We start from the raw sequence: 55510 nt of genomic DNA, 5'->3' as shown, positions 1-55510 counted from the left end.
AAATGTGTGGAGGGGAAATGTATCCAACGTATTATAATGGCGTACATGGACAGGAATATAAATTATCGGATTTTCTCTAACGAAGATAGAAAAAAGACCGGGCCGCACTTTGCCCGGTTTTTCTAACTGAACGTTGTTTTGACACGTCATCCATAAACTGTAACGTAGTGGCAGGATAGATTTACGCTTCGGGCGGTTGCGCATCTCAGGGCAACGATAGCGCCGGCCCGCATTTTGCGACAAACGCCAGAATTTCCGTTAACACAGGCTGTCTTTCTTTTGTTACAATTAAGTAAGTTGGATTATCTCTTACATAAGGAGGCAGTAAATATGGATTACCGGATTGAAAAAGATACATTGGGTGAAATGAAAGTGCCGGCTGACAAATATTGGGGTGCCCAGACACAGCGAAGCAAGCAAAATTTCCCGATCGGCGGCGAAAAAATGCCGGTTGAGGTGGTTCGGGCATTTGCCATTCTTAAAAAGAGTGCTGCCAAGGCGAACAATGATCTTGGCTTATTAGATAAGCAAAAAGCGGATGCGATCGGTCATGCTGCTGATCAAATTATAAGCGGCAAATTGGACGGCCATTTTCCGTTGGTTGTTTGGCAGACCGGCAGTGGTACACAGTCCAACATGAATGTCAACGAAGTTATAGCATATGTCGGAACTGAATGGTTGAAAAAGCAGGGCAGTGATGTGACGCTTCATCCGAATGATGATGTCAATAAATCCCAAAGCTCCAATGATACCTATCCGACAGCTATGCACATTGCGTTCGTTTTAAAGCTGGAGGATCATGTCTTGCCTGCTGTCAAGACATTGAAAGACACCATGAACGAAAAGATGGAAGCCTTTCAGGAAGTGGTTAAAATTGGCCGCACACATTTGCAGGATGCCACACCACTGACATTGGGACAGGAAATCAGCGGTTGGCATCGCATGCTGGAAAAATCGGAAACGATGATTACTGCAAGCCTTGACTATGTCAGGGATCTGGCTATCGGCGGTACCGCTGTTGGAACAGGCTTGAATGCACATCCGAATTTTTCTGAAGCTGTTACAAAAGCAATCATTGACGAAACCGGCAAAACATTCAGATCTGCACCGAACAAATTTCATGCGTTGACAAGTCATGATGATACTGTTCAAGTACATGGTGCTTTGAAAGGCCTTGCTGCTGATTTAATGAAAATTGCTAACGATGTACGATGGCTGGCAAGCGGACCACGTTCAGGAATCGGTGAAATCTCTATTCCAGCGAATGAACCCGGTAGCTCGATAATGCCTGGTAAAGTAAATCCGACACAGCCTGAAGCTGTTACAATGGCAGCGGCACAAGTGATGGGAAATGATGCAACAATCGGATTTGCAGCCAGTCAAGGCAATTTTGAACTGAATGTCTTCAAACCAGTTATAGCATATAATTTCTTGCAATCATGCCAGCTGCTGGCTGACTGTATGCTGTCGTTTGATGAGCGTTGTGTAAAAGGTCTGGAACCGGAGCTTGAACAAATCGAAAAATATTTGCGTGACTCCTTAATGCTGGTAACCGCTTTGAATCCGCATATCGGCTATGAAAATGCAGCTAAAATCGCTAAAAAAGCTTTTGAGGACGGTACGAAGCTTAAAGAAGCTGCTGTTGAACTTGAATTGCTTACCGAAGAGGAATTTGAAAAATACGTTAATCCGAAAGACATGACATATCCTAAATAAGAGCAACTGAGTGTAAAAAACCCACTACCTGATAAAATAGTGGGTTTTTATAATGTTCTAAAGTATAAATGATAGATGACCTTGATGAACCGCAGATATTTGTTATTGATGTTATAAGCAACAATTACCAGTGATTTTTCATGATAAGTTTTTTCGTTCTGTTAACAATAATGTTTACAGGAGGTGATAAACATGGCTAACAACAACAGCAGAAACTCAAACCAATTGGTTGTTCCCGGTGCTGAACAAGCCCTAAACCAAATGAAAACCGAAATTGCATCAGAGTTTGGTGTTAACCTGGGTGCTGACACAACTTCCCGCGCAAACGGTTCTGTCGGTGGTGAAATCACAAAGCGTCTGGTTCAATCAGCTCAATCTCAATTCAGTGGACAATAATAATATGGAATGGCTAAAGTAAGAGGTTACGCTTCTTACAATGGAGAGGGAAGATCCTATAGGGGGGCTTCCCTCTCTTTATACAGTTATATATTGGTATTTTTTACACTAAACCCAAAAATATACATATTATTAACGAATGCGCTTTTCAGTCTCTGTATCAAAGAAGAGTGCTTTATTCATATCAAAGGCAATGTCGATTTTCTCACCACCGTTAATATCAGAGCGGGAGTCAACACGTGCAATGAAGTCCTGACCATTTAACTTTGAATAAAGATAGGACTCAGCCCCCATCAGTTCAGCGACATCGATAGTGGCGGATATCTTCGTATCAGGTGTTGCTTCAATGAAGGCCGGTTCATCATGGATATCCTCAGGACGAATCCCAAGAACAATTTCTTTATTGACGTAATTCTGTTCGCGCAGTGTTTTCATTTTGCCTTCAGGTATTTTCAGTTTAGCTTCATCATTTTCAAAATGACTATCTTTCAAGGTTCCGGACAGAAAGTTCATGGATGGGGAACCGATGAAACCTCCAACGAAAATGTTCTCAGGCATATCGTACACTTCTTTCGGGGAACCCACTTGCTGGATGATTCCGTCTTTCATTACAACGAGTCGTGTCGCCATCGTCATCGCTTCGGTCTGATCATGTGTTACATAAATTGTTGTTGTCTGCAGCCGCCGATGCAGCTTTTGAATTTCTGCACGCATTTGAACACGTAATTTTGCGTCAAGGTTGGATAATGGTTCGTCCATTAAAAACACTTTCGCGTCACGAACAATCGCACGTCCTAAAGCAACACGTTGCCGTTGCCCCCCGGATAATGCTTTCGGTTTACGATCCAGATAGTTTTCAAGCCCTAAAATGTCGGCTGCATTTTTAACACGCTGATTTATTTCATCTTTTTTGAATTTGCGCAGCTTTAAACCAAACGCCATATTATCGTATACATTCATGTGCGGATAGAGTGCATAGTTTTGGAAAACCATCGCGATATCACGGTCTTTTGGAGCAATATCATTCATACGTTTATCATCAATGTATAAGTCGCCGCCGGTAATCTCCTCGAGTCCCGCGATCATTCTTAGGGTTGTTGATTTGCCACATCCGGATGGTCCGACGAAAACAATGAATTCCTTGTCCTTAATGTCCAGATTAAAATTATCGACAGCAAGAACATTCTTGTCATAGGTCTTATGGATTTTCTCCATTCGCATTTCAGCCATATAACGTTGTCCTCCCCTTTATGTAAGCGGTTCATTTATATGGTTATTCTAGACGAAGAGAAAAGGCTATGTAAACGGTAAAAGTGAACGAAGAATAGGCAATCATTTGTGCATGTTGCCAATTGGCCTGTCCTTTGATTAAAGATTTATTTTGTCGCCAGTAAAGCTAGAGAGACGGCAGCAGCCTGATGGAAATCGCGTATATCGATGCCTGTTTTATCCATGAATTTATCAAGACGGTATTGCAGGCTGTTGCGATGTAAATATAATTCTTTAGCTGTGACAGATACATTTAAATTGCAGTCTATAAAGGTTTCAACCGTGTTAAGAAGGTCAGAATCATCTGATGTATCGGCCAGCACAGAACGGACAAGTTCAGCCTGACATTCGCTATGGGACTGGTCAACAAGAATATAAGGCACGGCCTCGATATAGGTTATCACTGGCTTTTCAGAGTATTTTCGTGCAATGTAAGATCCGGTAAGCAGCATCTGATAACTTTTTGCCGCCTCACCCAACGAATAGATAAAGGGTCCGACGAAAAAACGGATGTTAACGGACAAATCACTCATGAAAACGTCAATAATCGCTTTATATGAAATGGGTTCATCCTGATTTTCTTCAATAATAATGCCTTCATGATCATTTTCCCACAGGACAGGCACCTGTTTTGCAAAAAACTCGTTCAGGGCTTCTTTAAATGACGACGGATTCATTTGCGATCGTTGAAAGGAAAAGTGGATAAAACGATAAGCCACTGAAGCAGTATCGGTCGTATTACCGTTGTGAATGTGGGCATGCCAAGCTTCTTCCTCGGCTGTCATCTCTGGTAATGAAATGCTGTAACGAACCAGAAAGCTGCTTAATATTTGGCTTTCTTTGGTGGTGAGTTCTTGTTTATCGATGCCAATCACATCATTTTCCGGCGTCAAAAACCATTGGTATTGCTCTTTTTTGTCTTCTCCAGCATCGTGGTATACAATAAGTGACGAAAAAATTTTGCGCAGTTGTTCAATCATCAAGTCACCGCTTTTCATTGGTTGTTTTTAAAATTTCGGAAGTGTATAAGCATGCTATAAATGATTTTTGTCGTTTTTATCCATTTATGAAATGCTATACAGTGTTTTACACGTTTGTTATAGTAAGTTTAGACAAAATGAAGGAGGAACTATTGTGCCTAATATTTATGATAGTGCATATGATTTAGAAAAATCAATTCGTAACAGTGAAGAATTCACAAGGTTAAAGGAAGCCTATGATGCAGTCATGGCTGATGAATCTGCTAAAAAAATGTTTGATAATTTCCGAAATACACAAATGGAACTTCAGGAAAAGCAAATGCAGGGACAGGAAATTTCTGAAGAAGAAGTTGAAGAGGCCCGCAAAGTTGTTGAATTAGTTCAGCAGCATGAGGATATTTCTAAGTTGATGGAAGAAGAACAGCGCTTAAATGTTGTCATCAATGATGTGAGCCGTATCATCACGAAACCGCTTGAAGAACTGTATGGCAATCCTGAAGAAGAATCAAATGAATAAATGAACGAGATATTCCCGCAGCAGTTATTGCTGTGGGATTTATTTTTCATAACGTCAGAAAGTATAAAATATGGATGACCTTATAAGAAAAGCTTTGGCATTCGCTATAAGGCGAGGCGAATGCCGAGTTTCTCTAATATATGTATTGAGGCACGAGACGGGAAACATGTTCCCAAGAGCGCAAACATGGGCGCGAAAATCAAGACATGTTCCGGACAAAAGTTTTGACGCGATTGTAAGGTTTCGATAACCTTGCGTTTGACGTTAAAAATGTTGGAAGACCTTATTAGAAGCATTCAGCAGACGTTAAAAGACTAGACGAATATTGAGTTTTCTAATGCTCACTCTTTAATATTTATATTTACAAGCAGGACTATGGGAACGCCATCGCGAATATATATGGTAATACATAATGTGAGAAGGAGCCGATAGTGTGGATAAGATATTATATGAGCGTCAAAATCGCGTGTCATATGTTTATATGAATCGTCCGGAGCAGTATAATGCCATGAACAGAGATATGCTGTTGGAAATGCTGGATGTTTTGACTGAAGTTGAACGAAATGATGATCGGGTTGTTGTACTGAGCGGGAGAGGAAAGGCCTTTTCAGCTGGTGGTGATATTGGGATGATGGTTGATTTTTCTGACAAAGGGTTCTTTGATGATGTCATGCAGACAATTGAAGCAATTGCATTGAAATTATATATGATGCCTAAAATCGTCATTTCAGCCGTACAAGGGGCCGCAGCCGGATTAGGGTTGAGCCTGGCTCTGTCGGCAGATTTTATTGTGGCTCACGAGGAAGCGAAACTTGGGATGTTGTTTATCGGCATTGGTTTGGCACCTGATGGAGGTGGTCATTTCCTGTTGCGTGACCGGTTAGGAACCCAGCGTGCCAAACAATTTATTTGGGGCAGGGAGCAAGTGAAAGGATCAGAAGCACAGACAATGGGACTTGTTGATCTGTTGACTGAAACGGATGCTTTAGAAGAAGCCGGTGACATGGCTTACCGAATACTGGCATCACCTATGGAAGCCATGCTGAAAACAAAAATGATGTATCATCAGTATAATCTTGAAACACTCAAACAGTATCTGAAAGCGGAAAAGGAAGCACAATGGGAGCTCCGTCAGACAAACGATCACAGGGAAGGTGTACAAGCTTTCAAGGAAAAACGTGACCCTGTTTTTACAGGTAAGTGAGTTATCCGGACACTAGCCTGAAAAGCACAAAGGCGGCATAATTTTTTGCATATTATGTCACCTTTTGCTGTTTTAACTTTGTTTGTACATAGTTCGGATCAACGATGAAATAAAACCAGTTTTGCATCTGGGGATACACAACGGTGGGTATGTTCGCTGTATCCCTCTTCGTCAAGACGCTTAGTCCCGATCTCTTTCGCCTCATCGTTGCTGGATGCCTCAAACGTCTCATTGAGTAGTCTTTCACCTAACTTATCAAAGACGGTTAAAAAATACGTTTTCATTTGCGTTCCTCCCTGAAAAAAGTCTTGTTAATTTAAACGTATCACAAAATGTATGAGGAGAGAAGACTTTAATTTTGGGTTTGATTTCTGCGCTTCACAACGAACGTGCATTCGTTATGGTTGTTTGCTACAATGGCTGCAGGAAAGGAGGATCACAGTTTTCGATGACAAATATTTCGTTTATTCACGCAGCCGATTTGCATTTGGACAGTCCTTTTAAGGGGCTCTCACATCTCCCCGAACCGATTTTTCAAGAAATCAAGGAATCAACATTTAAAGCATTGGATTTGCTTGTCGAAAGAGCGATTGATAAACACGTTGATTTCGTACTGCTTGTCGGTGATTTGTTTGACAATGAAGAACAAAGTCTGAAAGCACAAGTCAGGCTGCGCAATGCATTTGCACAACTTGACGAGCATGACATCAACGTCTATTTGTCGTATGGGAATCATGATTTCACGCGCGGCAATAGTCATCCGGTTACATATCCGGATAACGTATTTATTTTTCCGGATGAACATGTAACGCATTTTACTTTTCGAAAAGATGGGAAAGAACGAGCGGCCATTTACGGCTTTAGTTATGAAAACCGTTCTGTTACTGCAAAAAAGGCTGAGGAATATGAGGCGATTTCAGAAGCAATTCCTTTTCATATAGCCATGCTTCACGGTAGTATATACAGTAGCACAGACCACGATGTTTATGCGCCATTTCATTTGTCAGATTTAATCGGCAAGAACTTTGACTATTGGGCGCTTGGTCATATTCATCGGCGCGAAGTACTGAAAGACAACCCGCTAATTGTCTATCCTGGCAATATTCAAGGGAGAACCAGTAACGAAACGGGAAGTAAAGGCTGTTACCATGTCGAATTATCCGCTCAAGGTGCATCCTTAACATTTTTGCCGCTTCAGTCACTGGAGTTTAATCACATAAAAGCAGATCTCTCAGAATGTGACGAGCTGCATCAGCTGGAGTCGGCAATTTTACGCAAAGTAAGCGACAGATGTGTTACAGGTCCGGAGTTATTGGAGTTGACACTATCGGGCCATCAATCAAAACTTGATGATTGGGAGGCATCATTTGATGAGGTTATCCAGTTAGTCAATGAATCGCTGATGCATCACAAGGATTGGAAATACATCTACCGTTATGCGATTAAACAAATATTGCCGGCCAATTACAATGAATTAGCAGAGGGGGAACATTTTGCCGGCGAATTACTGCGCCACGCAGAGACCGTGTCCACTCAGCCTTATCTGACTGAATTATTTCAGCATAAGCAGGCCAAAAAATATCTCGAAACGCTATCACTTGATAAAGATGATCGCATTAAACAAAAGGCAAAACGATTCCTCATTCATGAGCTCTTAAGAGGCGGGGAGTGAGCGACATGCGAATACAGCAGGCAACTATTTATGGGTTTGGAAAGTGGATTGATGTCGCCATCGATTTTTCGAGTAGCGACTTTTTATGTATGTACGGTGGAAATGAATCAGGAAAAACAACTATTCAACAATTCATTGCCTTTATGCTATTCGGCATGCCCCCCAAAAAACGTGCTTATTACCGGCCTAAGACAAGCGGTAAAATGGGTGGCCGATTAACGATGTACGATCCGGACATAGGCGAGTTTGTCATCCAGCGGTTCGATGAGATCGAAAATGGCAGTGCCATATGTTATACGACGGATGGCAATTCCTATGATGAACGCTGGCTGCAAGAACAACTAAAAGGTATGAGTCAAGCGACTTATCAATCAATTTTTTCATTTTCAGCAGTTGATCTACTGGGTATAAGGAAGATGCGGGAGGATGAGCTCGACGATGTGCTGCTTGGCATCGGTTTAACGGGTTCCAGCAAAATACATACGGTTGAAAAACGGCTTGATGCCATAACCGGAGAGCTATTTAAACCTTATGGTAAAAAACCGAAAATCAATCAACAGCTGGCTTCATTGGATCAATTATTCACTTCATTAAGTGAGTACCGGAAAACAGAAGCGGCATATAAGACCAGAAAAAATGAGGCACTTGGTTTGTCAGACGAGATTCGTCAATCGCAGGCAGAATTAGAGAATCTAAAATATGCTGCATATCGAATAGAAAAAAAGCAGCAAGCATTGCCGATTTTTATAAAGTATCAGCATGAATATGAACAATTAGCTGAATATCCCGAAAAAATCCCTTTTCCGGAAAAAGGCATTGAACGACTTGAAAAATTAAACGAGCAGCTTCTCCCCTTAAAAAGCGAATTAAATGTTTTACAGGATAATGCTGAAACGTATTTGAAAAAACGGGAAGCTATACGTCAGGAAATGCCTCAGGATTCTGTTTTTCAAGAGGCTGAAGACATCATGAAACAAAAGCAAGTATACTTGGAAAATGAAAAAAGCCTTAAAAATTGTCAGGAATCTGTCAGAAAAATGGAACTCCAAATCAATACTGAGCTGAAACAGCTCAACAGCGGTATCACAACGGAAGATTTAGGAACAATTGATTTGTCCTTTCATGTTGAAAAAACGTGGCAACAATTGAAAAATGATCAAGAACAGCTGACATTAACCTGTAATCATTTGGAAGAAGAACAACAGCAGCTTATCAGAAAACGAGACTATTTAAAGAAACAGAAATACGCACTATCCGCATCTTTACTGGAGGAGTCCGAGAAAAATAGGCTGGCAGAACAAATCAGCAGTAACCGGCACCAGGAGTACATGGAGCAAAATTCCATTTACCAAGCGGGGGAATTGAATAAGGTTAAACGACAGACAAACAGCCGCCTTAAATTATGGCTGTTTGGAAGTGCTTCCACGGCGCTGTTTCTGATTGTGATTGCCCTTGTTCAGGGTTATAATCTGTTTTATGGCTTAGCGGGGGTGGCTCTGACGATAGGGATTGTGCAATGGCTGACCGGTAATCAGTATGTACAAAACATTGAAGACATGATGTCAAAAAGCCCGGTCACCTCAATAGAATCCTCCATAAATGATAGACTGGAAGCGGAGCGTAAAATAAGCGAAAATGACGACAGAAAACGCGAATTGTCCTCCATTGATGATCAGCTGCGAAACAATGAAATAGAGAGATTAAAGTGCGAAGAGAAACAACACAGTCTTCAAGTGAGGCATAACCGTTTGAATGAACAAATCAACTTTCAATATGAACAGCACCCTTTTTTAAGGCAAATTGATATTGCATTTTGGCCGGATTTTTTTCATTCATTAAAATATGTCTTAAATTTGAATCGTGATAAAGTTGAAAAAGAAAAACAAATGGATATATTGCTAGAAGAAAACAGCCAATTTACAGAAAGAGTCAACGCGTTTTTCCATGATATGAAATGGGAATCGTCCAATAAATCAATGGAGGCTAAACTGTCAAGCATTGCGCGTTTGCTCGAGGATTACCGGAATGGAATGACTGCGATAACTCAATTTAATAACCGGTATGATGACAACGCCATGCACCGACGGCATATGAAACAAAAAATGCAACCTTATGAACAGGAAATAAACAACCTGTTCCATGCTGCCGGAACAGGAACGGAAGAAGCCTTCTTACAGCAAGGCAAGCGACTTGAGGAAAAAGAAAAGCTATTAGCAGGAATCACTGAGCGGCGTGAACAGCTTTTGCAAATATTGCAGAAAGAAGAATATAATATGATATTATCAGGTGGGTATATTAGTGAAAATGAATTAAATGCTGAATATGAGCGGACAGCCACTGATATCAGCCGTTTAGAGCAGGAGATTGAACGAAAAAGGCAGCGGCGGGCCGACCTTGATGCCGACCTGTCACAAATGGAATTGTCGGAATCTTACTCGGACACATTACATCGGTTTACCATTGAAAAGGAACAATTGAACAAGATGGCAGAGGAGTGGGCTGTTTTTAAAGCAGCAAAAGAAATACTGGCTGAAACCAAACGTCATTATCGAGATAACTATTTGAGCGATGTCCTTGAAAGAACATCACGCTATTTTCATGTTTTGACAGGAGAAGCATATACGGATATTTATCCACCTGAAGACAGTCTGCCGTTCAGAGTCCTGGCCCACGATGGCATCCGTTACCAGGTGGATGAGTTATCACAAGGCACGGTTGATCAGTTATACGTGTCCTTAAGACTGGGAATCAGTGAAGTGATGAGTGAAAAGCACAGGCTCCCATTTATTATTGATGATGCATTTGTCCACTTTGATACTAAACGGACGAAGCGGATACTCCGCCTTCTATCGGATATCTCGGTAAACCAGCAGATTATTTTGTTCACATGTAAGCAGGAAATACGGGAGACCTCAGCCAATTTCACCTTAATTGAGCCAGCAAAAACCGTTAGCGTTCCATAGATATTAATGGTAAACTGCTTTCAGATAACCTGTCAGTTACCAAACCTCTTATAATAGCTTTTGGAGGGATTTCGTTGTCTAATGATCACAACCATTCAATTGAAGAAGAAAAACATGAAGAAGTTATTGAAAAGTTTATCCAGGTCATGGCCAAAAATATGAATTTATACGGTCTAACGCCATCAGTGGGGCGGTTATATGGTGTTCTTTATTTTTCGGAAGCGCCGATGACACTGGATGATATGCGTGATGCTTTGGAAATGAGCAAAACCAGTATGTCGACAGGCGTTCGCGCTTTATCGGATATGAAAATGGTGGAGTCGACCTTTAAGCGGGGAATCCGGAAAGATTTATATGAATCGGAGGAAGACTGGTATAAATCATTCACCTCGTTATTTGCCAATCGCTGGAAGCATTATACCGAAACGAATATAGAAGAGGCGGAGGAGGCCATTTTCGAATTAAAAAGTATAAAGGACGAAGCATCAGACCAACCGCTAAAAAACAAGATAGATCGTGATATTGAAAGGCTTACGTATGCCCGGGACTATTACAAATGGCTGATGCAATTCATTCATATGGTTGAATCAGGCAAAATATTTGAATACATACCAAAAAAAATGCCTGGGGCAGAGGAAAATAACTGAGTGATGGAAGGCGTTCTTTTTGAAGGGGGAGGTAGTTTGAAAAAAGGGATAGGACACTATAGCATTGGTGACCCATTTGATAACTTCATTTTAATCAAGTCTGCATCACGGGGAGTGGCCAGTAACGGAAAACCGTTTTTAACATTAATACTGCGTGATGCCACCGGTGAAATGGAAGCAAAGCTCTGGGATATTACCAAAGAAGATGAGGAGATATTTGTACCGGAACAGATTGTCAAACTCTCTGGTGAAGTTAATCAATTCAGAGGAAAACCACAGTTAAAGATTTTTACCATCCGACCCTCACAAACAACAGACGGGGTACAAGTTTCTGATTTTGTGGAGAAAGCACCTATTCATAAAGATGCTCTGACGGAAAAATTAACAGAAGCCATTTTTGAAATGCAGAATCCGTCATTGCAACGTATTGTCCGGGCTCTGATTAAAAAATATCAGGAAGCGCTGCTGACATATCCTGCAGCAACGAAAAATCATCATGAGTATGTGTCAGGACTGGCACACCATATTGTAAGTATGCTCGCACTCGCAAAAGAAATCCATATATTATATCCCGAAACGAATAAGGATTTATTGTATGCGGGTGTTATATTGCACGATCTTGGCAAGGTGAAGGAACTTTCGGGTGTCGTGACAACCTCGTATACACTTGAAGGCAAGCTGATTGGGCATATTCCAATGATCGTGGAGGAAATCGGAAATACTGCTAAAGAGCTGCAAATTGAAGGGGAAGAAGTATTGGTTTTACAGCACTTGATTCTTTCCCATCATGGAAAAGCAGAATGGGGGAGCCCTAAGCCACCATTGATCAGAGAGGCGGAGCTGCTGCATTTAATTGATCTAATTGACGCCAGGATGAATACATTGAATCGTGCCCTCGATAAAGTTAAGCCGGGAGAATTTACTGAGCGCTTATTTGCATTGGATAACCGAGCATTTTATAAACCGATATTTGATGAAAAGTAAGGCTCTTTTTCTGGTAATAGCTTTAAAGGTTATGTTTTTCTTCTTTTTGTCATATACATGAAATAGATTCATGGACAAGGGAGGCATAGCATGATTCTTGGAGTGCCGTGGTGGGTATTTATGATGATTCTTTTCATTTTTGTGAGTGGTTTTATGGCTTTTCGCGCAATGAGAGCAGAACATCGGCTTGAACAGCAATATATTGAACAGGAAGGCAAAATTTATATCGATCGCATTGAAGAAGAACGGAAGCAAAAACAGAGGCAAACAACTTAAAAACTGGGGATTCACAGAAAATGTGAATCCCCAGTTTTGTATCTCAGCCTTGACCTTCTTCGGAAGTATCCTTTTTGCCGGAGTCGTTACCGTTACCGGACTTTTGACCGCTTTGGCCTGAACCTTGACCTTGTCCCGGTTTTTGTTGTTTAAATATGTCTTCAAGGCCTTCTGCTTTAATGCTAACATCGGAATCCTGAATCATTTTATTAATTTTCTGCTGCAGAGATTGCACATTGATGTTCTGGTTTATAATATTTCGGCGAATCGTTTCTTTGTTATCCTCGAATGATCCGATATCTTCTTTTGTATCACGCTTGTCCGTCACTTTAATAATGTGAAAACCGTGTTCTGACTTAACAGGATCACTCACTGACCCTACTTCCATGCTATACGCTTTGTCTTCAAATGCCGGGACCATATCACCTGCAGAGAAGTAGTCCAAATCCCCGCCTTTTTTGGCTGATGCCTTGTCCTTGGAGTTTTTTTCAGCCAGTTTAGCGAAGTCGCCGCCGTTCTCAAGTTTCGACTTAATTTCTTTGGCTTTCTCTTTACTGTCCACCAGGATATGTTTTGCTTCAATTTCAGTTTTCATGCGCTCATATCGCTGTTTGAGATCTTCCTCTGTAATGTCCATACCCTCAGATGCTGCTTCAAGCTGCAAAAGGCTGAGTCGAATGGTTTCACGGTAGGCTGCCTCGTCAGGGAAACCTTGTTGCTGCAGGAACATGTCAAATTGTTCGCCGACCTGGTCCTTTGTTTTTTGTACTTCCTTATCAACCTGTTCGTCGGAGACATCATAATTATCGTTCAGGACTTTTTTGGTAATAAGCTGACGAAGAACCTGTTTACCGGATTGTGTTTTCATCTCTTGGTAAAACTCATCTTTTGTAACATCTCCGGCGCTTGTTTCAGCTACTACCTTCGATTCATCGCCGGAATTACAGGCAGTCAGTGTCAAAATGCCGGCTGTGAGGCCTGCAGCAATTAATGATTTTTTCATTGTGAACACTCCTAGTTTTAATTCAGTTTCATTAGCTATTTTATAAATATAACACAAATTTATCCAAAATAAATAGTTCTTAATCCTTATACAGTTGCATTTAGTACTTTCACATAAGAGGATATAAGTAATACTAGAATCATGATATTAATAACACGAAATGTGGATGATTGTTTTCTCTCTTTCATTTCCATTTTCGTGCAAAATTGATGTGTAAGCGAATTGAAAATAAAGAGCACAAAAATGGCATAAATAGGAAAAATCAGGAACATCGTCATTGCAAAACCCCCTTAATGTATATGGATTTTTCCATACTTAATACTCTACCAAAAGATGCTTATCATGAACAGAGTAAAATTTATTTTCACGTCATAGCAAAACGAAATCGGCTAGCCAGCCGATTTCGTTTCGTTCTTTACAAGAATTGTAATTTCATTGTTTCTATTTTCAATGAAAGATTGCTTAGGTGCCCTCGCTATATAGGAGATATACAGAAAGTCTGTATATGTCATGGCTATATGAGCGGCCGTGAAAATCAGAAAATAAACATAGAATTCACTATATAGATAGGCTGCTGTTATACCAGGTATTGTAATCAGTATGGTTGGTGCAACTGCAGCAAGCAATGAGGCTTTCTTTGTCAACTGTTTTTTTGTATAATAATTGATAACAGGAAAGAATATGGTGTTCCGTTTATAGATGAATCTTGCCCGCTTATTCATCATGACTAATGGTAGAATATGCACGAACGAATGTAAGATCGGTAGACAACTCACCATGATAATTAATGGAAGAATGCCGGATTCATTCATGCTGATGGTTCCATGTTTAATTGAAAATGGTACGTATAAAAGGACAAAAGCCAGCAGGCCAATCAAAAATGACTGCAGATACAACCTATTTATCCCATACTCTTTATTGAAATTAATGATTTTCCAGCAATTCATTTTTGATCCCCCCTGTGATTTGGTTTATCCATAATCTGAATTTCCTCTAAGCATCATAGTACGTTCGATTATAAAAATCAATAGCTTTTAACAAAAAAATATGATCTTTTTTCAACAGGATTTTAATCGCGTCACAAAAGGGATTGAAACCATTTGAATAAATCAGCTTGGGGGGGTTCTGTTGGAACATACTGAGCAGAATGAAACCATAAACTTTTATCTTCAACTTTTATCACGAACAATCGATACGAATCGCTATCCATTTACACGAATGATTATTATAAATAATGTTACCAAAAGTGAATTCAAAACGCTTTTAAAGTTGCTGGAAGGTCTTCATTATCAATACATCACGCAAAAGGAGGAAGGATTTTTGGATTTTTCCTCTTTGTTAGTACAGTTTGCCGGAATGCTTAATGAAAAATTGAATCCCGACGAAACTGTTTATGCATTAAAAAAAGAAGGATACTATCCTTCTTTAATGGAGGAGTTTATCCATGTATTGGAAAGATGAATACGGGCCGCTGTTTAAGAGAAGGAGGGCTGGCGTGTGAACAGACGGCTTCGAGTTTACGATTAATAATGCTGAAACGTACGAAATGAAGATTCAATTTGTTCATGGAAGTGAATGATGTCATTTAAATGATCCGCTATTTCCCGGGACTGTTCAGTGTCATTATGATCGAGTTTCTGTTGTATTTTCTCAAGCGTTTTTTTTTGATGATTGGAGGCACTAATCCATTTGTTCACATAATTACTCATAAACAATTTGAATAACTGGCTATTTGCCTCATACAAATCTTTTCTTACGCCTTTTTTCCATACAAGTGTGACAAGTTTGGCATCAGACAGACTACGAATACTTGTGCTCATCGATGTTTTGCTTTTTCCCAGTGCTTCAGCCATTTCGTCCAGGGTTTTGGGCTGATTTTGCAAATACAAATAAACAAAAAGTCGTGCTTCCAATGGGCTCAGCCCAAACATCTCAATTGTTTTAGCAGATTCTAAAATAATGTCATACGTCGCATTTTCTAAGATTGGATTTTGCATAATATCCTCCTAAATGCCTGCTAAATAAAGATTACACGAAAATCATCAGGAATCAAAATACGAAGTTGGGCAGTAAATTAAAGTAAACAGCAGTAAAAAAAAGAATAAATGAGCAAAATTTTGTACAGTTTAAACTGTACAAAAAATACGTACAAAATCACCGTTATTTAATATTTGAAATTTACCTATGGTAGTAATATAGTATTAAGAGTGGACGACACGGGGTACGTTTTATTAAAAGTCAATTCAGCTAAGTGAATTGGGCTTATCGCCAAGCTTTAATGGCAAAAAAGTCGATTGCTGGTTTATGATTTTAACCTGGTGAAAAAGTTGCAGGACTTTAATCCTTGTTATTCAAGATTCATAGAAAAAGGGGGAAAAGCAAACTCAGGCGGACAGCCCGCAGATCATGGGCTTCCTGTCAAAGTTTTATAGTAAAAATGCTTATAGAAAATTCGGATGTAACAATCAAATCATGCAGACAAATTTACAGGGAATCCTTAATTTTAGAATTAAGCGAGGTGAGAAAATGAGTAAAATCAAGGTAGACCGATTAACAAAGATTTTCGGCAGGCGCCCAAAACAAGCTGTCAAATACCTTGAAGAAAATAAATCAAAAGATGAGATACTGGAATTGACCGGGATGACAGTCGGTGTGAATCAGGCTTCGTTTGAAGTAGAAGATGGTGAAGTCTTTGTGATCATGGGTCTCTCCGGAAGTGGTAAATCCACGCTGGTTCGGATGCTCAATCGATTAATTGAACCAACATCAGGTACTGTTCAGCTTGATGATGATAACATAACAGACATGAATAAAGAACAGCTTCGGAATATCCGCAGAAAAAAGATGAGCATGGTTTTTCAGAACTTTGCGTTGCTTCCGCATAAGTCAATCCAGAAAAATGCAGAGTATGGTCTGGAGGTTCAAGGTATTGACAAAGATGAACGGGAAAAGAAAGCACGCGAAGCTCTGGAATTAGTTGGTCTTGGCGGTTATTTGGAAAAGCGTCCGAATGAGCTTTCCGGCGGCATGCAGCAGCGTGTTGGTCTGGCGCGGGCACTTGCCAATGATCCGGAGATTCTTCTGATGGACGAGGCATTCAGTGCATTGGATCCATTGATTCGAAAAGATATGCAGGATGAGTTAATGGACTTGCAGCAACGAGTACACAAAACCATCGTCTTTATTACACATGATTTGGATGAGGCGTTAAGAATCGGTGACAGAATTGCCCTGATGAAAGATGGAAGCATCGTCCAGGTTGGCACCGCTGAAGAAATTTTAATGGATCCTGCCAATGACTATGTTGAGCGTTTTGTTGAAGACGTTAATCTGGCAAACGTACTGACAGCCGGTCATGTCATGAAACGTGCTGAAACAGTTACAATTGACCGGGGCCCTAAAGTTGCTCTTAAGTTAATGAAAAATGACGGGGTTTCGACCGTGTATGTTGTTGACAAAAAACAGAAACTGCTCGGCTACGTAACGGCAGACCAAGCCGCAGCAGCCGCAAAAGATGGAAAAGGGTTGGATGACGTGCTAACATCTGACATTCCAACTGTTCAACCGGACACGCTGCTGTCAGATTTATTCGAACCAATGTCTGATGACAAGGCACCGTTATCTGTTGTTGATGATTCGGGCAAATTGGTTGGTATTGTTGTCAGAGGAGCCATTATCGGGGCTCTTGCCGGCAATGATGAAGTAATGAACGGAAATGGGGGTGACGTAACAGATGGATAATGCAGGAACACTCTTCCCCAAACTTCCTTTAGCACAATGGGTGGAATCGTTTGTTGATTTCCTGACGGATTCTTTTTCGGTCGTTTTTGATACTATCTCGTCAGTTATCGCATTTATTACTGAGAATTTTGTAGTACTATTGGAATTTGTACCGCCGCTGTTATTAATTGTTTTAGTGGCACTTTTAGCGTGGTGGGTTGTGAATTGGAAGCTAAGCTTATTTGCGCTTATCGGCCTTGGACTGATTAACAACCTCGGTTATTGGCCGGAGCTTCTGGATACCGTATCATTGGTTGTGGTCTCGGTTATCATTTCGATGATTATCGGTATACCTATTGGCATATGGATGTCACAGAAGGATTCTGTGCAATCGATTGTAACGCCTGTTCTTGATTTCATGCAGACGATGCCGGCCTTTGTTTATTTAATTCCGGCCGTTGTCTTTTTCAGCTTGGGTATGGTGCCGGGTGTCGTAGCAACCATCATCTTCTCGATGCCGCCGACCGTCAGGCTGACAAACCTTGGTATTCGTCAAGTAGACGAGGAATTGATTGAGGCATCCAATGCATTTGGTTCATCGACAGGTCAAAGGCTGTCAAAGGTACAAATACCCCTGGCCATGACAAACATAATGGCTGGTATTAACCAGACCATTATGCTTTCATTATCGATGGTTGTAATTGCCTCAATGGTTGGGGCGCCGGGACTTGGTACAGTTGTATACAGAGCTGTTACACAAGTTGCGATCGGTCCGGGATTTGAAGGTGGTTTGTCCCTTGTAATACTTGCGATGCTGCTTGACCGCATTACACAAGGGGCGAGTAAAGATTAAGCATGTGGACGGGTTGTCTGCATCAGTGATGATGTGGATACCCGAGACATATAAAAATATTATTTCAAGGAGGGTCAATTTCTTATGTTTAAGAAATTTAAGTTTTTAGGCTTGGCTGCAGCACTTATGCTGGTCATTGCACTGGCAGCATGCGGCGGAGGCAGTGAAGAAGGAAGCGACAGTGACTCAGGGGACAGTGGAAGCAGTGACGGTGGTGACAGCAGTAGCGGTGTTGAACTTGGTGAAAGTGAACTGACTGTTCCGTATGTTGCGTGGGCAGGCGCTATGGCCCGTACACCACTGGTTAAGCAAGCTCTTGAAGAAGTGGGATACACTGTGGAAACAAAACAGGTTGACGCAGGCGCCATGTGGACAAGTGTTGCCAATGATGACGCATCATTTATGACCGCTTCATGGCTCCCGGCGACACACCAATCATATTGGGACAAATACCAGGATGATGTGGAAGCTATTGGTGCATTTGTTGACAAAGCGCCACTTGCCATGACAGTTCCATCCTATATGGATGTTAGCTCCATTGAAGATTTGAAAGGCAATAAGGAATTGGGTGAAGCAGTGGACTGGACCATTACCGGTATTGACCCCGGTGCAGGCGTCATGCAGAATACACAAACAGCACTTAAAGAATACGGTCTGGACAATTGGGAATTGTCATCAAGCTCTGAGGGTGCCATGCTTTCCCAGTTGCAGAAGAAAATTGATAACAAAGAACCAATTATTATTCCAGGCTGGAAACCGCATTGGATGTTCGCAGAGATGGATTTGAAGATGCTTGAAGACCCTAAAGAAGTATACGGCGGGGAAGGTGACCGTATCGAAGCGATTGCTCATACAAGCTTCCAGGAAGACTCTCCTGCAGCATATGAAGTAGTAAAGCGTATTACAGAAGATTACGATACGGAAATGGAGAACAAATTGCTTGTAGCAATCAATGGTGGTGCAGAACCGGCTGATGCAGCAAGCAAGTTCCTTGAAGATAATCCTGACCTTCTTAAAAAGTGGACAAAAGGCATTGGTGAATAAGCACCAGCCATCTATTTAAAAATAAAGCTGCCTCATATGTTGAGGCAGCTTTATTAATGTCTAAAATGATTAATTATTTACTTTATCTTCCAAATCTTTCAAACTTGATTCTATTTCCTCCAAGTATTGCTGAATACTTTCTTGGTGGGGTTCTACGGTTTTTTTCCAATCTTCTACAGAGCTTTTCATTTCCTGGGTCAGTTCCCTGACAAGGACTGCCCCTTCCTTGGAAGTTTCAGTGAGCTGCTCTTTTAGTTTGAGGCTGTCATTTTTCAGTTTTTCAAACAGTTCTTTCCATTCGATGCTTTGTTCTCTGGCACGACTCCGCAAATCTTGACCGGATTCAGGTGTGCTTAGCAATGTTGCAGCAGCACTGACCGCACCCCCCAGCATAATTCCCAGGAGTAATGATTTTCCCTTGCCCATAATGGTGAACGCTCCTTTCAAAGACTCGATATCATTCTTTTGCCGTTTTCGGATGTGAAAAAACGTCATACGTTCAGTCGTTTAAAAAACCCCTGACAGTCTAAGTGTGCCAGAGGATTGATATACCAATCATTATTTGATCAGGCAGTGCTAAGGGGCTGTATCTGTTTAAATATGTTCTGGACGATTGGATAGACAATAATCATAAATGCCGTATTCAACGCGGCTGCAGGCAGCACAATCGTTCCAAACAGTATAGGAAAAGCTCCTTCCATGAGCCCGATAATAAAGAGTGCCACGGTTATAAATATCGCTCCGCTGATCATGGTTCCGACAGCTGTTAACACCGGGATATTTATTTTATTGTTTATACGATTTTTAACCAGTAATAACAATCCGAAAAACAATATCCCTGTAATCGGTTTGTCGATCATGTTGGCAATTTGGCCACCCGGTGTCTGTGTCGTCAATGCAGACATAATGCCTGCTGCCACTGATAATATCAAAACATATTTTGCTTTCGGAAACAGCATAATGCCTAAAAACATCATAGAAAGCAGCATGTCTGGCTTCATTCCGTAAATAAATGGCGGGATAATAAAATGTAAAACAGCACCAATCCCCAATAACAGTGACATAAATACCAAAACTCGTGTATTCATTTTTACCTCTCCTCTTCTCAGCTAAACTATTTTGTGTTTTCCAGACGTGCCCCTCATGGCCGCCTGCGAAAGCGTAACATCATTATAACAGAAATAGTTACAAATAAACAGTATTAATTTTCTAATTATTATGGGGAACCCTTAAATGCCTTCATTGATTTCATGGGCAATATGTTGCAGGTCTTCCTGAGAATAATCATCTTCATGTACTTGCCAGTTGAGCGAGAAGCCGTCATCTTTGCCGTAACGTGGCAGAAGGTGAATATGTAGGTGAAAGACTGACTGATCTGCGGGCTTTTCATTATTGTTCAGCAAGTTCATTCCAATCGGCCTATAGGCTTTCTTAATGGCATTAGCGATTTTAGGAATTCGTTCGAATAATTCGCTTGCGATCTCCGGCGATGTTTCATAAATATTTTTTGTATGGGTTTTTGGAATCACTAATGTGTGTCCTTTCGTTACCTGACTGATGTCAAGGAACGCATAAACCGCATCATCCTCATAAACTTTCGCGGATGGGATTTCACCATCGATAATCTTGCAAAAAATGCAATCTTCATGAGCCATGCCAACCACTCCTATACATCTTTTGATTCATTGTAAAAAGAAAATGGGGAAAAAGTAAAGCGGGAGGGGAGAAAACTGTTCGGAAATTAGAAAAAACCCGGCATTTGTCCTGTCTTATAACGAGTGTCAAAGCTTTTCTTGCAAGGTCATCCTTCATTCATATTTTCTGACATAATAAAAATAAACAGGCAAGGTCCATTTTTTAGGTGGGCCTGCCTGTTTTAAAGAAGCAAGTGGATGGCAAATCATCTAACCTTTTGGGGACTTGTTAACCGTCAATCGCATATTGCTTTTAACGTTACAAAAACCGATTTGTCAGATCCCAATGTATTGTGGAAATCCGGCAAAAAGGTTAAAAGCATTAGATGGTGCGGTAAGGCTTTGCATTTGTATCCGAAAATACGAAGCATCCAACCCTACATTGGTCAATCATTTAATTACCGATCACAGACACCTCATTTGTGTTCAGCGCGAAATTATATGATTTTGCCTATCCACTTAACTTCATTTGTTAGTGTTGACCGTTTATGTCTTTTTATACATACTTTTTGTCGAGGAATTTGCTTTGGCACATCACATGAAACATGGTAAAATTTTAACTAAGTGACAATTGGGAGGCAGACTTTGTGGAACCATTATTACATATTGCTGATTTACATGGCGGCTATACACATAAAAACGTGCTGCACGGCATATCATTTGATGTTTTTCCCGGCGAGATTGTCGGATTGATTGGTCTGAATGGTGCCGGTAAAAGTACGACGATCAAACATATCATTGGGCTGATGCATGCTAAAAATGGGAAGGTTGCGGTGAATGGAAGGACATTCCGGGAAAATCCAGAGACTTACCGGAACCAGATGGCATACATACCGGAAATGCCCATCTTATATGATGAATTGACATTATATGAGCATTTGAAATTAACAGCAATGGCCTACAATATATCCGAAGATGATTTTGAAAAAAGATTGCCACCATTGCTGAAAGAATTTCGTATGGAAAAACGTCTGAAATGGTTCCCGACTCATTTCTCAAAAGGTATGCGGCAAAAGGTGATGATCATGTGCGCGTTTTTGATTGAGCCGCCGTTGTATATTGTGGATGAGCCGTTCGTCGGTCTTGATCCGCTTGGCATCAAATCATATTTGCAGTTAATGGATGGTATGAAGGCGAACGGATCGGGCGTGCTCATGTCAACTCATATTCTGGCAACAGCTGAGCGGAACTGTGACCGGTTCATCATCCTGCATGAAGGGGAAATCCGGGCAATGGGCACATTGGGAGAATTGCGCAGGGACTTCGATATGCCTGAGGCAGCGCTTGATGATTTATATGTGGAACTCACGAAGGAAGATCATCATGTTTGATTCACATGCGTTTTTTAAACAGCGTTTTTCAGGTCATCTGAAAGAAATGAGCCGCTATCTACGTTACATTTTTAACGAGCATATTGCTTTTGCGATGTTCTTTTTCGTTTCGGCGACTGCCTATTATTATCAGCAGTGGATGATGGACCTGCCTGAGAATTTTCCAACTGCTTGGATCATAGGGATAACATTTGGGCTGCTGGTCAGTTACAGCCCTGTCCGCACATTATTAAAAGAACCGGATTTGGTTTTTCTGATTGCTGCAGAGAATAAAATGGGGCGTTATTTCCGTGATGCCATTATCTACAGTTTTGTTACCCAGCTTTATATCATTTTGCTTGCCGCAGCGGCATTCGGTCCATTATATTTTAATTCGTACCCGGACCGGGCAGGCAACGCTTATTTATTGACACTGCTTGCCGTTCTGATATTTAAATGCGGAAATTTGCTTGCTAACTGGTGGATGCTGAAAATCAGGGAGCCGGGAACACGTCAAATAGACCAAGCAGTAAGAGTGCTGCTGAATGTGGCTGTTTTTTATTTTATCATGGAAGGTGAAATGGTTTGGGCAAGTGCTACAACGGTTTTGTTTGCGATTGTGTTCCTTTATGATTTAAATGTTTCACGAAAACAACCTGGTATTCTGTGGGACTTGCTGGTGGATAAAGATCAGAGCCGGATGCAGACGTTTTATCGGTTTGCGAATATGTTTACAGATGTTCCGCATTTAAAAAATCGTGTTAAAGGCCGACACTGGATTGTGGCGCTTGTGAGCAGAGTACCGTTTGCCAACCGGTATACTTTTGATTATTTATACCGGATTTCGTTTGTCCGTAGTGGAGATTATTTGGGTATGTATCTCAGGTTGATTGTGATTGGCGGATTGTTCATATATTTTATTCCGAACGTTTGGATGAAGTTGTTATTTGCACTGTTGTTTTTATACATGAGCGTGTTTCAGATGATGACATTGTATCATCACCATAGGACCGTTATGTGGCTTGATCTTTACCCGGTTGCTGCAGGAGTGCGCCGGCAGTCGCTGCTTAAACTTCTGTTTCAGCTGACATGTATGCAGACCATTATATTTGCCGTATTGTTTTTGATGATGCAGCAATGGATGGGGATGCTGGCTGTCCTTATTGGCGGAACAGTCTTTAACTACTTGTTCATACAAGGATATGCCAGGAAAAAGTTAATGGGGTGAATAAGAAGGCTGATCCATGCAGGGTCAGCCTGTCAGTATTTATTTTCCTTGATATTTAAAATAGGCCGTAATCAGGGTTTTAGCTGCGATAGGCATTGCCTGCTCCTCGATATCAAATTTCGGGTGATGGTGCGGATAGCTGTGGCCTTCTTTTTGTGCGCCTGTGAAAAAATAGGCGCCTGGTTTCTCCATCGTGTAATAAGCAAAATCCTCGCCGGCCATGACCGGTTTGACTTCTTCAGCCGTTTCAATATCGTCCACCTCTTGGGCCGCCTCTAGTATCAGCTCGGCTTCTTCCGCATTGTTAACGAGCGGTGGATAACCTTTTTCATAATTGAATGAATAGGTGACGGCATTGGCAGCGCAAATGCCTTCTATAGCTTTTTCCATCTCATTGATGACTTGTTCCTGGATATCTTTCTTTAAGTACCGGACTGTACCGACGAGTCTAGCTTGGTCAGCGATGATGTTGAATGCGTTACCGGCTTCAAATTGTCCGATGGTGATAACAGCGGTCTCAAGCGGGTCCAAACGTCTTGAAACAATATGCTGGAGCTGGGAAACGAGTTGCGCCCCGATGGTAATGGCGTCTTTGGTCTGATGCGGATAGCCGCCATGACCACCTTGACCTTGCACGATGATCTCAAAACGGTCAGGTCCTGCCATAAAGACATCTTTTGATGTCTGCAGTACACGAAACGGGGTAGTTGCCCAAAGATGGGTTCCGAAAACAGCATCGACGTCATCGAGCACGCCGGACTCAATAATCGGCTTGGCTCCTCCCGGTGCATATTCCTCAGCATGTTGGTGCAGAAATACGATTGTTCCAGGGATATTTTCCTGAAACATTGCTAGTGCTTGAGCTAGTATCAGCAATTGTGCTGTGTGCCCGTCATGACCGCACGCATGCATCACACCGTCGATTTTTGATTTATAAGGAACATCTTTTTCATCCTGAATCGGCAGCGCATCAAAGTCAGCTCTTAAAGCAATTTTTTTACCCGGCTTTCCCCCTTTTAAGGTGGCTATCACGCCATTACCGCCAACATTTGCCTGGTAGGGAATCCCCAGTTCTTCGTAAAAATCAGCGATATACCGGGCTGTTCCGGTTTCCTGAAACGATACTTCCGGATATTGATGCAGATGACGCCGAATGTTGACCATTTCAGGGTATAGTTCATCCAATTTTTTATGTATCTCCTGTAACAAAGCAAGGCCTCCTTTATTTGCTTTTCGACTATTATAACATTAAACATGAGCGAGCGCAGGGGAATTAGGAAAACTCGGCATTCGCCTCGTCTTATAGCGAATGCTGAAGCTTTTCTTATAAGGTCATCCATATTTTATACTTTCTGACGTTACAAAAAAATGCTCCGGAAAGTCTCTTCCCGGAGCAGCCTTTTATCATTAATTAACTCTTGGGTCTGTCAACAGACGTTGAATTTCTTCTTTATGACCCGTTTCATCTGCAATCATGTCTTCGATTTTAACAACGAGTTCAGTAAAGCCCAGCTCCTCAGCTTGGTTTTTGCGCTGTTCATAGCGGCCAATGGTTGCTTTTTCAGCTTCCAATGAGGCCTCCAACAAATCTCTCACTTCGGTCGGCTGTGGAACTTCAGCAGATTCCGTCGTAGGTATACCACCCAGTGATTTAATCTTTTCGGACAAGTACAGTGCATGGCCCATTTCGTCATTAATTTCGTCCTCGAAAAAAGGCTTCAATGCAGAGCGGTATAGTCCGGAGACGACTGATGCGCTATACGTGTATTGGATGGCTGCTGCATACTCGTGAGATAAATCTTCATTCAGTCCATCGATTAAATTTTGTAGATTTTGATCCATAATATATCCCAACCTTTCGTATATGATGAGCACACAGTTACTATTCCCTTCATTATTTTTTTGAAACATACAAACGGGGTGTGTTTTCTAATTTTTTATAACGTCAGAAAGTATAAGTTATGGGTGACCTTAAGAAAAGCTTCGGCATCCGTTATAAGACGAGGCGAATGCCGAGTTTTTCTAATCTGAGTTAGCTGTTATGATAAAGAAAAGTAAGGTAAGATGAAGCCAGGAGGTTCGGAGCGTGTGGTATAAACGGAGTGATGTCATTTTATTTTTAGTAATAGCTTTATTAGTAATGACCGGCATTTGGGTGTTTCGTATAATCAGCGGAAAAGTCCTTTATGTAGATCGGCTGACCCGTGATCTTGTTGAGAAATTGGATAACACCGTTGTGTTCGCATTTTTTCGGTGGGTTACTGAGTTAGGATCGGGTACTTTCTTAACGCCATTTACTATTTTGATGGGGCTCATCTTTTGGTTCTTGTTCAGGGAACGTCTGCAAGCACTTGTGTTTGCCCTGGGTACGTTAAGCAGTTACGGTGTTAACATACTTATCAAACACCTTGTAGAGCGCGAACGTCCTGCTATTTTGGCTGCAGCTGATGCTGAAGGTTTTAGCTTTCCATCCGGGCACGCGATGATTTCAATGGTTTGCTACGGGCTGTTCGCTTACTTTCTTGTCAAAAAACTGTCGTCGTCCCGGCTTGTTTTAATTGCGCAAATCAGTCCGGCGCTCCTGATTTTGTTAATTGGTATCAGCCGTTATGTCATTAACGTTCATTATTTAACCGATGTCCTTGCCGGCTTTATTTTGGGTTTTATCTATCTGATGGGATTGATTTATATCTATGAATGGCTGAAGTCTTCAAAGTGGAAAGCTCCGTCTTAAGGCTGAGATAAAAACATGCTGAGGATGATTATCTCTTTTATCAGTTTCTTGTATAATAAATATAACAGATAAAACCTGAATGGGAGGTAAATGACATGGGCCGAATTATACAGTATGTGCTGGCAATAATTCTTATATCAATTGGTGCTGCAATGGTGCTTGGAAACGTTGGGATTATTGATTTTAATATTGAAAATGCCTGGTTGTACATCTATCCGATGCTCTTCATTATAATTGGCCTCAAGTGGATGACGGATCGTATCAGGCACCGGGGCGGAAGTTGGGTATTTGGTTCGTTTTTCTTCATTTTTGGTTCATTGTTAATGGCTAATCGTTTTGGTATCATCAGCTTTCACTTTGACGATATTTTTAAATTATGGCCGCTATTGATCATTTATGTCGGGTTTTCATTCATTGGCAGAACGAAGGGGTATAAACGGACGTTTAAACATTACAGGGGAAAAAAAGAAGGCGATCTTGGATTTTTTTCAGTAGGCGAATATGAATACAGTCAGCCCAATTGGAAGGTTGAGCCGATGAATTTAAGGAATATGGCGGGGGATTTTTACCTGGACTTTTCAAAAGCGTTTATTCCGGAAGAGAAAATTCCGATTATGATCAATTCTTTGGCAGCTGATGTTCATATCATCATGCCAGGAAATGTTGCGTATCAAATCGAAGCCTTGGTTAAGGCTGGAGATATTGATGTTGCCGGACAGAAAAAAGATGGTATTAACCGGGCAATGACGTATAAAACAGCGGATTATGATACGTCCGTGCAAAAGTTGGATCTATTTATTAAATTGAAGGCCGGCTCAATCAAAGTAGTCGAGGTTTAAGGAGGCGAACGGATTGTGAAAAAACTGAGCAGCATTCGGTATTTGTTCATTCGCTCCCATTTGTATGCGGTTCTTCTAACGACTATTATGTTATTGACCTTTCTGTTAAGTATTTATGTCATAGTGTCACCTGATTGGCTGACAGGAGGAAGCTTGGTTGTATTTATGCTGTTTTATATCCTGTTTGGGATTGCCATATCCTTTTATGCCGGGTTTAAATCGGGCGGTAAAATAAAAGACCGACTTGATAACTTATCTGTTATGATTACACAGTTTGCGAATGGCCATTATGATTACCGGGCTTACTTTAATGAACGCGATGAGATTGCCAGGGTCAGCAGTGAAATGAATGAACTTGGCGAAAAGCTTCAAAATCAGGTGAGGTCCCTCAAACGAATGGCTGATGCGAAAGCTGATTATGCTAATTCAGCTCATAAAGCGGCCGTCATCGAAGAACGGCAGCGTCTTGCCCGTGAATTGCATGATGCTGTGAGCCAGCAACTATTTGCGCTCACCATGATGTCGGAAGCTGCTGTCAGGCAGGTGGACAAACAACCGAAAGCCGCCGGAGCACAAATCAGGGAAGTGGCTGAAACAGCATTAAAGGCGCAAAGTGAGATGCGGGCGCTGCTTCTTCATTTGCGTCCTGTCCATTTATCGGGTGATGGACTGGCCGATGGTATCAAGCGGCTGGTTGGGGAGCTGAAACAAAAAACACAACTCGATTTTACCGTTCAAATTGAAAGTGACCTGGAACTCTCTGAAGCGGTAGAGGAGCACTTGTTTCGGATTGTTCAGGAAGCGCTATCAAATATATTACGTCATGCCGGTGCAAACTCAGTGAAAGTTGAACTTTTTACCCGATCAAATGGGCTCTTTTTGCACATTCGTGATGACGGGCAAGGGTTTGATGCGGAAGAGGACAAAAAACGTAAGACTTCGTATGGTCTTAAAACAATGACGGAACGAACGGAAGAACTGGGAGGGGTATTCAAAGTAAGGTCTATCAGAGGGGAAGGAACATACATAGATATACACATTCCGAGTTATATAAAGGGGGAAGTATGATGATCCGGGTTGTCGTTGTTGATGATCATGAAGTTGTACGAAAAGGAATTGTGGCTTATTTGCAGACTGAGGGCGAAATAGATGTTGTTGGTGAGGCTTCGGGAGGACACGAGGGAACCGAAGTTATTTTAAGTACCAGGCCTGATGTGGTTCTGATGGATTTAATGATGGAAAATGGCAGTGGAATTGATGCGACAGAAAAGGTTATGAAGCAGCTTCCCGCATGTAAAATTATTATTTTGACAAGTTTCTATGATGATGACCAGGTATTTCCCGCATTGGAAAGTGGTGCGTTCAGTTATCTCCTGAAAACAGCCTCCGCTTCTGAAATCACCGATGCCATCAAAAAAGCTGTCAAAGGCGAAAACGTGATTGAGCCAAAGGTTGCCGGGAAAATGATGTCTCGTTTTCGCAGCGAAGAAAAGAAGCCGCATGAAGAATTAACCCAGCGCGAACTTGAAGTACTTCTATGTATCGGTGATGGGCTGACAAACCAGGAAATAAGTGATAAATTGTATATCGGAATAAAAACCGTCAAAACACATGTAAGCAATGCTTTGTCCAAACTGGAGGTCCACGACAGGACACAGGCTGCTGTATATGTTCACAAAAATGCCTTATTAAAAGGCAATAGTTAGCACATGAGAGACTTCCTTTTTGATTATTCGTTTGGATTACCTGTATAATACGGAAGAACATGATATGAGAGGACGTCCATATGGAGAACACAAAAAATGAGACATTGCTTATGATAATATGGGTTCAGTCACTTATTGCCACATTGGGCAGTCTGTTTTTCTCAGAAATTTTGGGCTATGTCCCGTGTGAACTGTGCTGGATACAACGGATTTTTATGTATCCGCTCGTTGTTATCTATGGAGCGGCTCTTTTTAAAAAGGATTCATCCATTGCGCTGCCGGGCATAATTCATAGTGGTATCGGCATGTTTGTCTCGCTATATCATTATTTGGTGCAAAAATTGCCGGCTCTGCAGGAAGCCGGGGGTTCATGTGGAGCTGTTCCCTGTAATACAGAATATGTGAATTACCTTGGTTTTGTCACGATACCATTTTTAGCGGGTATCGCTTTTATCATTATCTTTGTAATGCATATCATGCTGTTTAAAAATCGCGGGAGGAATGAATGAATGAAGAAAAAAATGCTGATTATTGTAGGTTCGATTGTTGTATTATTTGCCGCGCTTTATTTTGTAATTGATTATAAAAATCAACAGGCAACCGGTGATGGTGATAACCCGTACGGTACAGATGACCTGCACCAGGCTACGATCGATCAGCTGGATAATCCCAACTACCAGAATCAGATTTTGCCGGATGAATTGCAAACAAAACTGGACAACGGTGAAGATATGATGGTTTATTACTATGATCCGACATGTCCGCACTGTCAGGAGCTAACCCCGCGGCTTATACCGATTGTGGAAGACATGGGAGTCGATATGAAAAAATTGAATCTGCTGGAATTTGAATCTGCCTGGAGAACATATGGAATTGAGAGTACACCAACACTCGTATACTTTGAAAATGGTGAAGAAGTTGACCGTGTGAACGGGGCACAGTCAGATGACATATTCCGGGCGTTTTTCAATGAGTATGCCACTGACGACTCAGGAAGCAGCGATGAACAAGCAAACTAGGTGCCTTGGACGAAAGTCGTTTTATTAATAACGTCAGAAAGTATAAATGATGGATGACCTTATAAAAAAGCTTCGGCATTCACTATAAGACGAGGCGAATGCCGAGTTTTTCTAAACGCCATATACGCATTAACAGGCATGCTTTCACCTACCATGCGTGTTGAGCACTTAAAAGCTCACTCCTCATTCATCCATATCAACCATGTGATACGTTGTTACAAATGGTCTGTCCAGAAAGTATGCGGGTGGTTTAACGTCACCGCCGTCTTTGTGTGCCTGTTTAAATTGATCTGAGTTCTTCCAGTTTTCAAAATCAGTTTCCGACCTCCACTGTGTCATGACAACATAAGTGTTGCCTTTTTTAGGCCGGAGTAATCGGAACGCTTGAAAACCGGGCATGGATGCCACACTTTGCTGGTTTTGTTTGAATTTGTCTTCAAATGTTGCCATGCCATCATCGGCTACCGGAATATTGTTCATGACAACATAACCGCTTTCGTGTAAAGTACCGCTTTGGGAAACCGTTTCATATTCTTTGCCTGAAGCAAAGATATTTTTTTCCTCATTTTCGTAATAAACTAACGTACTGCCGCTTTCACGCATAAAGTAAAAGTCAATGGTCGTATGTTTTTCCGGTAGCTTTTTCAAAAAGTCGAATGTTCCTTTTGTCATAAACACATTCATTTTCGCAACCCCCTAACAAATTTTGTGTCACTATTTTACCATACCCGCTTTATTTATAGGTTAGTCCTTGTACTTTTAGACAGGTTCTTGCATACAGCTAAAAAATATCAGATTACAATAATTATCAATTAATAGTAAGTACAATTCTTTCGTCATTGCAGAAATTGTCGTATACTGATTTCGAGGTGAATTCACATAAGATGAAAAAGTTAAAATGGCTGTTGCTGTCATTAACTTTCATTCTGGGACTTGCCATTATCGGCTATGTTGTCATTATATTTGGAGGCCGGCTGGTTGCAGATGAGGAAGACATGATTCTTGATGCCACAACGACGATTGAAACAAATGATGGAGTGACCATTGGTAAGTTATATGAAGAAAATAGGATACCTGTTTCGCTTGATAGCATTCCTGAACATGTTCAAAAAGCATTTATAGCTGTGGAGGACAAGCGTTTTTATGAACATTCGGGAGTTGACTTCTTTTCAGTTGCCCGTGCTGTTTATCGGGATATTGTGGCAATGGCAAAGGTGGAAGGTGCCAGCACGATCACCCAGCAGCTCGCGAAAAATTTGTTTCTGACCAATGATAAAACATGGCTGCGCAAAACCAAAGAGGTGATGGCGGCCATTCACTTGGAACGTACCTTAACCAAAAAAGACATTCTGGAATTGTATTTAAACGAAATCTATTTTGGTGAAGGTGTGTACGGTGTTGAAATGGCATCCCGGCACTTTTTTAATAAATCTGCTAAGGCATTATCTTTAACAGAGGGAGCCATGCTGGCAGGGATGGCGAAAGCGCCGAACGGTTATTCTCCAATTGACCATCCTGAAAAAGCGGAGGATCGACGGGATATTGTTTTGCAGGCAATGGAGGGGCTGGGTGTTATTTCAACCGAGCAGCGTCTGAAAGCGCAAAGCAATCCACTTGGACTGGATGTGCAGGAATATAAGCCAAAGCCGTGGGCCGCAAGCTATATCGACCTTGTCATAAAAGAAGCGGCAGATGAATATCAGCTCTCGACAGAAGAATTGCAGCGGGGCGGCTATGATATCGTTGCTAACATCGACCCTGAGATCCAGCAGGCTGCGAGCGAAAAATTTCGGAATGGGTCGTATTTCCCGGGAAATACTGACGAGGCTGAAGGCGCATTCGTGATGCTTGAACAGAATTCGGGAAAAATTGCAGCTGCCATCGGAGGCAGGGATTACAAAATAGGCAATTTGAACCGAGTGACGCTGAATCGACAGCCGGGGTCGACTATGAAACCAATCGCTGTTTATGGACCTGCCATGATGCAGGAGACTTATCAGCCGTATACGTTGATTCCTGATCAAAAAATGGAAATAGACGGCTATACGGCTACGAATTATGATAACCGTTATGCTGGTGCTGTTTCAGTTTATGAAGCACTGGTTAAATCGAAAAATGCGCCGTCTGTATGGCTGTTAAATGAAATAGGCGTTTCTTATGCGAAGGAGTATTTGACTAAATTGGACATGCCGATTGATGATAAGGGATTGGCTATTGCGCTGGGAGGCTTATCAGAAGGTGTGACCCCTTTACAAATGGCACAAAGCTACCGGGCATTTGCACATGGGGGAGAAACAATCGAAGCGCTTGCTATTGACCGGATTATTAATAAGGAAGGTGAAATTATTCATCAGGCAGAAGCGAAAACGACTGAAGTGTTCAGCCCGCAAGTAGCCTGGAACATGACTGAGATATTATCCGGCGTTGTCACAGATGGAACCGGCCAGGCGGGTGCGTATTCACATGCATTGGCCGGCAAAACCGGTTCGACCCAGCACCCGCATGTTGAAGGGGCGGTGAAGGATGCATGGTTTGTCGGATACACACCGGAATATGTCAGTGCAGCCTGGATGGGATACGATACGTCTGATGAAAATCATTACTTGACAGCGGGAAGTGAGATGCCGACTAAGTTGACGAAAGATATTTTAACAGAAATTGATAGCGGAAAAGATCTGGCTGCTTCCTTTACAAAGCCGGACAATGTAGCAGCGTTGCCGAAACCAATTGATTTGCCGGAAGACATTACATTGCATGGCAATTATTCGCTTGGCGGTTTCTCCTTATTTAGTGGTAGTCTCGAATGGACAAAATCTGAAGATGAACGAATTGTTTATCATATTTACCAGGAAAAGGAGGGTATGGACGAACGGATTGGTGAAGTCGAAGGTACTAATGAATATACGGTTAAACGTTTCCAAATTTTCGGCTCATCACGGTATTATGTCGTGCCGTATGATCCGTTGACCAAAATGGAGGGGCAGAAATCAAACACGGTTGAATTATCCAGGTGATGGTCATGCTGACAGTAAGGGTGTGAGTGAGTTCTAATTTAGACAAATTGATGACAATCACCGGTGTTTTCTATACAATGAAACGAAAAATCGCTATAGTTAAAGTTAGGCAATTGTGCTTACGTAATGAAAAAGGGTGAAGTAAGTGACGAATACATTTAATGATACAATCTTAAAAGCATACAACGGAGAAAAGACGGATTATACACCTGCATGGTATATGCGTCAGGCAGGAAGGTCGCAGGAAGAATACCGCAAACTGAAGGAAAAATACTCCTTATTTGAAATTACGCATCAGCCGGAGTTGTGTGCCTATGTGACACGTCTTCCAGTAGAACACTACGGCGTGGATGCTGCTATTTTATATAAGGACATCATGTCACCCTTGCCATCACTTGGTGTAGATGTGGAAATTAAAAAAGGTGTCGGGCCGGTGATTGATAACCCGATCATGAGTGTTCAGGATATAGAACGGCTGGGTATGATTAATCCGGAAGCAGATGTGCCGTATGTACTTGATACAATCCGTCTTTTAACAAAAGAACAGCTGGATGTGCCGTTAATCGGCTTCAGCGGGGCCCCGTTCACATTGGCCAGCTATATGATTGAAGGCGGACCATCCAAAAATTACAGTAAAACCAAAGCATTCATGTACAGTCAGCCGGAAGCTTGGTTTGCCTTGATGGATAAACTGGGGGATATGACAGTTGCTTATGTAAAGGCTCAAATTCAAGCTGGCGCCCTCGCTGTTCAAATTTTTGATTCATGGGTTGGCGCTTTGAATGTTGAAGATTACCGTTATTATATCAAGCCGATCATGAACCGGATTTTCTCAGAACTCCGACCAGAAAATGTGCCATTGATCGTGTTTGGTGTTGGAGCCCGGCATCTACTGCTGGAATGGAATGATTTACCCGTTGATGTCATCGGTCTTGACTGGCGTACCTCTATTTTTGAAGCAAGGCAAATGGGAGTCACAAAGATATTGCAGGGCAATCTTGATCCGACAGTATTGCTTGCAGACTGGGAGATGATTGAGATGAAAACAAAAGCTATTTTGGACGAGAGTATGGAGCAGGGGGGACACGTGTTTAATCTTGGTCACGGTGTAACGCCGGACATAAAACCGGAAACACTTAAAAAATTGACCGAGCTTATTCATACGTATTCCAAGCGATAAATTGAAACTGATGAGGTGTTACAAATGGGAAAGAAAAAATTAGGATTGCTGGTGATGGCATACGGAACGCCTTACAAGGAAGAAGACATTGAACCGTATTACACTGATATTCGCCACGGAAAAAGGCCATCTGAAGAAGCATTGCAGGATTTGAAAGACCGCTATAAAGCAATCGGCGGCATTTCCCCACTTGCAAGAATCACGGAAGAACAGACCAAAGCACTGGAGGAAAAATTGAATGCACAACAGGATGATGTTGAATTTAGAGCCTATATTGGTCTGAAGCACATCCATCCGTTCATTGAAGACGCAGTTCAGAAAATGGCTGATGATGGCATTGAAGAAGCTGTTTCAATTGTGCTGGCACCGCATTATTCCACGTTCAGTGTCAAATCGTATAATAAACGTGCCAACGACACAGCTGCAAAATATGGCATCTCAATTGAGTCTGTTGAAAGCTGGTATAATGAGCCGGGGTTCATCAAATATTGGTCTGATCAAATCACTACCGTTTATGATGACATGTCCGCGGAAGAGCAGAAAAAAGCTGTTCTCGTTGTTTCGGCACACAGTCTCCCGGAAAAAATTTTGCAAGACGGCGATCCATATCCGGATCAGCTGAAAGAAACAGCCCGTCTGATTTCTGAGGCGACCGGTATTAAACATTACGCGATCGGCTGGCAAAGTGAAGGGAATACCCCTGATCCGTGGCTCGGACCGGATGTGCAGGATTTGACACGAGATCTGTATGAACAGAAAGGTTATCGTTCCTTTGTTTACGCGCCGGTGGGCTTTATTGCCGATCATCTGGAAGTATTATATGACAATGACTACGAGTGCAAGGTGGTCTGTGATGAACTTGGGGCAAATTATCATCGCCCGGAAATGCCAAACGCCCATCCACAGTTCATTGCCACACTTGCTGATGTTGTCATGAAAAAAGTGAAGCGTGAAGTACAATGAATAATATGAAAAAGATACTGATAGCAGGCGGGGGCATAACAGGCTTGTCCGCTGCCTACTATTTGCAAAAAGAGATTAACGAAAAAGACTTGCCGTATGAAGTGAAGCTTGTCGAAGCGGGAAACCGGCTTGGTGGTAAAATTAAAACAACCAGACGCAATGGATTTGTTATTGAGCAGGGGCCGGATTCATTTTTGTCGCGTAAACAGCCTGGTATTAAACTAGTGCGGGAACTTGGGTTAAGTGACCAGCTGGTCCGAAATGGTACTGGACAATCCTATGTTCTGGTTCATAACAAATTGCATAAAATACCAAAAGGTTCTTATATGGGGGTGCCTGTCAACGTCCGGCCATTTTTATCATCGGGGATTTTTTCAGCCACGGGAAAACTTCGCGCCGGGATGGATCTGGTGTTGTCGAAAGGGAAAACAGGTGATCAGTCCCTGGGAGGCTTTTTTCGCCGGCGTTTCGGTAATGAGCTGGTTGAGAATTTAATTGAGCCACTTTTGTCAGGAATCTACGCTGGAGACCTTGATGATATGAGCATCATGGCAACATTCCCGAATTTTTATCAGCTTGAACAGAAACATCGCAGTCTGCTCAAAGGCTTGCAGAAAACCATGCCGGATAAAAAAAGTCAAGGAAAATCAACCGGGAAAAAGCAGGGTATGTTTTACTCATTTGAAAATGGAATGGAAACTTTGGTTGAAAGCCTTGAGGAAACACTGGGAGATATCGTGTCACTTGGCGCCGGCATTGACCACGTTGAGAAGAAAGAGCACGGTTACCATGTTTTATTAAGCAATGGCGAGGTTTACAAAGCGGACGCGGTTGTAATGGCAACCCCGCATGATACATTGCCGAAGTTATTCAGCCAGTATGATATTTTCGATGAACTCAGGGATATTCCGGCAACCTCTGTTGCTAATGTCACTATGGCCTTTGATGCATCAGCGATTAAACAGGATATCGACGGAACCGGATTTGTCGTATCGCGCAACAGTGATTTCAGAATCACGGCATGTACCTGGACACATAAGAAATGGCCGAATGCTGCACCAGAAGGCAAGGCACTCGTCCGCTGCTATGTCGGTGGGCGAAGTGATCAGTCTGTTGTTGATTTATCAGATGATGAAATTACTGATATTGTTCAAAACGATTTGAGCAAAACCATGAGTATAACAGCGGAGCCTGAATTCAGTGTTATCAGCCGCTGGAAAAATGCTATGCCGCAGTATGCTGTGGGGCATACTGAGCGGATTGCCAATGTACGGCAAAATATGCAGCAAAAGCTCCCGGGTATTTTTTTAGCCGGCAGTTCGTATGAAGGTGTCGGCATCCCGGACTGTATCAGTCAGGGGGAAAAAGCGGTCGCTGATGTACTGGCATATTTGCGTGGCTAGTTTTGAGATCGGCATCAAACTGTATGTTTGGTGCCGATTTTTGTTTATAAGGTCAGAAAGTATAAATTATGGGTGACCTTATAAGAAACGCTCCGGCATTCGCTATAAGGCGAGGCGAATGCCGAGTTTTCTAAGTGGTTGGTGTAAGGACGTGATCTGAACATATGAGCGTATATGGGCAGAAGAACACGGACATTAGCAGAAGCGCCCGGACATCAGCAGAAGCGCCCGGACATCAGCAGAAGCGCGGAAACATCAGCAGAAGCGCCCGGACATCAGCAGAAGAGCGGGAAACATCAGCAGAAGCGCCCGGACATCAGCAGAAGAACACGAACATCGGCAGAAGCGCCCGGACATCAGCAGAAGAACACGAACATCAGCAGAAGAACGCAGACAACTCGGTTTAAAAATTCTAATATCAGCAGTCGAAATCAGTACAAAAAATAATCGATTATATGCTTATAGATTGCTTTTTTCAGTAAGAATCCGGCATTTTTTTGGAGCTTTGATGAAATGGAAATATAGAATTTTGCGGGAAATCATTAATCCTCGGGGAATAGTATTTTCTGGCACTATTTTTACCAGAGAATTGGAGCCCCATATTAGTTAAAATGGTTCGTGCCGTTCGAGGTGAGTTTATCTGTAATAGTTCCCGGCATTCTTTATTTGTGATTGTAGTCCCATGAAGGAGAAAATGGTCCAATATAATTTGTTCATGAGCATTAAAGGATGCAGCACAACAGTTTGGACATTGCCATTTTTTATATAATCGCTTCATAGGATGCTGAGAGCATTTTTCACATGTGATTCCTTTTATCAGATGCTCATTCGTCAAAGGATGCTCTTGCAATATGTTAGCTTTTAGCGGGATATCTTCGTGCAATAAAGTTTGGCACAATTTTTTCAAACGAGGATTTGTAAGCATCTCATTCGTATACTTAGCGTTTAATTGATCTAAACGCTGGTGCAGACTTTCGTTGTGAATGATTTTATTATAAACATCCGGATCTTTTGTTACATTTTCAATAATGGTTGAGGGATAAGCGATGACAACAAGGGTTTCAATCGGAATACTAAAAATACCATGACGCTCCAGCCAGGATGTTAGATGTGTTTTTTGTGCTTCTGCCTGCAAAATTGGATCCTTGAAGGAGTTTACCTCTCCATTGATTTCCTGAGTTAATTGCTGCTGTCTTGAATCATATTTAAATATTCCTTGTTTATTTTTTACTTCAAGAATACAAAAAAATCTATTTGTAAGAATAAGCGTGTCAATTTGAAAGTGAAATGGAGGATTTACTAATCGGATGCCTTGAAAAACGAAAAAATCCTTATGTGGGTACGTAGAAAGTTTGTAGTCAACATTCCGTTCGCCATCATAACCTGCTTTTTCCCGTTTATAAGCAATAATTGACTCTTTTCGTAGGTATTCTTTTATAATTCTCCGAAACAATGCTTCATAACTTAATAATGCATGTGACTTTTTTCGGTATTTGATAATAGTCGCGGTCAAATTTGAATCACTCCTTTTTGTTATTAGCTATATATTCTACAAAAGTTTGTCATTTCCTGCAAAAAGATAGTGGAATTTTTGCTAAACGTGAAGGATTTATAATTTAGGAAAAACATCGGCAGAAGCGCGGGGAACATCAGCAGAAACGCGGGGAACATCAGCAGAAGCGCCCGAACATCGGCAGAAGCGCCCGGACATCAGCAGAAGAGCGGGAAACATCAGCAGAAGCGCCCGAACATCAGCAGAAGAGCGGAAACATCGGCAGAAGAACACGAACATCGGCAGAAGAACACGAATATCGGCAGAAGCGCCCGGACATCGGCAGAAGAACACGAACATCGGCGGAAGCGCCCGGACATCAGCAGAAGCGCGGAAACATCGGCAGAAGAACACGAACATCGGCGGAAGCGCCCGGACATCAGCAGAAGCGCGGAAACATCGGCAGAAGAACACGAACATCGGCAGAAGCGCCGAACATCAGCAGAAGAGCAGGAAACATCAGCAGAAGCGCGGAAACATCGGCAGAAGAACACGAACATCAGCAGAAGCGCCCGAACATCGGCAGAAGATCTGGATTATCAGCAAATAAAAGTGCTCCGACCCGAAATCGGAGCACAGAACTTAAATATCAATCATAACTTTTTTCCAATTCATCGACGAGTTCGCCAACGTAGGCAACTGCTTCTTGGATAGCATCGGGCTGTGACATATCGATACCCGCTTTTTTGGCCAGGTCAAGGGGTTTCATCGTTCCACCAGCCTTCAATACAGATAGCCAGCGGTCGACAGCGGGCTGTCCTTCTTTACGGATCATTCCGGCTACAGCAGTTGAAATCGTCAGCCCTGCTGAGTAGGTATATGGATATAAGCCCATATAATAATGCGGCTGGCGCATCCACATCAGACCGGCGCCGTCATCAACTGCCACAGCATCTCCCCAGAAGTGTTGAATGGCTTCCTTTTTCTGTTCGGATAATACGGTTGCTGTCAGCGGTGTTCCTTCTTCAGCCAGGGAGTAAACCCGGCGCTGGAATTCACCTTCCAGTAGATGGGTCACGAAATTATGATAATAGGTTTCAAGCAGTGAACTGATGACCCAGCGTTTCATTCGCTTGTCGTCGGTATTGGCCATCATATGATCAGCAAGCAGCAATTCGTTCAAAGTTGATGGTGCCTCGACGAAATAAGTGGACGGACTGGTGTTTACAAGTGCCCGATTTTTTCCGGCAAGATAAAAATGCCCGGCATGGCCAAGTTCATGTGCCAGGATAAAGGCTCCCCGCATCGTGTTAGTCCATGTTATTAAAATGTACGGATGAACCCCATAGGGCGATGCACAAAATGCTCCGCTTTGTTTACCGATATTGTCCGCACGATCAACCCAGCGATTGCGAATGGCTTCCTGTATGATGTCGCTGTATTCCGGTCCCATAATCTGAAGCGCTTCACGGATCGTATCTGCTGCTTTTTCGTACGTTGTTTCCGGATCAAACTCCGGATCAAGCGGTGCTTTTAAATCGGCATAGCGCATTTCCTCCAGCCCCAGTTTTTCCTTTTTCAACCTTGCATACCGGCGCATATGCGGTGCTAATTCCTCTTGGATGACACCGAGTTGATTATGATACATTTCTTTGGTTACTTGCTGTGAGTGGAGCAGCATATCGGTCACCGAATCATAGGTGCGCAGGCGGGACATGGTAACCTGTTTTGTCACTTCGGTAGCATATGTCGCCGCATACGTATTCTTGTACTGATCAAGTGTTTTAATGAATGAATCATACGCATTCCTGCGTGTCTCCGTATCAGGGGCTAATTCATAGCTGTCTTCAAAAAGAGCTGCTGACATTGGCAGCTTATTGCCATCACTGTCGTTTATGGGATCAAACTGCATATCAGAGGATTTGCTCCGTTCATAGATCATGAATGGTGCACTATGTACGTCATCAAGTGCTGCAAGCGTTTCTTCAATTTCAGGTGCCAGTGTGAACGGTTTATCATCCAGGACGTCATCTAGCATTTTTCGGTATGTTTCAAGCTCTGGTTCCTCATTTATGAATTCTTCAATCACATCATCCGTTAATTGCAGCAGTTCATTTTTGACAAATGATAATTTCGCACCGATTGCGGCCAGGACAGATGATACTTTGGCGGAATCTGCCTGGTTTTGCGGGTCAGTCCCATCGGCACTCGATTTCAGATTGGCGTATGTTGCAATATGGATCAGGCGTTTTTCAAAATGACTCTTTGCTTTTAGTCCATTAAGCAGATTTTTGGCGCTTGTTGCCAAGTTCCCTTTATATTGGGTGACATCACTGACGTTTGCCTGAACTGCCCTCAATTCATGTTCCCAATCTTCATGGGAAGCAAATAGATCAGTTAAGTCCCATGTCTGTTCTTCAGGTACTTCAGATCGCGTCAGGCGTTTCGTTTGGGTGGTCATAACAATACTCCCTTCCAGGTTATTTCGATTCTCCAATAAATTATAAATTAAAAATCAGCGAAATAACATCGTTTTCGGCATTTCTATGAAAAAAATCACGGGATAAGTTCCCATGTTATAGTGAATACTTAATTAAGATTAAAAAAATCAGCATTCGCCTCACCTTATAGCGTGTGCTGAAGCTTATCTTATAAGGTCATCCATAATTCGTACTGTCTGATGTTACAAAAAAATACAACTGTATTAAAACAGCTGTATCAATGGAGCGGCACTGTATGGTACGGTAAAATAAAGTGAGTTATTGTACAGCATCATCCAGTGAAACCATTCCACTGAATGATATTAGACGTTCTATCTCGCAGGGTGATCACATTCGTCGCAAAGATTGCCGTAGCAGTCGGCTTTTTCATACATCTCATGACCGCAGTTGCGGCACTTTTTACGCGGCAGATTCCTGAAAAACTCAATAACGTTCATCATGTTAAACATCCCCTTTTGAGTTGGTAAACTTATTGTATTATAACAGTATGCATTATGTCAATGCTGTGTTACAACAAATTTTAAATTTGAGGTGATTTTTTTATGGAATTAACAATTGTAGGCTATTGGGGCGGGTATCCTGCGCCGGATGGGGCAACGTCAGCATATATGCTTGAACAGGATGATTTTACGTTATTAATTGATGTCGGCAGCGGTTCATTATCCAAACTGCAAAAAACAAAACATGTCATGGATTTGGATGCAGTTATCCTGTCCCATTATCATCATGATCATATTGGTGATATCGGTGTTTTGCAACATGCATGGCTTATCCAGTCCTATATTCACCAGAGCAATGAAATTCTGCCGATATATGCGCATGCGGAAGATGAAGAAGGTTTTAAGTCACTAACACATAAAAATACAGAAGGCATTGCATATGACCCGTCCCAGACATTGGAAGTGGGTCCGTTTTCCATCACATTTTTAAAAACGGATCACCCTGTGGCTTGTTTCGGCATGCGGATCACCAATGGGGATACGACATTGGTCTATACCGCTGATACCGCTTTTAAGGAAGAATGGTATGAATTTGCCCAAGATGCCGATTTTCTGATCACGGACTGCAATTTTTATGAAGATCAGGATGGCGCATCTGCAGGACATATGACAAGTAAAGAGGGGGCCTTGATCGCTCAAAAAGCTAATGTGGGAAAGCTGATTCTCAGCCATCTGCCGCAATACCGTGACAACAATGATCTGGTTAAAGAAGCAAAACAATATTTTAACGGAAGTATTGAAATAGCAGCTGAAGGCCTGGTGTGGGAAAAGTCTTAACTTTTGCCTGAAACCGATATTTTTATTAGACTAAATAGCAGGACTTTGGAATGACAAGGGAGGAATGAGTTATGAAATTCATTGATAATCAGGGTATTACTGATCCGGCTATAAATCTGGCAATTGAAGAGTATATATTGCAGAAATTCGGGGAAAAGGATACATATTTATTATTCTATATTAATAATCCTTCGATCATAGTCGGCCGGAATCAGAATTCAGTTGAAGAAATCAACACCGAATACGTGGACAATAACGGTATTAAAGTTGTCCGCCGTCTGTCCGGCGGTGGGGCGGTCTACCACGATCAGCAGAACCTGAATTTCAGTTTTATCACAAAAGATGACGGGGAGAGTTTCCAGGACTTTGCGAAATTCACTCAGCCTATTGTTGATGCACTGAATAAGCTGGGAGTGCCCGCTGAAATGAAAGGGCGCAATGATTTGGCTGTTGAAGGCCGTAAAATTTCCGGGAATGCAATGTTTTCAACAAAAGGGCGTATGTTCAGCCATGGGACATTGATGCTTGACTCGGAAATTGAAAATGTCGTATCCGCATTGAATGTTAATAAAGAAAAAATAGAGTCAAAAGGTATCAAATCAATTCGCAGCCGTGTTGCCAATATTTCTGAGTATCTTGATGAAACGATTTCGATGGATGAGTTCAAAGATATGATTCTGAAATATGTTTTTGACGTGGAAGATATTAAAGATGTGCCACAATATAAATTGACTGATGCCGATTGGGAAGAAATCCATAAGATTTCCGAAAATCGTTACCAAAAATGGGAGTGGAATTTTGGCAGGTCTCCAAAATTCAACGTGCAGTCATCGCATAAATTTGATGCGGGTCTGGTTGACGTTAGGCTTGATGTTAAAAACGGTGTGGTTGATAACTGCAAAATTTACGGAGATTTCTTTGGATTGGGCGAAATCAAAGATCTGGAAGATGCACTGACAGGCATACGCCATGAGCGAGAAGCGATTCAGGAGGCCTTGGCAGATGTCGATGTTCCACATTATCTTGGCAAAATTCCAAAAAATGAGTTTATAAAACTGCTGTATTAATACAATGTAAGGCCGGTTCTATCATATATAGGCCGGTTTTTCTATTCCTATATGGGAAATCGCTCTCATTTGAAATTCCGTTAATCCTGTTTTACAATAAAATGAATGATTATTCATTCAATTAAAGGGGGAAGGAATTGTGAACATAACCGAACAATTAACCGTGACCGCAAGAAAGAATCGTCGCAAAACAGCCTATATATTTCAGGATCAGGAAATAAGCTATTTAGAGCTTGAAGGCGCTGTGACGAAGTTTGCTTCCAGACTGCAACAGCTCGGCTATAAGAAAGGGGACCATATAGCCCTTGTCGTCGGAAATAGCCCATATTATATCATTGGATTATACGGTGCATTACGTATGGGGGCTGTCGTTATTCCGGTCAATCCATTGTACACACCGCATGAAATGTCTTACATATTGCGGAATGGGGATGTGAAAGCAATCATCACAATGGATGTGTTATTGGAAAAGTTTGAACCGATTGCCGATCAGCTTCCGGATGTCCAACACTACATATTATGTAACAGCGGTACCGAGTCAGCACACGACAAAAGTCCGCTAGCAGCAAAAATGAAATCGTTTACGCAAATGGTGGAGGAAGGCAGCCTGGGGTTTGATGACCCGGGAACAACTGATGAGGATACGGCGCTTATTCTATATACATCCGGAACGACAGGTAAACCAAAGGGCGCCATGCTTTCCCATAAGAATATTTACTCGAATGCGAAAGACGTAGCGGATTACTTAACCATTGGCGGAGAAGACCGGGTGATCGCTGCATTGCCGATGTTTCATGTTTTCTGTCTGACGGTTGCACTTAATGCTCCGCTGATGAACGGCGGAACGGTTTTAATTATGCCGAAATTCTCGCCGCAGGAAGTATTTCGGGTTGCGCGCGTCCATGAAGCGACTGTTTTCGCAGGTGTCCCGACTATGTACAATTATCTGCTGCAAAGTGCCGAAAACAGTCAAGACGACTTTTCTGGTATCCGTTTGTGTATTTCAGGGGGATCGGCAATGCCGGTTTCATTGCTGAAAGGTTTTGAAGAGGCCTTTGATGTCAAGGTTTCTGAAGGATACGGGCTGTCGGAGTCCTCACCGGTTACATGTTTTAACCCGCTTGATCGTCCGCGTAAGCCGGGTTCAATTGGAACCAGTATCCTTCACGTGAAAAACAAAGTTGTTGACGAATTTGGTGAGGAATTGCCGACCGGTGAAGTGGGGGAATTGATTGTTCATGGACCGAATGTTATGAAGGGTTACTACAAACTGGAGGAAGAAACAGCAACAGCTTTAAAGGATGGCTGGCTTTATACCGGTGACATGGCACGAATGGATGAAGAAGGGTACTTTTATATTGTCGACCGCAAAAAAGATATGATTCTGGTGGGCGGCTATAATGTATATCCGCGCGAGGTGGAGGAAGTGCTTTATGATCACCCCGGGGTAGCCGAAGCAGCTGTCATTGGAACGCCGCATCCGGAATCAGGTGAGTCTGTTCTTGCTTTTATTGTAACAAACGACTCTTCGTTGGATAAAACAACGTTATTGGAATTCTGCAGGGCACATCTGGCAAAATATAAAGTTCCGTCGAAAATAGAATTTATGGACGAACTGCCGAAGAACACGACAGGAAAAATATTGCGGAAGAACCTGCGTGAACGAACAGCACACTAAAGTGAAGCTAACATTCAGCAGGCCACCTGCTGAATGTTAGTTTAACAAAATCAGATTATACGGAATGGTGACCCCATTGTCTATCTGACCAGGTTCGCTTAAATCATGAAGTGGGAGTCCGTTTAGGTAGGATGAATGGAATATGTGACACTTTTTCTGCTTTTAGCTTTAATTTTAAGAAAAAAATGAATTTTATATTGCCTTTTTTAGTTCAAATTGGTAAATTATAGATATACCTCTTTCTTTTCATGTTACATGAAAGGATGAAAAAGAATGATTGATAATTTTTATTCTTCACCACATGAAATGACTCCCCTCACAATGGCGGTTATTGCACAGCAGGATGAAAACGGGAGCACCCGTACACTGGTTTTGGAAGAGCAGGAAGAATATTCTGTCCCCCATCCCCCAAGTAAAATGATTAATCATGCATGTAAGTTTTTTGGATCGAGCCTGCGTGGCAGACAAGACGGCACGAGGGGGATCTGTGGTATTACCCATAAAGCTCCCATCTCGATTGATCCGACCAGTGGCATGTATTTTTTCCCTACGGCATCGCCAACCAGCCCAAAATGTTCATGGATCGCCCATTCTCATATTGATCGGATAAATCAGGGCCCGGGAAAGCAGACAGAGGTGATTTTCAGGAATCAAAAATCCATTCTTCTTGATATTTCATTCGGTTCAATGCTCAATCAGGTGCAGCGGACGGCACAATACCGGTACTTGCTGGACAATCGTATTAAATATCTGCAGAATCATGCTGCTGATAAAGCGCCGGAGCCTTTTGTATAAGCTCCTGTATGATCGTCTCCACTTTTTTGCGAATTGCCGGGTTAAAGTAATTACGCTTCTCTTCGCGTCCCCTGCAAAGAAATAAATAGGATGAAAAGGAGTCATTTTTATTCAGTGCAACGACTCGAATTTTTTTATCCTGCATCATCTTTTGGAGTTCCCTTCGTTCATTTGCAGCTTCGGTATTCATTTTTTCCAGAAGATCTGTGTAAGGCTCTTTTATTTTAAATGTGCCGTGCCGGATGTTGTGAAGATCCTGTTGAATAACCACCATCGCCATTGAAAGGAACAGGAAGCGTGAAGCAAGCTGCAGTTCTTCGTCATTCAGATAGCGCACGTTATCTCCTCCGTCATCGAACGTTAGTTCTATTTCATTTATATTATATGATAAAATGAACAAAAAATATACTATAAAATTTTATATAAGGTAAAATGGAAAGAAAGAGGTAAATGCAGTCTGGTCAAAGGCCCTGTCAAAGGGAACTTTTTCGACAATGGCTGTTACGAACTATACGATGACGGATAAATTTAAACAAAATCAGTTATACTGGAAAATAGACGAAGAAGCCGTTTCACATTAAGGGGAGCTCACATGTATTTGTTAAACGTCAGCATTATGGACTGGAAGATCTGGCTTGAAAAAGACAAGCTCGATGAACTTATAATCCATCTGTTAAATGAATATGAAAGCTTGGGGCCTTTGCCGGGAATCCTCTTACCATTTGTTGAAGCCTTCTTGCCATTTTTGCCTTTAGTTGTTTTTGTACTTGCTAATTCAGCAGCATATGGTTTATGGAAGGGATTCATATTTTCATGGATTGGAGCCAGCGTTGGATCGGTGCTCGTATTTGTATTGATACGCAAGCTGGGGGATAAACGGCTTTTTATTGCGTTGCGCCGTAATAAACAGGTGATCCGTGTGACCACTTGGGTGGAACGGCATGGGTTTGGCCCGCTCTTTCTGTTGATGTGTTTTCCATTTTCTCCTTCATCGGTCATCAATGTGGTGGCGGGTCTTTCAAAAATAAGTATACAGCAATTTGTTCTGGCAGTTTTTATGGGGAAGTCAGTCATGATTTTTTCTATAGCCTTTGTCGGCTCAAGTATCTTTGAATTTGCCAAGAATCCGGTTAGAACAATTGTTGTCGGAATATGTATTGTATTGTTTTGGCTGTTTGGCAAATATATTGAAAGACGTCTGCATCGGAAGACGGTTATAACAGAAAATTCCGGGCGTGAGCAGGTTAAAAAGTGAATAAACAGGGAAGACTAGCATAGGTGAAGGTCGCCAAGAGACTAGTCATAATACCCTGGAGGAAACTGAGATGAATAAGAAATATTTTCGTAAAATAATGCCGATTATCCTGGTGGCGTTGGCTCTGGCTATTATTTTCCGGTCTAACTTGTTTGCAAGCTATATTGTCAATGGCGAATCAATGGAGCCGACATTATATGACGGCAATCTGCTAATGGTCAATAAAGTGGTTTATAATCTGACAGATATTGAACGTTTTGATGTTATTGTATTTCATGCGGATGAACAGGATGATTATGTCAAACGCGTCATCGGGCTTCCTGGTGATGAAATTGTTTACAAGGATGATAAATTATACATTAATGGTGAATATGCAGCCGAACCATTTTTAGAGTCATTTCGAAAAATGAGTGACGATACACCGTATACGGAAGATTTCACATTGGAAGGTGTCACTGGAAAGACGGAAGTACCGGAAGGAAAGTTGTTCGTGATGGGAGATAACCGGGGCGAAAGTCTCGATAGCCGAAAAATAGGATTCATTAATGCCGAAACGATAGTCGGAAAGGTAGATGTCAAATACTGGCCATTCTCAGAAATGAAACTAAGTTTCGGATAAAAGAGAACTTCATTCAATGAGCGCTTTTACCAACTGAGTGTCGGTTGAACGAGTCGAACATTTAAGGGGCGTAACAGATTAATGGAATAAAAACTTACGCTTAGAAAGTGTCTGAAACCTGTTTCTTTGTTAAAATAAGAGGCAGGTTTTATTTTAACGTCAGAAAGTATAAATGATGGATGATCTTATAAGAAACGAACATGGCTACGCCTTCTCGTAGCCACCATCTACCATGAAAATGAATGTCTGCACCCACTACAAAAGCTTCGGCATTCGCTATAAGACGAGGCCAATGCCAAGTTTTCTAAGCAGTTAAGAAAGTATAAATTATTTCTTACTGCATAAGTGCAACTAAGGCTTTCGCCATTAAAGCTTGGCGATAAGCCAAGTTTTCTAATGTTAGTTCAAAGGAGCACAAGACGGCGTGGTTTTAGCGGGCGGGATGAACGGACCTGAGATACAGGAGTAGTGGAAAAATGCGTTAACGGGAAACACTGATGTGTCACTTTACCGGACTTTTTAAACAATCTTTTCAAGAATGTATTTACGGGGGGCGGAATGATGGGAATCCGATTTTTATTAGGAAGAGCCGGAACCGGTAAAGGTGAATGGATTTTAAATGATATTCGACAACAACTAGCCAAAAATCCGCAAGGCTCGCCAATTTTTTATATTGTACCTGATCAAATGACGTTTCAGCAGGAATATACTTTATTTCAGGATGAAGCCATTAAAGGAAGCATACGCGCTCAGGTAGTCAGTTTTTCACGTCTGGCATGGCGCGTTCTGCAGGAAACCGGCGGCAGCACCAAACAGTTCATCAGTTCAGTCGGAACCCAGATGATGCTCCGTAAAATTATTGCAGAAAAAGAAAATGAATGGGATATATTTCAGAAGGCTTTGGAGAAACAAGGTTTTCTGGAACAGCTTGAGAGTATGATTACTGAATTCAAACGCTATCGGATCACACCGGAAATGCTGGATTTGCAGATGGAACAGATGGAGAAGTTTGTCCATAAGGAACCTGGCGAGGCAGCATTAGCGGGCAAGCTTAACGATTTGGCATATATCTATGAAAACCTGATGCGTGCCATGGAGGATAAATATATTGATAGTGAGGATCAGCTGCAGCTGTTGGCTGATAAAATACCAGCGGCGCCATTACTCGAGAATGCTGACATTTATCTTGACGGATTCCACCGGTTTTCGCCGAAGGAATTGCTTGTTATAGAAGCCCTAATGAAAAAGTGCCATTCAGTGACGGTGGCATTGACAGCAGAGATGCCAAATCAGGACAATCTTTCTGAACTGGATTTGTTTTATCAGACAAAAGAGACCTATCAAACATTGCGGACACTTGCACAGGAGAATCGTATTCCAATCAATGAACCGGTTCTGTTGGGTCAGGAAGATGGAAGGTTAAAGGATCGAGGATATTTTGCTCATTTGGAACGCTATTTTGACCACAGGCCTGCTCCTGCATATGACGGTGAAGTTCCCATTCAGATTGCTGAGGCGGTGCATCCGCGTGCAGAAGTTGAAGGGGCCGCTCAGGAGATTCTCCGTCTTGTCAGAGAAGAACATTACCGTTTTAAAGATATAGCAGTGTTTATTCGTCAAACCGATGTTTACCATGATTTGATTGATACGATTTTTGAGGATCATGACATCCCTGTTTTTATCGATGAAAAACGAAGCATGCTGAATCACTCACTAGTAGAATTTCTTCGTTCCGTTATGGATATTGCTGCAGGGAATTGGCGATATGATGCTGTTTTCCGAGTGTTAAAAACAGGATTTATCCCATCTGTTGATACCAACTATCCGCTGAGTGACGATGCGATCGATGAACTGGAAAATTATGTGCTGGAGTATGGTGTCCGCTCGCGTGAACAGTGGTTCGCTGATCATGAATGGGTCTTTCAGCGATTTCTTGGATTTGACCAATCGCCACAGACGGATGAAGAAAAAAGGACACAGCAGCGGATCAATGCTTACAGGGATCAGGTGGCCCGCGCTTTACAGGTATTTGATAACGATATCCGAAAAGCAAAGACGGTACGAAAACGGTGTGAAGTCATTTATTTGCTGCTGGAGGAGCTTGATGTACCCGGCAGGCTCGAAAAAATGCGGGAAACTTTTGATGCAGAAGGTCAAATAGAAAAGGCGCGTGAACAAGAACAAGTATGGAATGCTGTCATTCAGCTGTTGGATGAAATGGTTGAAATGGCCGGTGATGAGACGATGACGATGGAAACATTCCGTGCTGCAATCGAGGCAGGCTTTGAGTCACTGTCATTTGCTCATGTTCCACCAAGTATTGATCATGTTATTGTTGGTACGATTGATCGTTCACGGATAAGCGATGTAAAATGTTCCTTTCTGCTCGGTGTTAATGACGGCGTATGGCCGATGAAACAGGCAGAGGATGGGCTAATTAATGAACAGGAACGCCATCTTCTGGCAGAACACGGTATGGAATTGGCGGAAAGCAGCACACAAAAACTGCTGGATGACTGGTTTTATATGTATCTGGCATTTACATCAGCTCATGATTATTTATGGATCAGTTATCCGCTTAGTGATGAGGAAGGCAAGACAAAAGTTCCATCACAAATGGTTAAGCGTGTGGAGGATCTGTTTCCTGCCTGCTGTGACCATCTGCTGTTACAAGATCCTGAAGAATTGGCGGATGCGGAACGGTTTATCACCACACCGATTAAAACAAGAGCAGCATTGACGGCTCAGCTTGCTCGCAGCCGGAAAGGATACCCAGTCAAAGACGTCTGGTGGCATGTTTTGAATTGGTACATACGAAACCATCCAAAAGATGGGACGACGTACATGATTCTGCAAAGTTTGTATTATCAAAATCAGCCGGTAGATTTATCACAGCAGACGACTGAACAACTGTACCCAAAACAGGTAAAGGCCAGTGTGTCACGACTCGAGACGTATTATCGCTGTTCATATCAACATTTTGCCCAGTACAGCCTGCAATTGCGGGAACGGAAGACATATAAACTTGACGCGCCTGATATTGGTCAGCTATTTCATGAAGCACTGAAAAAAATCACCGAGTGGATACAGGACTCAAATAGAGACTTTTCACAATTAACCCAAAAGGAAAGTGCCGGCTATGCACAGCAGGCTGTTGAGAAACTTGCGCCTGTACTGCAACATCAGATCTTGCATAGCTCAAACCGCTATCAATATATTCAGCAAAAATTGCAGGATGTTATCACACGCGCAACTTATATCTTGAGTGAACAGGCTCGCCAAAGTGACTTTTCCCCGGTTGGGCTTGAACTTGGCTTTGGGGATAATGAGAAACTTAATCCGATGACACTGCCGCTTTCGAACGGTTTTGAATTAATGCTGCGCGGACGGATTGACCGTGTTGATAAGGCTGAGAGTGCAGAAGGTTTATTTTTGCGAATTATTGATTACAAATCAAGCGAAAAAGGGTTAAACCTGATTGAAGTTTATTACGGTTTGGCCCTGCAGATGCTGACGTATCTGGATGTCGTACTCTCTCAGTCGGAACAATGGCTTGGGGTTAAGGCATCACCGGCCGGTGTCCTTTACTTCCATGTTCATAATCCTATGGTGTCAAGCAGCATGAACATGTCCGATGATGACATTGAAAAAGAGTTATTTAAAAAGTATAAAATGCAGGGGTTGCTTCTGTCGGATGAACAAATCGTTAAAATGATGGATACGACGCTCGACTCGGGAAGAAGTCAAATCATTCCGGCGGGTGTTAAAAAGAATGGCGATTTCTACAGTGGTTCGAAAGTTGCTGACCATGAAACATTCCACAGCCTGCAAAATCATATCCATCACTTGATGACGCAGGCAGGGATTGATATGACATCAGGAGGTGTTCACTTAAATCCGTATCAGTATAAACAGCAGGTCGCATGCACCTACTGCCCATTTCTGTCCGTTTGTCAGTTTGACCCGATTCTGGAGGAAAATAACTATCGTAAGCTGACAGATATGAAAGATGATGACATTCTACAGAAGCTCCATGGAAAGGAAGGGTCATGATGGTTTGGACAAGGGAACAGGAAGAAGCGATTTATACGGATGGAAGTGACGTGCTTGTTGCTGCAGCCGCTGGCTCGGGAAAAACGGCTGTGCTTGTAGAACGGATCATACAGAAATTGCTGCGGGAGGAAAACCCGATCGATATTGACTCACTGCTTGTTGTTACATTTACAAATGCGGCAGCACAGGAGATGCGCAACAGGGTCGGACTGGCTTTGGAAAAAGCGTTGGCAGATGACCCGGGATCCAGCCATTTGAAAAAACAATTGTCATTGCTTCAGCGCGCATCCATTTCGACGCTTCATTCCTTCTGTCTTGATATTGTCAGGCAATACGCGTATTTGCTCGATATTGATCCTGCTTTTCGGATCGCTGATGATATGGAAGCAGATTTAATAAAACAGGAAGTCATAGATGATTTGTTTGAAGACTGGTATGGAAAAGAAGGGGAAGATCAGCAAAACTTTTTTGCGGTAGTTGATCGTTTTTCCAATGACCGCAGTGATACGGATGTGGAGAGCCTCGTCCTTGATTTATACACATTTGCTATGCAGAATCCCTGGCCGGATCAGTGGCTTGATGGACTGGCAGACGTTTATGATATTCCTGAAGATTGGCGGGAAGATGACTTAAACTGGCTTTCAATCATCAAAAAGGAAGTCAGAAACGAATTTGAAGCGATCAACCAAGAGATGCATTTGGCAATGGATCTTACCCGTGAAAGTGATGGTCCTTATCATTATGCCGAGACAATCGAATCCGACCTGGCGAATTTGCAGGAGGCTGAAGGGAATCTTGCTTCATGGGAGGCATTACAGCCGTTAATGGTTTCCAGTTCATTTGCACGATTATCTGGAAAGAAAGCCGATTGTGATGAAACGAAAAAAGAGAAAGTGAAGAAACTGCGTGACAATTATAAAAAACGCTGGAACGGTATGAAAGACAGGTGGTTCAGCCGGGATCTGGCCGGTCATGTTGCCGACATGCAGGAACTGGCGCCAGTGATCAGGCAATTGACTGAACTGGTTAAACAATTTAAAATCCGGTTTACCGAACAAAAACGCGAGCGGGCAATAGTTGACTTCTCCGATCTTGAACATGACGCTTTGCAGCTGTTAATGGACAGCACTTCAAACCCCGGGGATATTAAACCATCCAATGTAGCTGTTAGCTTAAGGGAGCAATTTTCGGAATTGTTGGTTGATGAATACCAGGATACTAATCTTGTCCAAGAGACAATATTGTCACTGATAAGCGATCAAAAAGGGCCTGGGAATATGTTTATGGTGGGGGATGTCAAACAGAGCATCTACCGGTTCCGTCATGCTGAACCATCCCTTTTCATCGATAAGTACAAACGGTTCGCTGATAATACATTGTCAGCAAAGCGGATTGACCTGGCAAGCAATTTCCGAAGCAGGGAACATGTTCTGTCGGGCACCAATTATATCTTCAGACAGGTTTTGGATGAATCATTGGGTGAGATTGATTATGAACCGGACGCCGAACTGATTTATGCCAATAACATGTACGATGACATGCCTCATTCAGAGCCAGAGCCGGAACTTATCATGATTGACCGCGAATCACCGGAGGAAAAAGAAGACGTAACCATGGAAGAGGAAGACTATCAGGATTTGGAAAAGGCTCAACTTGAAGCACGTGCCTATGCTTGGAAAATTAAAACTTGGATTGGGCAAAAAGATAAGGATCCAATGAAAGTCTATGATAAAACAACAGATGCACAACGGGATGTCCAGTACCGGGATATGGTTATTCTGCTCAGGTCTATGACATGGGCGCCCACGATTGTGGATGAATTGAAAAAACAAGGTATTCCAGTCTATGCCGAGCTTTCAACTGGATATTTTGAAGCGATCGAAGTAAAAATCATGCTGAATCTTTTGAAGGTGATTGACAATCCAAGGCAGGATATACCGCTTGCTTCAGTTCTGAAGTCGCCAATTGGCGGGCTGAATGAGGAAGAGCTTGGACAGATCCGGCTGGCTGATAAGCGCGGTACTTACTATGATGCGCTGACAGCTTTTCATCAGAAGAATACAGGTGATACAGCTGTGAAAGTGGCCAGCTTTATGGAAAAGTTGAAAAAATACCGGCTTGCATCACGTCAGGGAGCTTTATCAGAGCTGATCTGGCAGATTTATCGGGAAACAGGTTATTATGATTTTGTCGGCGGTATGCCGGGAGGTCGGCAGCGGCAAGCTAATCTGAGGGCGCTTTATGACCGGGCAAGAGGCTACGAAACAACGTCATTCCGTGGCTTATTCAGATTTTTGCGGTTTATTGAACGGATGGAAGAGCGCGGTGATGATCTGGGGGCTGCCCGTGCTCTCAGTGAACAGGAAGATGTCGTCCGTATTATGACCATTCACAAAAGTAAAGGGCTTGAATTTCCGGTTGTCATTCTTGGTGCCATGGATAAACAGTTTAACATGCAGGATTTGAACCAGCGGTATTTGCTGCATAAAGACCTTGGCTTTGCCAGCAAATACATTGACCCGACTAAACGCATCACATATCCCACGTTGTTCTATCATGCTCTAAAACAGGCGAAATTGCGAGAGACGTTGGCTGAAGAAATGCGTGTTTTATATGTTGCGTTGACCCGGGCTAAAGAAAAACTGCTGATGGTCGGCAATGTTGCATCATTCGCTAAAAAGCAGGAGACATGGGAACAGATAATTGATCATTCCGACTGGATTTTGCCCGCACATTATCGTATTCAGGCGAAAACATACCTGGACTGGATTGGACCTGCATTAATCCGCCACCAGACGAATGATGTTTTGCGGACAATGGATGTGTCTGATCAGGTGCTTGAGACGATCCGGGTGGACCCGTCTGAGTGGAATGTCTCCATTGTGCACGGAAGTTCCTTAGCCAATATGGATGAGGAAAAAACTGCTGAAGCTACTGAACTGAAAAAAAATATTGTAAATTGGGAAACGCTAAATGTTGATCAAAATGTGTACGAGCAAGCTGTTGATAACCGGCTGTCGTATACGTATCCTTATGAACAAGCTGCACATTACCGCGCAAAGCAAACCGTTACCGAAATCAAACGGCAGCGCGAACTAAAGGATGAATACAGCAGTGATCAGCTCGTCCAGAAGTTCCAGGCGCCGATTGTCAAACGCCCGGTATTTATGCAAAAGGATCAGACCATAACCGCTGCCGAGCGTGGAACTGCGATGCATACCGTAATGCAGCATATACCACTGGGGAAATCGATGCAGCCTGATGAGATTGTGGCGTTTGTCGAGTCGTTGGTTCAACGGGAGATGCTAACAGATAAAGAAGCAGAAGCCATCGATATTCAAGCTGTTGCGGCATTTTTTGAAACGTATATCGGCCAACTGGTTATGGACGCACCGGTTATCTATCGCGAGGTGCCATTCACATTGACATTGCCCGCAAATGAAGTCTACGCCAATTGGGCGGATGAAACTGACGAACACGTATTGATTCAGGGGGTTATCGATTGTGTCGTACCCGTGGATGATGGTTGGATTATACTGGATTATAAGACAGATACGATTACAGATGACGTGAATGATCGTATAAAAGATAATCTGTTGCAGCGTTATGAGGTGCAAATGAAGCTTTATAAACAGGCTCTGGAACAAATATGGAAAGAACCCGTGAAAACGGCACACTTGTATTTCTTTTCAAGACAACTGGAATTAAAAATATAGGCTGTTTTCTTAACACTTGTTGTTTTTAACGTTAAATCCATAAACTGCGACGTAGTGACAGGGTTGATTTCCGCTTCGGACAGTCGCTTTCCGCGGGCAACGCTTCAGCCTCAAGAAAACTTCTTCCTGCGGTGTCTTCAGCTGTTGCTTTTCCCGCAGAAGTCTCCTGCCCTCCGCTCCAATCAACACTATGTTGGGGTCTTGCATATTCCAGCTGTTAGACTTGATGTTTAAGAAATCCAGTTTTATCCGGCTTAAAATAGTTTGATTCATAAATATTCTGTGAACAAAACTTAGCGGAGTGTATTTCCGGAGCGGTAGAAGACGTACTGACTTCTGTTTAAAGTTATGTTGTGATTTATATCAACTGTAAAGTTAAAGAGGTTGTTCAAAAAGTCCGGTAAACATGACACTTCGAATTTCTTCGTTGGCTTGTTTCTCCGCCGCTCATGTATCTAAAGGCATACATTCCGCTGCTCGAAACTGCGCCGTCTCGAACTTCTTGGTCCTTTTTATCCTCATTTTTGAACACGCACTTAAATAACAATTTTTTTATAACGTCAGAAAGTATAAATGATGGATGACCTTATAAGAAAAGCTTCGGCATTCGCTATAAGGCGAGGCGAATGCCGAGTTTTTCTAGAAAGATCAGAAAGTATATAATTTTTAGCCCTATTGATACTTCGTCGAATATTGCCACGTCCGGCTCTAGCACTAATGCTG

At 42.3% G+C, this 55510-nt stretch carries 52 protein-coding genes; 34 read left to right on the top strand and 18 right to left on the bottom strand.

The window, feature by feature from the left end; all coding sequences use genetic code 11:
• Window positions 1-330 precede the first annotated feature (330 nt).
• Both fumC and IEW67_RS07055 read left to right on the top strand, forming a co-directional pair.
• Window positions 331-1716, top strand: coding sequence for a class II fumarate hydratase (fumC, locus tag IEW67_RS07060; protein ID WP_188632355.1), 1386 nt, complete (start codon window positions 331-333; stop codon window positions 1714-1716).
• Between the two features lie 192 nt (window positions 1717-1908).
• Window positions 1909-2112 (top strand): alpha/beta-type small acid-soluble spore protein, encoded by a 204-nt coding sequence (locus tag IEW67_RS07055; RefSeq protein ID WP_188632354.1) that lies wholly within the window; start codon window positions 1909-1911, stop codon window positions 2110-2112.
• Window positions 2113-2244: 132 nt separating this feature from the next.
• Here the strand turns inward: IEW67_RS07055 and IEW67_RS07050 are convergent, their stop codons facing one another.
• Window positions 2245-3342, bottom strand: coding sequence for an ABC transporter ATP-binding protein (locus IEW67_RS07050; RefSeq protein WP_188632353.1), 1098 nt, complete (start codon window positions 3340-3342; stop codon window positions 2245-2247).
• A 146-nt stretch (window positions 3343-3488) separates the two neighbouring features.
• On the bottom strand, window positions 3489-4361 hold the full coding sequence (locus tag IEW67_RS07045; RefSeq protein WP_188632352.1) for a PucR family transcriptional regulator: 873 nt from the start codon (window positions 4359-4361) through the stop codon (window positions 3489-3491).
• 154 nt (window positions 4362-4515) lie between these two features.
• Between IEW67_RS07045 and IEW67_RS07040 the strand changes: the two genes are divergently transcribed.
• Together IEW67_RS07040 and IEW67_RS07035 are read left to right on the top strand one after the other, a co-directional pair.
• Window positions 4516-4878, top strand: a complete 363-nt coding sequence (locus IEW67_RS07040) for a YlbF/YmcA family competence regulator (protein WP_188632351.1) — start codon at window positions 4516-4518, stop codon at window positions 4876-4878.
• Window positions 4879-5311: 433 nt separating this feature from the next.
• Window positions 5312-6082, top strand: a complete 771-nt coding sequence (locus tag IEW67_RS07035; RefSeq protein WP_188632350.1) for an enoyl-CoA hydratase — start codon at window positions 5312-5314, stop codon at window positions 6080-6082.
• Between the two features lie 98 nt (window positions 6083-6180).
• Here the strand turns inward: IEW67_RS07035 and IEW67_RS07030 are convergent, their stop codons facing one another.
• Window positions 6181-6366, bottom strand: coding sequence for a YhzD family protein (locus IEW67_RS07030; RefSeq protein WP_188632349.1), 186 nt, complete (start codon window positions 6364-6366; stop codon window positions 6181-6183).
• A 164-nt stretch (window positions 6367-6530) separates the two neighbouring features.
• Between IEW67_RS07030 and IEW67_RS07025 the strand changes: the two genes are divergently transcribed.
• The 5 genes from IEW67_RS07025 (at window position 6531) to IEW67_RS07005 (ending at window position 12624) form a co-directional block, all read left to right on the top strand.
• Window positions 6531-7754: a metallophosphoesterase family protein gene (locus IEW67_RS07025; RefSeq protein WP_188632348.1), complete on the top strand. Its 1224-nt coding sequence runs from the start codon at window positions 6531-6533 to the stop codon at window positions 7752-7754.
• 5 nt (window positions 7755-7759) lie between these two features.
• Complete coding sequence (locus IEW67_RS07020; RefSeq protein ID WP_188632347.1) at window positions 7760-10717, top strand: ATP-binding protein; 2958 nt, start codon at window positions 7760-7762, stop codon at window positions 10715-10717.
• A 74-nt stretch (window positions 10718-10791) separates the two neighbouring features.
• Window positions 10792-11364 carry a GbsR/MarR family transcriptional regulator gene (locus IEW67_RS07015; RefSeq protein ID WP_188632346.1) on the top strand — a complete coding sequence of 191 codons (573 nt, stop codon included), beginning with the start codon at window positions 10792-10794 and terminating at the stop codon, window positions 11362-11364.
• A gap of 36 nt (window positions 11365-11400) precedes the next feature.
• Window positions 11401-12348, top strand: coding sequence for a 3'-5' exoribonuclease YhaM (yhaM, locus tag IEW67_RS07010; RefSeq protein WP_188632345.1), 948 nt, complete (start codon window positions 11401-11403; stop codon window positions 12346-12348).
• 90 nt (window positions 12349-12438) lie between these two features.
• Window positions 12439-12624, top strand: a complete 186-nt coding sequence (locus tag IEW67_RS07005; RefSeq protein WP_188632344.1) for a sporulation YhaL family protein — start codon at window positions 12439-12441, stop codon at window positions 12622-12624.
• Window positions 12625-12667: 43 nt separating this feature from the next.
• On the opposite strand, the gene IEW67_RS07000 is transcribed toward IEW67_RS07005, so the two are convergent.
• From IEW67_RS07000 to IEW67_RS06990, 3 genes are all read right to left on the bottom strand, one after another.
• Window positions 12668-13627 carry a peptidylprolyl isomerase gene (locus IEW67_RS07000; protein WP_188632343.1) on the bottom strand — a complete coding sequence of 320 codons (960 nt, stop codon included), beginning with the start codon at window positions 13625-13627 and terminating at the stop codon, window positions 12668-12670.
• 86 nt (window positions 13628-13713) lie between these two features.
• Window positions 13714-13905, bottom strand: a complete 192-nt coding sequence (locus IEW67_RS06995; protein ID WP_308430720.1) for a hypothetical protein — start codon at window positions 13903-13905, stop codon at window positions 13714-13716.
• 111 nt (window positions 13906-14016) lie between these two features.
• On the bottom strand, window positions 14017-14574 hold the full coding sequence (locus IEW67_RS06990) for a DUF3267 domain-containing protein (protein ID WP_188632342.1): 558 nt from the start codon (window positions 14572-14574) through the stop codon (window positions 14017-14019).
• A 181-nt stretch (window positions 14575-14755) separates the two neighbouring features.
• Here IEW67_RS06990 and IEW67_RS06985 point away from each other — a divergent pair, with 181 nt between their 5' ends.
• Window positions 14756-15088, top strand: coding sequence for a DUF1878 family protein (locus IEW67_RS06985; RefSeq protein ID WP_229671693.1), 333 nt, complete (start codon window positions 14756-14758; stop codon window positions 15086-15088).
• Between the two features lie 62 nt (window positions 15089-15150).
• On the opposite strand, the gene IEW67_RS06980 is transcribed toward IEW67_RS06985, so the two are convergent.
• Window positions 15151-15624, bottom strand: coding sequence for a GbsR/MarR family transcriptional regulator (locus tag IEW67_RS06980; protein WP_188632341.1), 474 nt, complete (start codon window positions 15622-15624; stop codon window positions 15151-15153).
• Between the two features lie 511 nt (window positions 15625-16135).
• Here IEW67_RS06980 and IEW67_RS06975 point away from each other — a divergent pair.
• From IEW67_RS06975 to IEW67_RS06965, 3 genes are all read left to right on the top strand, one after another.
• On the top strand, window positions 16136-17368 hold the full coding sequence (locus IEW67_RS06975) for a quaternary amine ABC transporter ATP-binding protein (RefSeq protein ID WP_188632360.1): 1233 nt from the start codon (window positions 16136-16138) through the stop codon (window positions 17366-17368).
• Window positions 17361-18200 (top strand): ABC transporter permease, encoded by an 840-nt coding sequence (locus IEW67_RS06970; RefSeq protein WP_188632340.1) that lies wholly within the window; start codon window positions 17361-17363, stop codon window positions 18198-18200. The genes IEW67_RS06975 and IEW67_RS06970 overlap by 8 nt, the downstream gene beginning before the upstream one ends.
• Window positions 18201-18284: 84 nt before the next feature.
• On the top strand, window positions 18285-19244 hold the full coding sequence (locus IEW67_RS06965) for a glycine betaine ABC transporter substrate-binding protein (RefSeq protein WP_188632339.1): 960 nt from the start codon (window positions 18285-18287) through the stop codon (window positions 19242-19244).
• 69 nt (window positions 19245-19313) lie between these two features.
• Here IEW67_RS06965 and IEW67_RS06960 read toward each other — a convergent pair whose 3' ends face one another.
• From IEW67_RS06960 to IEW67_RS06950, 3 genes are all read right to left on the bottom strand, one after another.
• Window positions 19314-19670, bottom strand: coding sequence for a YtxH domain-containing protein (locus tag IEW67_RS06960; RefSeq protein WP_188632338.1), 357 nt, complete (start codon window positions 19668-19670; stop codon window positions 19314-19316).
• Between the two features lie 140 nt (window positions 19671-19810).
• The gene (locus IEW67_RS06955; protein ID WP_188632337.1) at window positions 19811-20332 is read right to left on the bottom strand and encodes a tryptophan transporter; all 522 of its coding nucleotides are present in this window, start codon (window positions 20330-20332) and stop codon (window positions 19811-19813) included.
• A gap of 141 nt (window positions 20333-20473) precedes the next feature.
• Window positions 20474-20899, bottom strand: coding sequence for an HIT family protein (locus IEW67_RS06950; protein ID WP_188632336.1), 426 nt, complete (start codon window positions 20897-20899; stop codon window positions 20474-20476).
• A 626-nt stretch (window positions 20900-21525) separates the two neighbouring features.
• Between IEW67_RS06950 and IEW67_RS06945 the strand changes: the two genes are divergently transcribed.
• Together IEW67_RS06945 and IEW67_RS06940 are read left to right on the top strand one after the other, a co-directional pair.
• Entirely contained in the window at window positions 21526-22269 is a 744-nt protein-coding gene (locus IEW67_RS06945; protein WP_188632335.1) for an ABC transporter ATP-binding protein, read from the top strand.
• The gene (locus IEW67_RS06940; protein WP_188632334.1) at window positions 22262-23476 is read left to right on the top strand and encodes an ABC transporter permease; all 1215 of its coding nucleotides are present in this window, start codon (window positions 22262-22264) and stop codon (window positions 23474-23476) included. Before IEW67_RS06945 ends, IEW67_RS06940 begins: the two co-directional genes overlap by 8 nt.
• Window positions 23477-23515: 39 nt before the next feature.
• Here IEW67_RS06940 and IEW67_RS06935 read toward each other — a convergent pair whose 3' ends face one another.
• Together IEW67_RS06935 and IEW67_RS06930 are read right to left on the bottom strand one after the other, a co-directional pair.
• Entirely contained in the window at window positions 23516-24685 is a 1170-nt protein-coding gene (locus IEW67_RS06935; RefSeq protein ID WP_308430719.1) for an amidohydrolase, read from the bottom strand.
• A gap of 198 nt (window positions 24686-24883) precedes the next feature.
• Window positions 24884-25318 carry a ferritin-like domain-containing protein gene (locus IEW67_RS06930; RefSeq protein ID WP_188632333.1) on the bottom strand — a complete coding sequence of 145 codons (435 nt, stop codon included), beginning with the start codon at window positions 25316-25318 and terminating at the stop codon, window positions 24884-24886.
• 244 nt (window positions 25319-25562) lie between these two features.
• On the opposite strand from IEW67_RS06930, the gene IEW67_RS06925 reads away from it, so the two are divergent.
• The 6 genes from IEW67_RS06925 to IEW67_RS06900 all read left to right on the top strand — a co-directional run bounded on the left by IEW67_RS06925 (window position 25563) and on the right by IEW67_RS06900 (window position 29774).
• Window positions 25563-26210 (top strand): phosphatase PAP2 family protein, encoded by a 648-nt coding sequence (locus IEW67_RS06925; RefSeq protein WP_188632332.1) that lies wholly within the window; start codon window positions 25563-25565, stop codon window positions 26208-26210.
• A 95-nt stretch (window positions 26211-26305) separates the two neighbouring features.
• Window positions 26306-27049, top strand: a complete 744-nt coding sequence (liaF, locus tag IEW67_RS06920) for a cell wall-active antibiotics response protein LiaF (RefSeq protein WP_188632331.1) — start codon at window positions 26306-26308, stop codon at window positions 27047-27049.
• Between the two features lie 15 nt (window positions 27050-27064).
• A complete protein-coding gene (locus IEW67_RS06915; RefSeq protein WP_308430718.1) occupies window positions 27065-28117 on the top strand; it encodes a sensor histidine kinase in 1053 nt (350 codons plus the stop codon).
• Window positions 28117-28755 carry a response regulator gene (locus tag IEW67_RS06910; RefSeq protein WP_188632357.1) on the top strand — a complete coding sequence of 213 codons (639 nt, stop codon included), beginning with the start codon at window positions 28117-28119 and terminating at the stop codon, window positions 28753-28755. The genes IEW67_RS06915 and IEW67_RS06910 overlap by 1 nt, the downstream gene beginning before the upstream one ends.
• Window positions 28756-28835: 80 nt before the next feature.
• Complete coding sequence (locus tag IEW67_RS06905) at window positions 28836-29264, top strand: disulfide oxidoreductase (protein ID WP_188632330.1); 429 nt, start codon at window positions 28836-28838, stop codon at window positions 29262-29264.
• Window positions 29265-29774, top strand: coding sequence for a thioredoxin family protein (locus tag IEW67_RS06900; protein ID WP_188632329.1), 510 nt, complete (start codon window positions 29265-29267; stop codon window positions 29772-29774). It abuts the gene before it with no gap.
• 183 nt (window positions 29775-29957) lie between these two features.
• On the opposite strand, the gene IEW67_RS06895 is transcribed toward IEW67_RS06900, so the two are convergent.
• On the bottom strand, window positions 29958-30458 hold the full coding sequence (locus tag IEW67_RS06895) for an antibiotic biosynthesis monooxygenase family protein (RefSeq protein ID WP_188632328.1): 501 nt from the start codon (window positions 30456-30458) through the stop codon (window positions 29958-29960).
• Window positions 30459-30658: 200 nt separating this feature from the next.
• Between IEW67_RS06895 and IEW67_RS06890 the strand changes: the two genes are divergently transcribed.
• The 5 genes from IEW67_RS06890 (at window position 30659) to IEW67_RS06870 (ending at window position 36741) form a co-directional block, all read left to right on the top strand.
• Window positions 30659-32788 carry a transglycosylase domain-containing protein gene (locus tag IEW67_RS06890; protein ID WP_188632327.1) on the top strand — a complete coding sequence of 710 codons (2130 nt, stop codon included), beginning with the start codon at window positions 30659-30661 and terminating at the stop codon, window positions 32786-32788.
• Between the two features lie 145 nt (window positions 32789-32933).
• Window positions 32934-33968, top strand: a complete 1035-nt coding sequence (hemE, locus tag IEW67_RS06885) for a uroporphyrinogen decarboxylase (RefSeq protein WP_188632326.1) — start codon at window positions 32934-32936, stop codon at window positions 33966-33968.
• Window positions 33969-33992: 24 nt separating this feature from the next.
• Window positions 33993-34931 (top strand): ferrochelatase, encoded by a 939-nt coding sequence (hemH, locus tag IEW67_RS06880; protein ID WP_188632325.1) that lies wholly within the window; start codon window positions 33993-33995, stop codon window positions 34929-34931.
• Window positions 34928-36334: a protoporphyrinogen oxidase gene (hemY, locus tag IEW67_RS06875; protein ID WP_188632324.1), complete on the top strand. Its 1407-nt coding sequence runs from the start codon at window positions 34928-34930 to the stop codon at window positions 36332-36334. Before hemH ends, hemY begins: the two co-directional genes overlap by 4 nt.
• A 164-nt stretch (window positions 36335-36498) precedes the next feature.
• A complete protein-coding gene (locus IEW67_RS06870) occupies window positions 36499-36741 on the top strand; it encodes a hypothetical protein (RefSeq protein ID WP_188632323.1) in 243 nt (80 codons plus the stop codon).
• 68 nt (window positions 36742-36809) lie between these two features.
• On the opposite strand, the gene IEW67_RS06865 is transcribed toward IEW67_RS06870, so the two are convergent.
• The 4 genes from IEW67_RS06865 to yhfH all read right to left on the bottom strand — a co-directional run bounded on the left by IEW67_RS06865 (window position 36810) and on the right by yhfH (window position 40767).
• Entirely contained in the window at window positions 36810-37787 is a 978-nt protein-coding gene (locus IEW67_RS06865; RefSeq protein WP_229671692.1) for a nuclease-related domain-containing protein, read from the bottom strand.
• 156 nt (window positions 37788-37943) lie between these two features.
• Window positions 37944-38306: a hypothetical protein gene (locus tag IEW67_RS06860; RefSeq protein WP_188632321.1), complete on the bottom strand. Its 363-nt coding sequence runs from the start codon at window positions 38304-38306 to the stop codon at window positions 37944-37946.
• Window positions 38307-38475: 169 nt separating this feature from the next.
• Window positions 38476-40287 carry an oligoendopeptidase F gene (pepF, locus tag IEW67_RS06855; protein ID WP_188632320.1) on the bottom strand — a complete coding sequence of 604 codons (1812 nt, stop codon included), beginning with the start codon at window positions 40285-40287 and terminating at the stop codon, window positions 38476-38478.
• A 351-nt stretch (window positions 40288-40638) separates the two neighbouring features.
• On the bottom strand, window positions 40639-40767 hold the full coding sequence (gene yhfH, locus IEW67_RS06850) for a protein YhfH (RefSeq protein WP_188632319.1): 129 nt from the start codon (window positions 40765-40767) through the stop codon (window positions 40639-40641).
• Between the two features lie 102 nt (window positions 40768-40869).
• On the opposite strand from yhfH, the gene IEW67_RS06845 reads away from it, so the two are divergent.
• The 4 genes from IEW67_RS06845 to IEW67_RS06830 all read left to right on the top strand — a co-directional run bounded on the left by IEW67_RS06845 (window position 40870) and on the right by IEW67_RS06830 (window position 45144).
• A complete protein-coding gene (locus IEW67_RS06845) occupies window positions 40870-41604 on the top strand; it encodes an MBL fold metallo-hydrolase (RefSeq protein WP_188632318.1) in 735 nt (244 codons plus the stop codon).
• Between the two features lie 71 nt (window positions 41605-41675).
• Entirely contained in the window at window positions 41676-42671 is a 996-nt protein-coding gene (gene lplA / locus IEW67_RS06840) for a lipoate--protein ligase (protein WP_188632317.1), read from the top strand.
• Window positions 42672-42810: 139 nt separating this feature from the next.
• The gene (locus IEW67_RS06835) at window positions 42811-44349 is read left to right on the top strand and encodes a fatty acid--CoA ligase family protein (RefSeq protein WP_188632316.1); all 1539 of its coding nucleotides are present in this window, start codon (window positions 42811-42813) and stop codon (window positions 44347-44349) included.
• 273 nt (window positions 44350-44622) lie between these two features.
• A complete protein-coding gene (locus tag IEW67_RS06830) occupies window positions 44623-45144 on the top strand; it encodes a competence protein ComK (RefSeq protein ID WP_188632315.1) in 522 nt (173 codons plus the stop codon).
• On the opposite strand, the gene IEW67_RS06825 is transcribed toward IEW67_RS06830, so the two are convergent.
• Window positions 45092-45481, bottom strand: a complete 390-nt coding sequence (locus IEW67_RS06825) for a YhjD family protein (RefSeq protein WP_188632314.1) — start codon at window positions 45479-45481, stop codon at window positions 45092-45094. The genes IEW67_RS06830 and IEW67_RS06825 overlap by 53 nt on opposite strands.
• A 255-nt stretch (window positions 45482-45736) precedes the next feature.
• On the opposite strand from IEW67_RS06825, the gene IEW67_RS06820 reads away from it, so the two are divergent.
• The 4 genes from IEW67_RS06820 to addA all read left to right on the top strand — a co-directional run bounded on the left by IEW67_RS06820 (window position 45737) and on the right by addA (window position 54787).
• Window positions 45737-46399, top strand: a complete 663-nt coding sequence (locus tag IEW67_RS06820) for a TVP38/TMEM64 family protein (protein ID WP_188632313.1) — start codon at window positions 45737-45739, stop codon at window positions 46397-46399.
• Window positions 46400-46469: 70 nt separating this feature from the next.
• Window positions 46470-47018 (top strand): signal peptidase I, encoded by a 549-nt coding sequence (gene lepB, locus IEW67_RS06815; RefSeq protein ID WP_188632312.1) that lies wholly within the window; start codon window positions 46470-46472, stop codon window positions 47016-47018.
• Between the two features lie 561 nt (window positions 47019-47579).
• The gene (addB, locus tag IEW67_RS06810; protein WP_188632356.1) at window positions 47580-51071 is read left to right on the top strand and encodes a helicase-exonuclease AddAB subunit AddB; all 3492 of its coding nucleotides are present in this window, start codon (window positions 47580-47582) and stop codon (window positions 51069-51071) included.
• Entirely contained in the window at window positions 51068-54787 is a 3720-nt protein-coding gene (gene addA / locus IEW67_RS06805; RefSeq protein ID WP_188632311.1) for a helicase-exonuclease AddAB subunit AddA, read from the top strand. The genes addB and addA overlap by 4 nt, the downstream gene beginning before the upstream one ends.
• Window positions 54788-55510 lie beyond the last annotated feature (723 nt).

Origin of the sequence: Lentibacillus kapialis (assembly GCF_014646635.1) — a bacterium.
Classification (GTDB): Bacteria; Bacillota; Bacilli; order Bacillales; family Amphibacillaceae; genus Lentibacillus; species Lentibacillus kapialis.
The sequence above is the reverse complement of the archived record's forward strand: the minus strand, read 5'-3'. Positions and strand labels throughout refer to the sequence as shown.

Bases quoted from the DNA above. Each gene is read 5' to 3' on its own strand.
- addA (WP_188632311.1), top strand. From the start codon at position 51,068: ATGATGGTTTGGACAAGGGAACAGGAAGAAGCGATTTATACGGATGGA.
- IEW67_RS06845 (WP_188632318.1), top strand. From the start codon at position 40,870: ATGGAATTAACAATTGTAGGCTATTGGGGCGGGTATCCTGCGCCGGAT.
- pepF (WP_188632320.1), bottom strand. From the start codon at position 40,287: ATGACCACCCAAACGAAACGCCTGACGCGATCTGAAGTACCTGAAGAA.
- IEW67_RS06940 (WP_188632334.1), top strand. From the start codon at position 22,262: ATGTTTGATTCACATGCGTTTTTTAAACAGCGTTTTTCAGGTCATCTG.
- IEW67_RS07050 (WP_188632353.1), bottom strand. From the start codon at position 3,342: ATGGCTGAAATGCGAATGGAGAAAATCCATAAGACCTATGACAAGAAT.
- addB (WP_188632356.1), top strand. From the start codon at position 47,580: ATGGGAATCCGATTTTTATTAGGAAGAGCCGGAACCGGTAAAGGTGAA.
- IEW67_RS06870 (WP_188632323.1), top strand. From the start codon at position 36,499: ATGAGCGTATATGGGCAGAAGAACACGGACATTAGCAGAAGCGCCCGG.
- liaF (WP_188632331.1), top strand. From the start codon at position 26,306: ATGGGCCGAATTATACAGTATGTGCTGGCAATAATTCTTATATCAATT.
- IEW67_RS06965 (WP_188632339.1), top strand. From the start codon at position 18,285: ATGTTTAAGAAATTTAAGTTTTTAGGCTTGGCTGCAGCACTTATGCTG.
- IEW67_RS07020 (WP_188632347.1), top strand. From the start codon at position 7,760: ATGCGAATACAGCAGGCAACTATTTATGGGTTTGGAAAGTGGATTGAT.
- IEW67_RS06980 (WP_188632341.1), bottom strand. From the start codon at position 15,624: ATGCAAAATCCAATCTTAGAAAATGCGACGTATGACATTATTTTAGAA.
- IEW67_RS06995 (WP_308430720.1), bottom strand. From the start codon at position 13,905: ATGACGATGTTCCTGATTTTTCCTATTTATGCCATTTTTGTGCTCTTT.
- lepB (WP_188632312.1), top strand. From the start codon at position 46,470: ATGAATAAGAAATATTTTCGTAAAATAATGCCGATTATCCTGGTGGCG.
- IEW67_RS06955 (WP_188632337.1), bottom strand. From the start codon at position 20,332: ATGAATACACGAGTTTTGGTATTTATGTCACTGTTATTGGGGATTGGT.
- IEW67_RS06820 (WP_188632313.1), top strand. From the start codon at position 45,737: ATGTATTTGTTAAACGTCAGCATTATGGACTGGAAGATCTGGCTTGAA.
- IEW67_RS06910 (WP_188632357.1), top strand. From the start codon at position 28,117: ATGATCCGGGTTGTCGTTGTTGATGATCATGAAGTTGTACGAAAAGGA.
- IEW67_RS07025 (WP_188632348.1), top strand. From the start codon at position 6,531: ATGACAAATATTTCGTTTATTCACGCAGCCGATTTGCATTTGGACAGT.
- IEW67_RS07030 (WP_188632349.1), bottom strand. From the start codon at position 6,366: ATGAAAACGTATTTTTTAACCGTCTTTGATAAGTTAGGTGAAAGACTA.
- hemY (WP_188632324.1), top strand. From the start codon at position 34,928: ATGAATAATATGAAAAAGATACTGATAGCAGGCGGGGGCATAACAGGC.
- IEW67_RS06890 (WP_188632327.1), top strand. From the start codon at position 30,659: ATGAAAAAGTTAAAATGGCTGTTGCTGTCATTAACTTTCATTCTGGGA.
- IEW67_RS06895 (WP_188632328.1), bottom strand. From the start codon at position 30,458: ATGAATGTGTTTATGACAAAAGGAACATTCGACTTTTTGAAAAAGCTA.
- yhfH (WP_188632319.1), bottom strand. From the start codon at position 40,767: ATGATGAACGTTATTGAGTTTTTCAGGAATCTGCCGCGTAAAAAGTGC.
- fumC (WP_188632355.1), top strand. From the start codon at position 331: ATGGATTACCGGATTGAAAAAGATACATTGGGTGAAATGAAAGTGCCG.
- IEW67_RS06830 (WP_188632315.1), top strand. From the start codon at position 44,623: ATGATTGATAATTTTTATTCTTCACCACATGAAATGACTCCCCTCACA.
- IEW67_RS06860 (WP_188632321.1), bottom strand. From the start codon at position 38,306: ATGTTCGTGTTCTTCTGCCGATGTTTCCGCGCTTCTGCTGATGTCCGG.
- IEW67_RS06905 (WP_188632330.1), top strand. From the start codon at position 28,836: ATGGAGAACACAAAAAATGAGACATTGCTTATGATAATATGGGTTCAG.
- IEW67_RS06990 (WP_188632342.1), bottom strand. From the start codon at position 14,574: ATGAATTGCTGGAAAATCATTAATTTCAATAAAGAGTATGGGATAAAT.
- IEW67_RS07000 (WP_188632343.1), bottom strand. From the start codon at position 13,627: ATGAAAAAATCATTAATTGCTGCAGGCCTCACAGCCGGCATTTTGACA.
- IEW67_RS07005 (WP_188632344.1), top strand. From the start codon at position 12,439: ATGATTCTTGGAGTGCCGTGGTGGGTATTTATGATGATTCTTTTCATT.
- IEW67_RS06970 (WP_188632340.1), top strand. From the start codon at position 17,361: ATGGATAATGCAGGAACACTCTTCCCCAAACTTCCTTTAGCACAATGG.
- IEW67_RS07055 (WP_188632354.1), top strand. From the start codon at position 1,909: ATGGCTAACAACAACAGCAGAAACTCAAACCAATTGGTTGTTCCCGGT.
- IEW67_RS06900 (WP_188632329.1), top strand. From the start codon at position 29,265: ATGAAGAAAAAAATGCTGATTATTGTAGGTTCGATTGTTGTATTATTT.
- IEW67_RS06960 (WP_188632338.1), bottom strand. From the start codon at position 19,670: ATGGGCAAGGGAAAATCATTACTCCTGGGAATTATGCTGGGGGGTGCG.
- IEW67_RS06950 (WP_188632336.1), bottom strand. From the start codon at position 20,899: ATGGCTCATGAAGATTGCATTTTTTGCAAGATTATCGATGGTGAAATC.
- lplA (WP_188632317.1), top strand. From the start codon at position 41,676: ATGAAATTCATTGATAATCAGGGTATTACTGATCCGGCTATAAATCTG.
- IEW67_RS07045 (WP_188632352.1), bottom strand. From the start codon at position 4,361: ATGATTGAACAACTGCGCAAAATTTTTTCGTCACTTATTGTATACCAC.
- IEW67_RS06930 (WP_188632333.1), bottom strand. From the start codon at position 25,318: ATGGATCAAAATCTACAAAATTTAATCGATGGACTGAATGAAGATTTA.
- hemH (WP_188632325.1), top strand. From the start codon at position 33,993: ATGGGAAAGAAAAAATTAGGATTGCTGGTGATGGCATACGGAACGCCT.